The organism is Pseudoruegeria aquimaris, from assembly GCF_900172235.1.
GTDB lineage: Bacteria > Pseudomonadota > Alphaproteobacteria > Rhodobacterales > Rhodobacteraceae > Pseudoruegeria > Pseudoruegeria aquimaris.
Window position 1 is genome coordinate 1 of the sequence record NZ_FWFQ01000014.1, and the last position, 54,660, is coordinate 54,660.

General features: G+C 66.7%; 56 protein-coding genes (1 of these 56 only partly in view). 32 read left to right on the forward strand and 24 right to left on the reverse strand.

Annotated features, from left to right (window positions below; all coding sequences use genetic code 11):
- Positions 1-95: 95 nt before the first annotated feature.
- From PSA7680_RS10605 to PSA7680_RS10625, 5 genes are all read right to left on the reverse strand, one after another.
- Positions 96-1,013, reverse strand: a complete 918-nt coding sequence (locus PSA7680_RS10605; RefSeq protein WP_085868689.1) for a DUF1513 domain-containing protein — start codon at positions 1,011-1,013, stop codon at positions 96-98.
- Complete coding sequence (locus PSA7680_RS10610; RefSeq protein WP_306372455.1) at positions 1,013-2,044, reverse strand: imelysin family protein; 1,032 nt, start codon at positions 2,042-2,044, stop codon at positions 1,013-1,015. The genes PSA7680_RS10605 and PSA7680_RS10610 overlap by 1 nt, the downstream gene beginning before the upstream one ends.
- On the reverse strand, positions 2,001-3,518 hold the full coding sequence (locus tag PSA7680_RS10615; RefSeq protein ID WP_085868690.1) for a di-heme oxidoreductase family protein: 1,518 nt from the start codon (positions 3,516-3,518) through the stop codon (positions 2,001-2,003). The genes PSA7680_RS10610 and PSA7680_RS10615 overlap by 44 nt, the downstream gene beginning before the upstream one ends.
- A gap of 62 nt (positions 3,519-3,580) precedes the next feature.
- A complete protein-coding gene (locus PSA7680_RS10620; RefSeq protein ID WP_085868691.1) occupies positions 3,581-4,849 on the reverse strand; it encodes an imelysin family protein in 1,269 nt (422 codons plus the stop codon).
- Between the two features lie 335 nt (positions 4,850-5,184).
- A complete protein-coding gene (locus PSA7680_RS10625) occupies positions 5,185-6,777 on the reverse strand; it encodes a GMC family oxidoreductase (RefSeq protein ID WP_085868692.1) in 1,593 nt (530 codons plus the stop codon).
- A gap of 108 nt (positions 6,778-6,885) precedes the next feature.
- On the opposite strand from PSA7680_RS10625, the gene PSA7680_RS10630 reads away from it, so the two are divergent.
- The 8 genes from PSA7680_RS10630 (at position 6,886) to PSA7680_RS10665 (ending at position 14,966) form a co-directional block, all read left to right on the forward strand.
- Complete coding sequence (locus PSA7680_RS10630) at positions 6,886-8,115, forward strand: TRAP transporter substrate-binding protein (RefSeq protein ID WP_085868693.1); 1,230 nt, start codon at positions 6,886-6,888, stop codon at positions 8,113-8,115.
- A gap of 107 nt (positions 8,116-8,222) precedes the next feature.
- On the forward strand, positions 8,223-8,885 hold the full coding sequence (locus PSA7680_RS10635) for a TRAP transporter small permease (RefSeq protein WP_085868694.1): 663 nt from the start codon (positions 8,223-8,225) through the stop codon (positions 8,883-8,885).
- Positions 8,885-10,243, forward strand: a complete 1,359-nt coding sequence (locus PSA7680_RS10640) for a TRAP transporter large permease (protein WP_085868695.1) — start codon at positions 8,885-8,887, stop codon at positions 10,241-10,243. The genes PSA7680_RS10635 and PSA7680_RS10640 overlap by 1 nt, the downstream gene beginning before the upstream one ends.
- A 9-nt stretch (positions 10,244-10,252) precedes the next feature.
- The gene (locus PSA7680_RS10645) at positions 10,253-11,029 is read left to right on the forward strand and encodes an IclR family transcriptional regulator (protein ID WP_085868696.1); all 777 of its coding nucleotides are present in this window, start codon (positions 10,253-10,255) and stop codon (positions 11,027-11,029) included.
- A 108-nt stretch (positions 11,030-11,137) separates the two neighbouring features.
- Positions 11,138-11,809, forward strand: a complete 672-nt coding sequence (locus tag PSA7680_RS10650) for a Crp/Fnr family transcriptional regulator (protein WP_085868697.1) — start codon at positions 11,138-11,140, stop codon at positions 11,807-11,809.
- A gap of 158 nt (positions 11,810-11,967) precedes the next feature.
- The gene (locus PSA7680_RS10655; protein WP_085868698.1) at positions 11,968-12,171 is read left to right on the forward strand and encodes a YgaP family membrane protein; all 204 of its coding nucleotides are present in this window, start codon (positions 11,968-11,970) and stop codon (positions 12,169-12,171) included.
- 51 nt (positions 12,172-12,222) lie between these two features.
- A complete protein-coding gene (locus PSA7680_RS10660) occupies positions 12,223-13,104 on the forward strand; it encodes an MBL fold metallo-hydrolase (RefSeq protein WP_085868699.1) in 882 nt (293 codons plus the stop codon).
- Positions 13,105-13,220: 116 nt separating this feature from the next.
- Positions 13,221-14,966, forward strand: a complete 1,746-nt coding sequence (locus PSA7680_RS10665; RefSeq protein ID WP_085868778.1) for a SulP family inorganic anion transporter — start codon at positions 13,221-13,223, stop codon at positions 14,964-14,966.
- Here PSA7680_RS10665 and PSA7680_RS10670 read toward each other — a convergent pair.
- The 5 genes from PSA7680_RS10670 to PSA7680_RS10690 form a co-directional block, all read right to left on the reverse strand.
- Positions 14,954-15,718, reverse strand: coding sequence for a citryl-CoA lyase (locus PSA7680_RS10670; protein WP_085868700.1), 765 nt, complete (start codon positions 15,716-15,718; stop codon positions 14,954-14,956). The genes PSA7680_RS10665 and PSA7680_RS10670 overlap by 13 nt on opposite strands.
- The gene (locus tag PSA7680_RS10675; RefSeq protein ID WP_085868701.1) at positions 15,715-16,920 is read right to left on the reverse strand and encodes a CaiB/BaiF CoA transferase family protein; all 1,206 of its coding nucleotides are present in this window, start codon (positions 16,918-16,920) and stop codon (positions 15,715-15,717) included. The genes PSA7680_RS10670 and PSA7680_RS10675 overlap by 4 nt, the downstream gene beginning before the upstream one ends.
- Positions 16,910-18,424 carry a tripartite tricarboxylate transporter permease gene (locus tag PSA7680_RS10680; RefSeq protein WP_085868702.1) on the reverse strand — a complete coding sequence of 505 codons (1,515 nt, stop codon included), beginning with the start codon at positions 18,422-18,424 and terminating at the stop codon, positions 16,910-16,912. Before PSA7680_RS10680 ends, PSA7680_RS10675 begins: the two co-directional genes overlap by 11 nt.
- A gap of 1 nt (position 18,425) precedes the next feature.
- Positions 18,426-18,917 carry a tripartite tricarboxylate transporter TctB family protein gene (locus PSA7680_RS10685; protein ID WP_085868703.1) on the reverse strand — a complete coding sequence of 164 codons (492 nt, stop codon included), beginning with the start codon at positions 18,915-18,917 and terminating at the stop codon, positions 18,426-18,428.
- Positions 18,918-19,227: 310 nt separating this feature from the next.
- Complete coding sequence (locus tag PSA7680_RS10690) at positions 19,228-20,211, reverse strand: tripartite tricarboxylate transporter substrate binding protein (RefSeq protein ID WP_085868704.1); 984 nt, start codon at positions 20,209-20,211, stop codon at positions 19,228-19,230.
- Positions 20,212-20,315: 104 nt separating this feature from the next.
- Between PSA7680_RS10690 and PSA7680_RS10695 the strand changes: the two genes are divergently transcribed.
- From PSA7680_RS10695 to PSA7680_RS10705, 3 genes are read left to right on the forward strand one after another with little or no spacing between them, the layout of a single operon-like run.
- Entirely contained in the window at positions 20,316-20,981 is a 666-nt protein-coding gene (locus PSA7680_RS10695; RefSeq protein WP_085868705.1) for a response regulator transcription factor, read from the forward strand.
- Positions 20,978-22,357: a sensor histidine kinase gene (locus tag PSA7680_RS10700; RefSeq protein WP_085868706.1), complete on the forward strand. Its 1,380-nt coding sequence runs from the start codon at positions 20,978-20,980 to the stop codon at positions 22,355-22,357. Before PSA7680_RS10695 ends, PSA7680_RS10700 begins: the two co-directional genes overlap by 4 nt.
- Positions 22,327-23,388, forward strand: a complete 1,062-nt coding sequence (locus PSA7680_RS10705; RefSeq protein ID WP_085868707.1) for an ABC transporter substrate-binding protein — start codon at positions 22,327-22,329, stop codon at positions 23,386-23,388. The genes PSA7680_RS10700 and PSA7680_RS10705 overlap by 31 nt, the downstream gene beginning before the upstream one ends.
- Before the next feature lie 60 nt (positions 23,389-23,448).
- Here PSA7680_RS10705 and carB read toward each other — a convergent pair whose 3' ends face one another.
- Positions 23,449-26,805 carry a carbamoyl-phosphate synthase large subunit gene (gene carB / locus PSA7680_RS10710; RefSeq protein WP_085868708.1) on the reverse strand — a complete coding sequence of 1,119 codons (3,357 nt, stop codon included), beginning with the start codon at positions 26,803-26,805 and terminating at the stop codon, positions 23,449-23,451.
- A gap of 261 nt (positions 26,806-27,066) precedes the next feature.
- On the opposite strand from carB, the gene PSA7680_RS10715 reads away from it, so the two are divergent.
- A complete protein-coding gene (locus tag PSA7680_RS10715) occupies positions 27,067-27,741 on the forward strand; it encodes a CPBP family intramembrane glutamic endopeptidase (protein ID WP_085868709.1) in 675 nt (224 codons plus the stop codon).
- A 52-nt stretch (positions 27,742-27,793) separates the two neighbouring features.
- Here the strand turns inward: PSA7680_RS10715 and PSA7680_RS10720 are convergent, their stop codons facing one another.
- A complete protein-coding gene (locus PSA7680_RS10720; protein ID WP_085868710.1) occupies positions 27,794-29,029 on the reverse strand; it encodes an SAM-dependent methyltransferase in 1,236 nt (411 codons plus the stop codon).
- Positions 29,030-29,258: 229 nt separating this feature from the next.
- On the opposite strand from PSA7680_RS10720, the gene PSA7680_RS10730 reads away from it, so the two are divergent.
- From PSA7680_RS10730 to PSA7680_RS10740, 3 genes are all read left to right on the forward strand, one after another.
- Positions 29,259-30,389 carry an aminodeoxychorismate synthase component I gene (locus PSA7680_RS10730; protein ID WP_245824592.1) on the forward strand — a complete coding sequence of 377 codons (1,131 nt, stop codon included), beginning with the start codon at positions 29,259-29,261 and terminating at the stop codon, positions 30,387-30,389.
- A complete protein-coding gene (locus PSA7680_RS10735; protein ID WP_217808335.1) occupies positions 30,350-30,997 on the forward strand; it encodes an aminotransferase class IV in 648 nt (215 codons plus the stop codon). The genes PSA7680_RS10730 and PSA7680_RS10735 overlap by 40 nt, the downstream gene beginning before the upstream one ends.
- Before the next feature lie 106 nt (positions 30,998-31,103).
- The gene (locus tag PSA7680_RS10740) at positions 31,104-31,727 is read left to right on the forward strand and encodes a class I SAM-dependent methyltransferase (RefSeq protein WP_085868780.1); all 624 of its coding nucleotides are present in this window, start codon (positions 31,104-31,106) and stop codon (positions 31,725-31,727) included.
- Here PSA7680_RS10740 and PSA7680_RS10745 read toward each other — a convergent pair.
- The gene (locus tag PSA7680_RS10745; RefSeq protein ID WP_085868713.1) at positions 31,724-32,941 is read right to left on the reverse strand and encodes an aminotransferase-like domain-containing protein; all 1,218 of its coding nucleotides are present in this window, start codon (positions 32,939-32,941) and stop codon (positions 31,724-31,726) included. The genes PSA7680_RS10740 and PSA7680_RS10745 overlap by 4 nt on opposite strands.
- 214 nt (positions 32,942-33,155) lie before the next feature.
- Here PSA7680_RS10745 and aspS point away from each other — a divergent pair, with 214 nt between their 5' ends.
- The 4 genes from aspS (at position 33,156) to PSA7680_RS10765 (ending at position 38,592) form a co-directional block, all read left to right on the forward strand.
- The gene (gene aspS / locus PSA7680_RS10750; RefSeq protein ID WP_085868714.1) at positions 33,156-34,937 is read left to right on the forward strand and encodes an aspartate--tRNA ligase; all 1,782 of its coding nucleotides are present in this window, start codon (positions 33,156-33,158) and stop codon (positions 34,935-34,937) included.
- A 220-nt stretch (positions 34,938-35,157) separates the two neighbouring features.
- Positions 35,158-36,546 carry a DUF1800 domain-containing protein gene (locus tag PSA7680_RS10755; RefSeq protein ID WP_085868715.1) on the forward strand — a complete coding sequence of 463 codons (1,389 nt, stop codon included), beginning with the start codon at positions 35,158-35,160 and terminating at the stop codon, positions 36,544-36,546.
- Positions 36,547-36,557: 11 nt separating this feature from the next.
- Entirely contained in the window at positions 36,558-37,790 is a 1,233-nt protein-coding gene (locus PSA7680_RS10760) for a DUF1501 domain-containing protein (RefSeq protein ID WP_085868716.1), read from the forward strand.
- Between the two features lie 76 nt (positions 37,791-37,866).
- Positions 37,867-38,592 carry a GNAT family N-acetyltransferase gene (locus PSA7680_RS10765; RefSeq protein WP_085868717.1) on the forward strand — a complete coding sequence of 242 codons (726 nt, stop codon included), beginning with the start codon at positions 37,867-37,869 and terminating at the stop codon, positions 38,590-38,592.
- A 10-nt stretch (positions 38,593-38,602) separates the two neighbouring features.
- Here the strand turns inward: PSA7680_RS10765 and PSA7680_RS10770 are convergent, their stop codons facing one another.
- Positions 38,603-39,319: a response regulator gene (locus PSA7680_RS10770; protein ID WP_176244122.1), complete on the reverse strand. Its 717-nt coding sequence runs from the start codon at positions 39,317-39,319 to the stop codon at positions 38,603-38,605.
- A gap of 175 nt (positions 39,320-39,494) precedes the next feature.
- Between PSA7680_RS10770 and mce the strand changes: the two genes are divergently transcribed.
- A complete protein-coding gene (gene mce, locus PSA7680_RS10775; protein ID WP_085868719.1) occupies positions 39,495-39,899 on the forward strand; it encodes a methylmalonyl-CoA epimerase in 405 nt (134 codons plus the stop codon).
- Positions 39,900-39,902: 3 nt separating this feature from the next.
- Entirely contained in the window at positions 39,903-40,193 is a 291-nt protein-coding gene (locus PSA7680_RS10780; RefSeq protein ID WP_085868720.1) for a DUF1467 family protein, read from the forward strand.
- Positions 40,194-40,319: 126 nt separating this feature from the next.
- Here PSA7680_RS10780 and PSA7680_RS10785 read toward each other — a convergent pair whose 3' ends face one another.
- The 5 genes from PSA7680_RS10785 to PSA7680_RS10805 all read right to left on the reverse strand — a co-directional run bounded on the left by PSA7680_RS10785 (position 40,320) and on the right by PSA7680_RS10805 (position 43,001).
- Positions 40,320-41,021 carry an EI24 domain-containing protein gene (locus PSA7680_RS10785; protein WP_085868721.1) on the reverse strand — a complete coding sequence of 234 codons (702 nt, stop codon included), beginning with the start codon at positions 41,019-41,021 and terminating at the stop codon, positions 40,320-40,322.
- Positions 41,018-41,596 carry a nitroreductase family protein gene (locus PSA7680_RS10790; RefSeq protein WP_085868722.1) on the reverse strand — a complete coding sequence of 193 codons (579 nt, stop codon included), beginning with the start codon at positions 41,594-41,596 and terminating at the stop codon, positions 41,018-41,020. The genes PSA7680_RS10785 and PSA7680_RS10790 overlap by 4 nt, the downstream gene beginning before the upstream one ends.
- An 86-nt stretch (positions 41,597-41,682) precedes the next feature.
- Positions 41,683-41,868 carry a hypothetical protein gene (locus PSA7680_RS10795; protein WP_085868723.1) on the reverse strand — a complete coding sequence of 62 codons (186 nt, stop codon included), beginning with the start codon at positions 41,866-41,868 and terminating at the stop codon, positions 41,683-41,685.
- The gene (locus PSA7680_RS10800; protein ID WP_085868781.1) at positions 41,861-42,238 is read right to left on the reverse strand and encodes a YigZ family protein; all 378 of its coding nucleotides are present in this window, start codon (positions 42,236-42,238) and stop codon (positions 41,861-41,863) included. The genes PSA7680_RS10795 and PSA7680_RS10800 overlap by 8 nt, the downstream gene beginning before the upstream one ends.
- A 13-nt stretch (positions 42,239-42,251) precedes the next feature.
- Positions 42,252-43,001 (reverse strand): M48 family metalloprotease, encoded by a 750-nt coding sequence (locus tag PSA7680_RS10805; protein WP_085868724.1) that lies wholly within the window; start codon positions 42,999-43,001, stop codon positions 42,252-42,254.
- A 109-nt stretch (positions 43,002-43,110) separates the two neighbouring features.
- On the opposite strand from PSA7680_RS10805, the gene PSA7680_RS10810 reads away from it, so the two are divergent.
- Entirely contained in the window at positions 43,111-43,362 is a 252-nt protein-coding gene (locus PSA7680_RS10810) for a DUF8831 family protein (RefSeq protein ID WP_085868725.1), read from the forward strand.
- On the opposite strand, the gene PSA7680_RS10815 is transcribed toward PSA7680_RS10810, so the two are convergent.
- Entirely contained in the window at positions 43,363-43,620 is a 258-nt protein-coding gene (locus PSA7680_RS10815) for a DUF167 domain-containing protein (protein WP_085868726.1), read from the reverse strand.
- A gap of 56 nt (positions 43,621-43,676) precedes the next feature.
- Here PSA7680_RS10815 and PSA7680_RS10820 point away from each other — a divergent pair, with 56 nt between their 5' ends.
- A complete protein-coding gene (locus PSA7680_RS10820; RefSeq protein ID WP_085868727.1) occupies positions 43,677-44,783 on the forward strand; it encodes a histone deacetylase-like amidohydrolase in 1,107 nt (368 codons plus the stop codon).
- Positions 44,784-45,038: 255 nt separating this feature from the next.
- Here the strand turns inward: PSA7680_RS10820 and nqrM are convergent, their stop codons facing one another.
- Both nqrM and PSA7680_RS10830 read right to left on the reverse strand, forming a co-directional pair.
- Positions 45,039-45,269 carry a (Na+)-NQR maturation NqrM gene (gene nqrM / locus PSA7680_RS10825; protein ID WP_085868728.1) on the reverse strand — a complete coding sequence of 77 codons (231 nt, stop codon included), beginning with the start codon at positions 45,267-45,269 and terminating at the stop codon, positions 45,039-45,041.
- Between the two features lie 28 nt (positions 45,270-45,297).
- A complete protein-coding gene (locus PSA7680_RS10830; RefSeq protein ID WP_085868782.1) occupies positions 45,298-46,320 on the reverse strand; it encodes an FAD:protein FMN transferase in 1,023 nt (340 codons plus the stop codon).
- A gap of 273 nt (positions 46,321-46,593) precedes the next feature.
- Between PSA7680_RS10830 and PSA7680_RS10835 the strand changes: the two genes are divergently transcribed.
- From PSA7680_RS10835 to PSA7680_RS10875, 9 genes are all read left to right on the forward strand, one after another.
- On the forward strand, positions 46,594-47,943 hold the full coding sequence (locus PSA7680_RS10835; protein ID WP_085868729.1) for a Na(+)-translocating NADH-quinone reductase subunit A: 1,350 nt from the start codon (positions 46,594-46,596) through the stop codon (positions 47,941-47,943).
- Between the two features lie 3 nt (positions 47,944-47,946).
- Positions 47,947-49,152, forward strand: coding sequence for an NADH:ubiquinone reductase (Na(+)-transporting) subunit B (locus tag PSA7680_RS10840; protein WP_085868730.1), 1,206 nt, complete (start codon positions 47,947-47,949; stop codon positions 49,150-49,152).
- Complete coding sequence (locus tag PSA7680_RS10845) at positions 49,145-49,957, forward strand: Na(+)-translocating NADH-quinone reductase subunit C (protein WP_085868731.1); 813 nt, start codon at positions 49,145-49,147, stop codon at positions 49,955-49,957. The genes PSA7680_RS10840 and PSA7680_RS10845 overlap by 8 nt, the downstream gene beginning before the upstream one ends.
- A complete protein-coding gene (locus PSA7680_RS10850) occupies positions 49,957-50,610 on the forward strand; it encodes an NADH:ubiquinone reductase (Na(+)-transporting) subunit D (RefSeq protein ID WP_085868732.1) in 654 nt (217 codons plus the stop codon). Before PSA7680_RS10845 ends, PSA7680_RS10850 begins: the two co-directional genes overlap by 1 nt.
- Positions 50,610-51,218 carry an NADH:ubiquinone reductase (Na(+)-transporting) subunit E gene (gene nqrE, locus PSA7680_RS10855; RefSeq protein ID WP_085868733.1) on the forward strand — a complete coding sequence of 203 codons (609 nt, stop codon included), beginning with the start codon at positions 50,610-50,612 and terminating at the stop codon, positions 51,216-51,218. The genes PSA7680_RS10850 and nqrE overlap by 1 nt, the downstream gene beginning before the upstream one ends.
- A 13-nt stretch (positions 51,219-51,231) precedes the next feature.
- Complete coding sequence (gene nqrF, locus PSA7680_RS10860; RefSeq protein WP_085868734.1) at positions 51,232-52,452, forward strand: NADH:ubiquinone reductase (Na(+)-transporting) subunit F; 1,221 nt, start codon at positions 51,232-51,234, stop codon at positions 52,450-52,452.
- A gap of 183 nt (positions 52,453-52,635) precedes the next feature.
- The gene (locus PSA7680_RS10865) at positions 52,636-53,154 is read left to right on the forward strand and encodes a CBS domain-containing protein (RefSeq protein ID WP_085868735.1); all 519 of its coding nucleotides are present in this window, start codon (positions 52,636-52,638) and stop codon (positions 53,152-53,154) included.
- Positions 53,155-53,276: 122 nt separating this feature from the next.
- Positions 53,277-53,534: a DUF6455 family protein gene (locus tag PSA7680_RS10870; protein WP_085868736.1), complete on the forward strand. Its 258-nt coding sequence runs from the start codon at positions 53,277-53,279 to the stop codon at positions 53,532-53,534.
- Between the two features lie 26 nt (positions 53,535-53,560).
- A complete protein-coding gene (locus PSA7680_RS10875) occupies positions 53,561-53,815 on the forward strand; it encodes a DUF6455 family protein (protein ID WP_085868737.1) in 255 nt (84 codons plus the stop codon).
- Here the strand turns inward: PSA7680_RS10875 and PSA7680_RS18710 are convergent, their stop codons facing one another.
- Together PSA7680_RS18710 and PSA7680_RS10885 are read right to left on the reverse strand one after the other, a co-directional pair.
- Positions 53,816-53,971: a hypothetical protein gene (locus PSA7680_RS18710; RefSeq protein WP_176244124.1), complete on the reverse strand. Its 156-nt coding sequence runs from the start codon at positions 53,969-53,971 to the stop codon at positions 53,816-53,818. It abuts the gene before it with no gap.
- A 65-nt stretch (positions 53,972-54,036) separates the two neighbouring features.
- Positions 54,037-54,660: the 3' portion of a 3-oxoadipate:acetyl-CoA acetyltransferase gene (locus PSA7680_RS10885; protein WP_085868739.1), read on the reverse strand. The gene runs 228 nt beyond the window's last position; 624 of the gene's 852 nt are visible here — the last part of the coding sequence; its start codon lies off the right edge, out of view — the gene reads right to left on this strand; it ends in the stop codon at positions 54,037-54,039.

Here is a 54,660-nt window from a genome sequence, read left to right on the forward strand (position 1 = left end):
CGCGCCGAGCGCTTGAGCAAATCGACGGCTCCGCGCCCGGCGCGCTTGCCCAAACCGAAACCGAAGACTATCAAACCCAAACCCGCAGACTCTCGTTATGAATGAGGGACCAGCGGGGGGCAGGTCACCTGCAGTCGGCTTCCGCGCGGGGAAGTCGTGGCGAGGGTGCCGCCGTCCGGAGTGGTCGCGACGCTGCCGAGGTAACCCTTCATGCGGGGAATGGACGCTGCAGCCGCGAAGCGCAGCTGGTTGCCGGAGCGGTCATGGAGCCCGAGAAGCGGCAGCTCCGGGCTGTCAGCACCCTGCCACTGCATGGCGAAGGCGACGGTGCCGGTGGCATCGACCGCAAGGTGCCGGATCGAATTCTTCTGGTGCGCCGGTCCAAGTTCGATCTTTTCCAGCAGCCTGCCTTCGGGCGACAGGTAGGTGAGGTTCGGGCGCATGGTGGGAATGTTGAGCTTGAGCCGGCCGGTATCGGGGTGGGTCTCGATGCCGCCATTGGCGACCACCAGTGTTTTTCCGTCCGGCAGGCGCTGGATGTCATGCGGGCCGGTGCCGCCGGAGTCGAATTCGCCGAGCCGCCTGTAGCCGTTTTCGGCATTCCAGACGCCGATCACGCCGCGTCCGCCGTCATAGTCGTTCTCGGTGGTGAAAAGCGTGGTGCCATCCATCGAGAACGTGCCGTGGCCGTAGAAATGCCGCCCTCCCGGGGCCTCCAGCCGTGCGAGTTGTTTGCCGCTGATGCAATCCAGAACGATGGCGTAGGTGCCGGGCCTGCGGGCGAAGGCGATGGCCTGGGCCAGGTGCGGATGAGCAGCCGCGGCGTGGCCGCGGTCGGGAAGGGGCAGGGAGAAGGCGATTTCACCCCTTGGGGTGAGGCCGCAGAGCAGGTGGTGGCCGTCCGGCGCGCGGGCCGCCGACAGGAAGGCCGCGCCGCCGGCCTGCGCCCATGTCCGCCGGGGAAGGGCGCCCGCAGCCAGCAGGCCTGCGAGAAAACTACGCCGGTTCGTCATCAGTCGCCGTCCAATGCGTTGAAGCCGGCGGCGATGCCGAGCGACGGTCCGATCCGCTCCGTCAGCAGGCGGCGGAGTGCTTCGATGTCCTGTTGCAGGGCTTCGATGCGGAAGCGGGCCAGCGGATCCGTAACGCCTGCGAACACCGGATCCGCCAGCGCCTCTGCGCGCTCCTCGGCCTGTGCGAAGGCGGCGTCCACCTCCGCATTGCCTCCCGAAACCAGCGCGGCCAGTTCGCGGGTCGCCGCAAGCGATAGCTGAACGTGGCGCAGGGAGCGGCCCGAGCGGCGGGCTTCGGCGCGATTGGGGCGCGGGGCGTCGAAGCTGCCCAGCGGCCGGCCGAGACGCGCGTTCGCGGTGAACTCGAGACCCGTCGTCACGGCGGTGAAGAGCTGCTGCGCGGCTTCGGTTTCGCTCCGGTAGACATCATTGCCGGGCGCGATCATCAGGGCGGCATAGCCTTCTTGCCAATCATCGAGGATCGCGGCGGCATTGGCGGCGATATCCACGGTGACGGCCCGGACCAGTGTGCAGTGATAGGCCGGGTTGGCCGCGCCCGAGAACTGCGGATCGAACAGGAGATATTCGAGCGCATAGAACCCGCGCGCGGCGATCGAGACGGTGGCGAAGGCCTCGGGCGTATTGACCACGGGATCCTCGGAGTCGAGCAGCGCGGAGAGAGATTTCGGGGTGGCGCTGCGCGGGTCCGGCCAGAAGGCCAGCGCGAAGGCGCGGTCGTCCCGTTCGGACGGGCCGAAGCGCAGGTGGCTGACCGAGACCCACGCATCGAAGGCATCGTGGTAGGCGGCCCGCAGGGCGGGCTTTCGGGGGCGCAGTCCCGTGCCGCGGTTTCGGCAAGGCGGGCGGACCCCTCCGCCAAGGCGCGGTAGCCGGGCAGCACGTGGCTGTTCACGACCGCCGCAATGTCGGGCGCCGCTTGTGCGACGTTGGCGAGGAAAAGGCCGAAGGCGAGGGCAAATGGGCGCATCAGAGGCTCTCCAGGAAGGCGATGAGGGCGGCGCGGTCGGCAGGCGGCATGGAGATCACCTTCTGACGCGGGGCTTCTGCTTCGCCACCATGCCAGAGCACCGCTTCAAGCAGCGAACGCGCGCGCCCGTCGTGCAGGAAATAGCTGTGACCGGAGACCTGCTCCGTCAGCCCGACGCCCCAGAGCGGCGGAGTGCGCCATTCCCACCCGGTGGCGCGGGCTTCCGGGCGATGATCGGCGAGCCCTTCGCCCATGTCATGCAGCAGCATGTCGGTGTAGGGCCAGATCAGCTGGAAGCTCTGCTCCGGTTGCCCATCCAGCCGGTGGGTGACGAAAGCGGGCCGGTGACAGGCCGCGCAGCCGGTTTCGTGGAACAGCTGCTTGCCGCGCAGCACTTGCGGGTCGTCCACGTTGCGGCGGGCGGGCACGGCGAGATTGCGGCTGTAGAAGGTCACGAGATCCAGCCCTTCGGCGTCGATCTCGAAGCCGCGTTCGTCCTGATCGCCGTGGGATGCGTCGCGGCAGGCGGCTTGCGCTTGGGTGCACTCGCCCCAGGGGGCCGGGAACAGCGGGTTGGAGATGCCGATGTCGCCGGCGAAGGCGGCGGCGGACTGGTGCCGAAGCGTCGGCGCCCCTGCCTTCAGGCCGAAGCGGCCCAGCATGGGTTGATCGAACTCCACCGACCAGACGATGTTGGGGCGGCCGGAAATCCCGTCGCCATCGGTATCGTCTTCATCCGCCAGCGCCAGAATGTCGGCGGCGGGGATGGCTTCGAGCAGGCCGAGGCCGATCATCTGCGGGGCGACTCGCGGGCTGAGCATGGCCTCGGGGTGCAGCGGGCCGTAGCCCAGGTCGGCGGCGGTGTAGGTGGGCTTGCGCAGGAAGGCGGTCTCGCCACCTGCCAGCGGCACTTCGATTTCCTCGTAGTCGATCTGCAACCGGTATTCCGCCGGATGGCCCGGCAGGCCGAAATCTTGCAGCTGGGTGCCGTAGGTCGGGTCCGGCGCGGTTGCGATATAGTCCTGGATCTGGGCGGAGAGCGCATCCACCTCTGCGGGGATCGAGATGCGCAGGAACATGGAGATCGCGTTGTCTTCGGGGCCTTCGGGCGGATGGCCGCGGCCATCCTTCAGGTGGCAGCGCTGGCAGGAGCGCGCGTTGTAGAGCGGGCCGAGCCCGTCGGAGGCCAGCGTGGAGGAGGGCGACGAGACCCAGAGCTTTCGGAACAGCCCGTTGCCGACCTTGAAGGTCAATTCGTCGGCGAAGCTGATGTTGGCGGAGGGCTGCGAGAAGGCGTTTGCATTGTCCATCACGCGCACGGTGGCGGCCCCGGCGGGCTTGGCCTCGAAGGGTTGCGCCTTGGTGAAATCCTTGGGCAGCGCGGTGACCTTGGCCACGCGGGCGGCCTCCGCCTCGGTGCGCGGAACGATTGGGAGATGCGGCTCGTCCAGCACGCCGGCCAGGGCCGGGGCGGCGGCGAGCAGCGAGAGCACGGAAAGGGCGCTTGGCTTGAACATGGGCTTTGGCTGAAGGCTGAAGGCGCGGCGCGGACCAAGAGGCTCCGCGCCGCGCACGCGGGTTACTGGAACACGGCTTCGGGGTTGTCGAGGCTGTCGGAGCCTTCCACCGAGATGCTGGTGCCGAGTGCTGCGACGACGCGCTCGATGCTGCGGGTCTGATCGATCAGCCCGTTCACGCCGCCCATGATCAGGGCCTCGCCGCCGGCGTTGCCGCGCTCAAGCATCATGTCGTAGGCGAAGCCGGCTTCGGCGGCCGTCTTGATTGCGCCGAGCGCCAGGACAGCGGCGGAGAGTTTGCCATGCATCTCTGCGTCCAGCGCCGGATCTACGGCCTTCACCAGATCGGACAGCGAGGCGCCCTCGACGACAGTGCCGTCGATCCGGATGTAGCGGCCGTTGTAGACGGAGCGGATGCCCACGCCGTTGTAGAAGTGATCGTTGTGGGTGTTGTCGGAGAAGCAGGAATGTTCTTCCTCGGGATCGTTCAGCATCACCCCGAGGCGCATGCGCTCGCCGGCGGTTTCGCCGTAGGAGAGGGAGCCCATGCCGGTGAGGATCGCCGCGATGCCGGCGTCTTCGTCTTCAAGCAGCGTGGTGCGCGCTTCGCCGCCTTCGGCCCATTGCGCGGTGATCCAGTCCAGATCGGAGACCAGCAGATCGGTGGCGGCCTTCAGGTAGGCGCTGCGGCGATCGCAGTTGCCGTTGGTGCAGGCCTCGACCTGGGCGTAGTCCGTCCAGGGGCGGTTGCCCGCGCCCGGACCGTGGCCGTTCAGATCCTGGCCCCAGAGCAGGAACTCGATGGCATGATAGCCGGTGGCGACATTGGCCTCCACGCCGTCCGCTTCCTGAAGCGTGTTTTCCAGCAGGTCCGGCGTGATCTCGGTGGCGTCCACCTCAACGCCGGAGAGCGTGAACTTGGGATTGGCGATCACGTTCAGCGCGGCGGCGGCGTTCTCATCGGTTGCGCCTCCGTAGGAGGCGTCCACGTAGTCGATCAGCCCTTCATCCAGCGGCCAGGCGTTCACCTTGCCTTCCCAATCATCGACGATCGCGTTGCCGAAGCGGAAGACTTCGCTCTGCTGGTAGGGCACGCGGGCGGCGAGCCAGGCGGATCTGGCCGCTTCCAGCGCCTCGGCCGAAGGCGCGGCAAGCAGCGTGTCCACGGCGTCCTGCAGGCGTTGGGCCGTGATCAGGCTGTCGGCGTAATTGGCTTGTGCGATGTTGGCGTAGGTTTCCAGAACCTCCGCCTTGGAAACGGCGTCACCGGCCATGGCGGCGGTGCTGCCCATCAGGGCAAAGGCGCTCGTGGCGCGCAGGATGAGTTTCATAACGACTGTCCTCAGGTGCAGAAGAGCCGGCATGTTCATGGCTTTTTTGTCCACGGCGCGCGCGGCCGCCCGGAGCAGGCCGGAGCGGACCGGGGCCGGCGGTGGGCACGGCGCATGGGGCATGAATGCCTTTGCAGGCCCTTTGAACGGCTCTTCTCGATACGGCGAATGCTGGCTTGCCGCCGGGGGAGGGCGGCTGGCTCCGGCGCAAAACTGAGTGAAACAGTCGGGTAAGTCAACCCGTTAAATGAGGCCGGATTTCCCGCTTTCGCCCACAACGGCCCGGCGCCTGAAGCGGCGCGCGCACGCCCCTCGGCGGGCCTGCGCGCACGGGGCTAGAGGCCGAGGATCAGGTCGCTGGCCTTCTCGCCGATCATGATCGCGGGGGCGTTCGTGTTGCCCGAGACGATCTCGGGCATGATGGCGCAATCGGCCACCCGCAGCCCCGTGATCCCATGCACGCGCAGGTGGCTGTCCACCACCGCCATGTCATCGCTGCCCATCTTGCAGGTGCCGGTCGGGTGGTAGATCGAAACGGAGTTGTTGCGGGCCCAGTCGAGGGTGCCGGCGTCGTCGTCCAGCGCCAGATCGGAGCTGGGCCGGAACTCCTCGGAGATCTTGCCCGAAAGAGGGGCATGGCGGGCGATTGTGCGCGCGATCCGCACACCGTCCACGATCGTGCGGCAATCGGTGGGCGTGGAGAGGTAGCGCGGGACGATCCGAACCGGCTGCCGAGGATCGGGGCCTTGCAGTTCGAGGAAGCCCCGGCTCTCCGGGCGCAGTTGGCAGACCGACATGGTGAAGGCCGAGAACGGGTGCACGCCTTCGCCGGGGCTGTCGGCGGACCACGGCTGCACGTGGAACTGGATGTCCGGCGTCGCGACATCGGGGCGTGTTTTCAGGAAGCCCGTGGCGAGACTGGCGGCCATCGTCATCGGGCCGGAGCGCGAAATGGCGTAGCGCAGGGCGATGCGGACCTGGTTCAGAATGGAGCGCACCTCGTCGTTGAGGGTCGGCTCGTTGCACTTGAAGACGAGCCGTGCCTGGAGGTGATCCTGAAGGTTCCGGCCCACGCCGGGCAGCGCATGAACCGGCGTGACGCCGTTGCCGCGCAGGTGTTCCGGATCGCCGATGCCCGAGAGCATCAGGATCTGCGGCGAGTTGATCGCCCCGCCCGAGAGGATCACCTCGCGGCGGGCGGACAGCGAAACCTCCGTGCCGGCGGCATCGGTGTAGCGCACGCCGGTGGCGCGCCGGCCGTCCAGCAGGACCCTCGATACCATCGCACGGGTGATGATCTTCAGGTTGGGGCGTTTCTTGACCGGGTTCAGATAGGCCACGGCGGCACTGCAACGGCGGCCGTTGCGGGTGGTGAGCTGGAAGTAGCCGACACCCTCCTGCGTGGCGCCGTTGTAATCCGGGTTGAACGGGTAGCCGGCGGCCTGCGCGGCCTCCACCCATGCGTCGCAGATCGGGCGCTGGATCCGCATGTCGGAGACGGACAGCGGCCCCTCGGCCCCGTGGAAGGCATCGGCCCCGCGCTCGTTGCACTCGGCGCGCTTGAACAGCGGCAGCACGTCCTGCCAGCTCCAGCCGGGGTTGCCCATCTGCGCCCAGCGGTCGTAGTCCTCCGGCTGGCCGCGCACGTAGAGCAGGCCGTTGAGCGAGGAGGAGCCGCCCAGCACCTTGCCGCGCGGCCAGTCGATCGAGCGACCGTTCAGGCCGGGATCGGGTTCCGTTTTGTAGCACCAGTCCAGCGCCGGGTTGTGCATCGTCTTGAAGTAGCCGACGGGGATGTGGATCCACGGGTTCGTATCCCGTCCCCCGGCCTCCAGAAGCACGACTTTCGTTTTCGGATCAGCGCTCAAGCGGTTGGCCAGCACGCAGCCCGCGGAACCCGCTCCAACGATCACATAGTCTGCTTCCAAGGCCCAGATCCTTACCAATGTGCAAAAAGACTAGGCAAAAGGGAAATACTGGTCTAGCGTTTTTTGAAAAATAAAGTTTCAAAAATTGCAAAAACGGGAGGATATGCAATGGGTGTTTATGATCGGATCAAGGGGGTGTCGCGGCGCGACTTCTTCAAGATTGCAGGAACTTACGGGATGAGCTCGACGCTGCTGGCGGCGGGGGCTGCCGGGGGGGTGATGTCGGCGGCGAATCTCGCACGGGCCGCGGAATCGACCTACAACCGGCGCTACGCCAAGCCCGCGAAGTTCGAAATGAAGTTCGGCGCGGCCGGGTTCAACCCGCAGAACCTGCTGATCGAGCGCGCCGGCTGCCTTGAGTTCGCGCGCGATCTCGAAGAGCGCACCGACGGCGAGATCCGCATCGAGTTCATCGGCAACAACCAGATCTGCGGCCAGCTCTCCTGTGTGGAGAAGGCGCAGCAGGGGATCGTCGATTTCTACGCCGCTTCCACGCAGAACTCCGCCGGTGGCGCGCCCTACCTCAACGTGCTGGACTATGCCTACATGTTCCGATCGCGGGCGGATCAGTACTACTTCATGTATTCGCCGGAGTCGCAGCGCATCCTGCGCGATCCCTTCGAGAAGCGCCACGGGCTGAAGTTCCTCTTCACCCATGCCGAGCTGCGCGGTATCCAGCTGGGCCTCGCATGGGAAGACAAGCCCACGGTGACCTCGGTGGAGCAGCTTGCCGGCACCAAGAACCGCGTGACGGGCACCCAGCTCGGCCGCATCGCGATGAACGCGCTCAACCTGAACCCGGTGCCGGTGGCTTGGGAAGAGACGCTCGACGGGCTCAAGCAGGGCCTGATCGACGGGGCCGAGACATGGGCCTCCGCCGTGGCCTATGCGAACATGTCGCCGGTGGTGAGCCAGTGCGTCGATCTGCGCTTCTTCTGCGGTACCGAGCACACGGCGATGAACGCCGCCAGCTTCGACAAGCTCGACGGCCAGCTGCAGGACGCGGTGATGGAATCCGCCTACCTGACGCAGGTGCATGTGCAGGCCGCAAACGAGGCCGCGCTGGTCAACACCGTGGGCTTCTCCAACCCGCAGATGCCCAACACGATCTTCGCACAGAACAACGTGCGCGTGGCTTCGCTGTCGGATGCGGAAATCCGCAAGGCCGAGGAAATGTGCTCGCCCGAGTTCCAGCCCCAGCTCTGGGAAGAGTGGCGCGAGCGCCTCAACGGCTGGGCCGGTGGCATCGACACCTACCAGGAGATCTACGACACGGTGCGCCAGCACGACATCACGCTGGCCGAGAACGTCGAGCCGCGCCGCTGGTGGAAAGGCTGATCCCACCCGCGTAGCAGCGATTGGCCGGCCTTCCTCAGAGGCCGGCCATTTGCCCATTTGACAAGAAAAGTCCGGCAGAGGCAGCATTCTGATGGGAGGAGTGGCCAATGGGGTCTGACATAGGCATGATTTTCTCGGCTTTGATGTCGGGAGACAGTTTCGAGATCCGCTCCGCGCTGCGCAGCGATGCCGCGTGGTGGCTCGGGGCCGTCACGCTTTTGGCCGGCGGTTTCATCGTGGCGCTGATCTACGAGCGCGTTCCGCTCGTGGAGACGCTGTTGGAGCGCACCGTCATGGTGACCTGCTATCTCGCCATTGCGCTGATCATCTTCTGGGGGGTGGTGGATCGTTTCATCTTCTCCAACCAGCAGCCGTGGTCCACCACCATTCCGCCCCTTCTGTTCATGATCATGGCGTGGTTCGGTGCCGCCTTCAACATCCGCAAGCGCACGCACCTCAGCTTCTCCGAGATCCGCACCGCCATGCCACGCGGCGCGCAGTTCGCCTGCCTCTGGATGGACGCGGCGCTCTGGTTCGGCTTTGCCGTGATCCTCTTCGTCACCACCGCCCGCCAGGCCGCGCTGTCGGCCTCGAACTTCGCCATCGTGCTTGGGACCGACAACACGATGCTCTGGTGGTTCCTCGTCACCGCGCCCATCGCCGCCCTCCTGATGGCGGCGCGGGCGATCGAGAACATCCGCGAGGACATCGCCAACTGGCGCTCCGGCGCTCCGCTCATCAAGCAGGCCGTGATCGGGGGGGACGTGTGATGGCCGATGGCACCCTCGTTACGCTGATCTCGGTCGGGGTCACGTTCCTGTTCATGCTGGGCGTGCCGGTCTTTCTCGTGATCGCCTATTGGGTCGTGGGCTGCTCCTTCGTGCTCGGGCTGACGCTCGACAACATGGGCGCAGAGCTTCTGAACGTCTTCAACAAGGGCTTCGCGCTGCTGGCGATGCCGCTGTTCATCCTCACCGGGGATCTGATCAACAAGTCGGGGATCGCGCGCAGGCTTTCGGATTTCGCCTATGCCTGCCTCGGCTGGCTGCGGGGCGGGCTGGCGATGGCGAGCCTCGGGGCCTGTGGGCTGTTTGCCGCCATTTCCGGCTCCAACTCCGCCACCACGGCGACCATCGGCTCGATGCTGCACCCGGAGATGGTCAAGGGCGGCTACGACGAGCGCTTCTCGGCCGCGACGGCTGCGGCGGGTGGCACCGTGGGCATCATCATTCCACCGTCGATCATCTTCATCGTCTACGGCTTCCTGATGAACCTGCCGATTTCCGATCTCTTCGTGGCGGGCATCGTGCCAGGCGCGCTGATGGTGATCGGCATGCAGGTGGCCTGCTGGATCGTCTGCCGGATCAACGGCTGGGGCCACCTGATTCCGCTGCAACTCAACCGCGTGCTGAAAACCGCCTTCGGGGCGTGGCTGGGTTTCTTCGCCATCGGCCTCGTGCTCTGGGGCATCTACACCGGCAAGTTCTCCCCCACCGAAGCCGCCGGCGTGACCGTGGGCTTCTGCATCATCGCCGGGCTTGTCTCCTACGCGATCACTCGCGTTCTGCGCCTGCGGCAGGACAAGACATGGGAAGAAAAGAGCTACGCCGAGCAACTGGTGGTCGAAGGGTTCACCCTGTTCCAGATCCCGGGCATCACGATGCGCTCGGCCGAGATCACCGGCATCCTCGCGCCGCTGATCGCGGTTTCTGTGGTGATGCAGCAGATCCTTTCGCTGCTCGGCGCGCAGCAGGTGATCGGTGAGTTCGTGACCTCCATGGGCGGCTACTATGCCGTTCTGTTCACCGCGATGATCATCGTCTTCTTCTCCGGCATGGTTCTGGAGTCCCTGCCGGTGACGATCATCCTCGCGCCGATCCTCGCCCCCATCGCGGCCGATGTCGGGGTCGATCCGATCCACTTCTCGGTGATCTTCCTCGTCGGCGCGTCCATCGGCTTCATCACCCCGCCCTATGGGCTCAACCTCTATGTCGCATCGGGTGTGACGGGTGTCCCATATTTCAGATTGCTGCGCTATACGGTGCCCTATCTCATCGCGCTGATCAGCGTCTGGGTGCTGGTGGCCCTGACACCGGAACTCGCGCTGAGCCTGCTGCCCAACAGATAGGAATGATCCATGCCCGAAGTTGCCCCCGCCCCAGACTCGAAAGGGCAGGTTCCGCCGAACGTGCGGCTCCTGCTTCTGCTCGAGGAAGTCGCGCGGCGAGGGGTGCCGGTATCGTCCACGGCGCTGGCCGAGGCGCTGGATCTGCCCAAGGCGACGATGCACCGGCTGCTGGCGACGGCGGAGGAGCAGGGCTTTCTGCAGCGCGACGCCGACGGGCGCTCCTTCGGGCCCGGCCACCGGATGCGCAAGCTCGCGGCCAACACGCTGTCTTCGCAGCGGATCCGCACCGAACGGCTCTTCATCATGCGCCACCTCGCCGCCACCGTGGGCGAGACATGCAACCTCGCCGCGCCGGGGCGTTCGGGCATGATCTACCTCGATCGGGTGGAGACCCACTGGCCGCTGCGAATCCAGCTGCCGATCGGCACGCAGGTTCCATTCCACTGCACCGCCAGCGGCAAGATGTATCTGTCGTCGCTGCGCTCGGACAAGCTCGAGCGGCTCCTCGGATGGCTCGAGCTGGACGCCCACACGGAACACAGCATCCAGGACGAGAGGGCCCTGCTCGCGGATCTTGAAGCCACGCGCAAGCGCGGCTTCGCGACGGACAACGAGGAGTTCATGGCGGGCATGGTGGCCGTCGCGGTGCCGATCAGGGACACCGAGGGCCGGCTGCTGACGACCCTCTCCATCCACGCGCCCACGCAGCGGCATTCCGTGGAGAGCCTCGTGGCCGACATCGCGCCCCTGAAGGATGCCGCGCAGCAGATGGCGGCGCTGATCTAGCCGCGCAGGGCCCCGCGCCTGCCGCAAGATCCTTCTTGGCTCGGGCGCGGGAGTGCGGGATGCTGGGCCAAGGCGAAGAGGCGCCGGAAGGCGAAGGAGCGGGTGGCCATGCAGCAGGCGATCGGGGATTGGACGGAGCGGTTTGACGGCACCCGGCAGCTTCCCCGTGATCTGCGTGACCGTCTCCTCAGGCTCGCCAGCCTGCGCCGCTTCAAGGCGGGGGAAACCGTCTTTGCGCCGGGGCGGGTGCCCAACAGCCTGCTTCTGCTGCTGGAGGGCACGATCCGGGTGTTCCAGACGTCCGACAGCGGCCGCGAAATCGTGCTCTACCGGGTGGAAGCGGGCCAGAGCTGCGTGCTGACGACGGCCTGCATCCTGGCGGAGGAGGCCTATTCGGCGGAAGGCGTTGCCGAAACCGATGTGGTGGCCGTCGCGCTGCCGAGAAGCGCCTTCGATCGGCTGGCGGCCGACTCCGAGGCCTTCCGCCAGTTCGTCTTCGCGGCCTATTCGCGGCGCCTGCTGGATCTGCTGCGCGTGGTGGACGACGTGGCCTTCGGCAAGATTGACGTGCGCCTTGCGGCCCGCCTCGTGGCGCTTGCCGATGCCGAGGGCGCGCTGAACGCCACCCACCAGCAGCTTGCCACGGAACTGGGCACCGCCCGCGAGGTGATTTCGCGGCAGTTGACGGAGTTCCAGCGGCGCGGCTGGATCGAAGCGGCGCGCGGCCGTATCCTGCTGCGGGACGTCCCTGCGCTGAAAGCCTTGGCCCGGCAAAAATAATTGCGCCGCCGCTTGAAATTCAACATATTGAATGTGAATGGATTTCCGAGCCGCCCCGCGGCCCCCTCGCAGAAGATTCCGGCGGGGCGTGACAAAGTCACAGAAGCGCTGCGGGGGGCACCCTAGGTAGGAAGTGATCGAACAGAAAGGGTCCTGCAATGACGAAGAACATGGGAACGACGGATCGGCTCCTGCGCACGCTTCTCGGGATCGTGCTGCTTGGGGCCGCGATGTTCGGCGGCCTCGCCACCGGGCTTGCGGTGATCGCCGCGCTCGTCGGGGCCGTGATGCTGCTGACCGCCAGCCTCCGCCTCTGCCCGCTCTATTCCCTGCTCGGGCTCAAGACCTGCAGCGACTGCTGATCCGACACCTGCCGCCGGGCCGCCCGGCCAACGCATCTGGAGATACCCGCGATGACCTATCCGGTGAACATGACCATCAAACCCGACGTCGAAGCCTTCTTCGACGAGGCGACCAACACGATCAGCTACATCGTGAAGGATCCCACCTCCAACGCCTGCGCCATCATCGACAGCGTGATGGACATCGACTACGCCGCCGGCCGCATCACCTATGAACATGCCGACGAGTTGATCGCCCGCATCGAGGAATGCGGCTGCGAGCTGCAATGGATCATCGAGACCCACGTCCACGCCGATCACCTGTCGGCGGCGCCCTACATCCAGGAAAAACTGGGAGGCAAGATCGGGGTCGGGGCCAAGATTATGGTGGTGCAGGATACTTTCGGCAAGATCTTCAACGAAGGCACCGAGTTCCAGCGTGACGGCAGCCAGTTCGACAAGCTCTTCGAGGATGGTGATACCTACAAGATCGGCAACATGGATGCCTTTGCCATCTACACGCCGGGCCACACGCCGGCCTGCATGACCCATGTCATCGGAAACGCGGCCTTCGTGGGCGATACGCTGTTCATGCCCGACGGCGGCTCCGCCCGCGCCGATTTCCCCGGCGGTGACGCGGGCACGCTCTACGATTCGATCCAGAAGGTGCTTTCGTTGCCCGACGACATGCGGCTCTTCATGTGCCACGACTACGGCCCCAACGGCCGCGACATCCAGTGGGAAACCACCGTCGCCGAAGAGAAGGCGCACAACATCCACGTGGGCGCAGGCAAGACCCGCGAGGAGTTCATCAAGTTCCGCACCGAGCGCGATGCGCAGCTGGCGATGCCCAGGCTGATCATCCCCTCGCTGCAGGTGAACATGCGCGCCGGCGAAATCCCGACGGACAAGGACGGCAAGCCGATGCTCAAAGTGCCCGTCAACATGCTCTGAGCTGCTCCCGCCGCTCTTTCTCCCTTCATCCGCAAATCCGGGGCTTCGCGCCCCGGCTGCCCCTGCCCGTGCCGGGTTTCTGGCCCGGCGCGGCGCGCCTTTCGTGAGAGCCCATGATGCACGCGCTTCGCCAGTATGTTCCGATCCTCCAGTGGGGCCGCACCTACGACAGGGCGGCCTTCGCCAATGACGCCGTGGCGGCGGTGATCGTCACGATCATGCTGATCCCGCAATCGCTGGCCTATGCGCTGCTCGCGGGCCTGCCGCCCGAGGCCGGGCTCTATGCCTCGATCGTGCCGATCCTGCTCTACGCGATCCTCGGCACCAGCAGTGCGCTGGCCGTCGGGCCGGTGGCCGTCGTCTCGCTGCTCACCGCTTCGGCCGTGGGGCAGGTGGCGGAGGCCGGCACGGCAGGCTACGCGGTGGCCGCGCTCACGCTGGCCTTCCTGTCGGGCGCATTCCTGCTGCTGATGGGGCTCCTGCGTCTCGGTTTCCTCGCCAATTTCCTGAGCCACCCCGTCATCGCCGGCTTCATCACCGCCTCCGGCATCCTGATCGCCGCCAGCCAGCTCAAGCACATTTTCGGAATCGACGCCCACGGTCACACGCTGCCCGAACTCATCACCTCCCTCGCGGCGCATCTCGGCGAAGCGAGCATCCCGACCCTCGTGATCGGGATCCTGGCAACCGGGTTCCTGTTCTGGGTGCGCAAGGGGATGAAGCCCCTGCTGCGCGCGCTCGGCCTGGGCTCTCGTCTGGCGGATGTCGCCACCAAGGCCGGCCCCGTGCTCGCGGTGGTGGCCACCACGCTCGCCGTCTGGGCGCTGGGCCTTTCGGAGAACGGCGTGCGCATCGTCGGAGCGGTGCCGCAGAGCCTGCCGCCCTTCACGCTGCCCGGCTTCGCCCCGGATCTGCTGAAAGCGCTTCTCGTTCCGGCGATCCTGATCTCCATCATCGGGTTCGTGGAAAGCGTTTCGGTGGCCCAGACGTTGGCCGCGAAGAAGCGCCAGCGCATCGACCCGGACCAGGAATTGATCGCGCTGGGCGCCGCGAACCTTGGCGCGGCCTTCACCGGCGGATTTCCCGTCACGGGCGGTTTCTCCCGCTCGGTTGTCAATTTCGACGCCGGCGCCGAAACACCCGCCGCCGGGGCCTTCACGGCGCTGGGGCTGGCGGTGGCGGCCCTGCTGCTCACGCCGCTGATCTACTACCTGCCGAAGGCGACGCTGGCGGCCACGATCATCGTCGCCGTGCTGAGCCTCGTGGATTTCTCGATCCTGCGAAAGACATGGGCCTATTCCCGCGCCGATTTCGCCGCCGTCGCCGCCACGATCCTGCTGACGCTCGGGCTCGGGGTGGAGATCGGCGTGGCCGCCGGGGTGCTGCTCTCCATCGCGCTGCACCTCTACAAGACGTCGCGCCCCCACGTGGCGGAGGTGGGGCGGGTGCCGGGCACCCAGCACTTCCGCAACATCCTGCGCCACGAGGTGGAGACGGCGCCCCACCTGCTGACCCTGCGCGTGGACGAAAGCCTCTATTTCGTCAACGCCCGCTTCCTGGAGGATCTGGTGCAATCCCGCGTCACCGAGGGCTGCGCCATCACCGACGTGGTGCTGATGTTCTCGGCGGTGAACGAGGTCGATTTCTCCGCGCTGGAAAGCCTGGAGGCGATCAACGCGCGGCTGCGGGACATGGGTGTCGGGCTGCATTTCTCCGAGGTGAAGGGCCCGGTGATGGACCGCCTCAAGCGTTCGCACCTGATCGAAGCGCTGAACGGGCGCGTGTTCCTTTCGCAGAACGATGCCTGGGAGGCGCTTGCGGGCAAGGCGCGGCCCTGCACGGGCGCGGCTCAGCCGTCGTAGGTCCAGCGATAGGCGGGCGGGGTGGGCCCTTTGTTGCGCCCGCCCTGCTGCTGCTGCTCCCAGGCGTGGGCAAGGATGCCCACCGAGCGCGACAGGCAGAAGATCCCGCGCGCGAGCGGCGGCGCGAACCCCAGTTCGGCGAAGATCACCGCCGTGGCCCCGTCGATATTCATCGGCAGGGGGCGCTTCTTGCGGGCGGAAATCTCGGCCTCGATGGCCTGGGCCAGATCGGCGTAGCGCCCGTCCACGGCTCCGGCCTGCCGTGCCTCTTCCACCAGCGCCATGAGCCGGGGGCTGCGCGGATCGGACGGCGTGTGGAACCGGTGGCCGAAGCCGGGCAGGATCTTTCCGTGGCTCTCGGTCCAGGCATCCAGCGCCGCGGGCAGGGGGCCGTCGAAGGCTTCCACGAAATGATACATCTCGACCGCCTGTTCGCCTGCGCCGCCGTGGACGTCGCCCAGCATGTTCACGGCACTCGCCATGGCGTTGTTGAGCCCGACACCGCAGGTGATCGCCATGCGCGCCGCCGCGATCGAAGGCGCCTGTGGGCCATGATCCACCGAGGCCACCAGCGCGGCCTCGAACAGCCTTGCCTGTGCCTCCGTCGGGGCATCGCCGCGCAGCATCAGCCAGATCATGCCGGGAAAGGAAATCGCCCCGATCAGTTCCTGGATCGGGGTGCCGCGGATGTCGATCCGCCCCGGCTCCATGTCGATGATCGAAGTGCGCCACCAGTCGGAAACGTCGCTCATAGGATGCCTTTCTCGTGCATGTCGGCGATCTCGTCGGCGCCGTAGCCCAGTTCGGTCAGAAGCGCGTCGGTATCCTGCCCCAGCGCGGGGGGCGGGCTTTCGACCGCCGGGGCGGCGCCGTTGATCTTCACCGCCGTCCGCAGCACCTTGATCGGCCCGTCGAGGCCGGGGGGGTCGGGGAACTCCGCGATCAGGCCCCGCTCCGCGATCTGCGGATGGGCCAGCACCTCGGGCACGCTCAGCACCGCGCCGGCCGGAACGCCCAGCCGGTTCAACTCGCGCGCCCAGTCCCGCGCTGGTCGGGTGGTGAGCACGGTTTCCAACTCCGCCTTCAGGCGAAAGCGATTGGTCTTGCGCGCCTCGCGGGTGGCGTATTCCGGTGCGCCCAGCAGATCCTCGCGCCCGAGGTGGCGGGCGAGGAGTTCCCATTGCTCATCCTTGTTGGCGGCGATGTTCAATAGCCCATCGGCCGCCTGAAACGCGCCGGAAGGGGCCGAGGTGAGGTTCTCGTTGCCATTGGCCGTGGGCAGCACGCCGCCGATCAGGTAGTTCGACACAGCCCAGCCCATCGTCGCCAGCACGCTCTCCAGCATCGAGATGTCGAGGAACGCGCCACGCTCCGGCGCGTTCAGTGCCGCGGCGATCGCCATGGCCGCCGTCAGCCCGCCGATGGTGTCGGCGATCGGGTAGCCCACGCGCAGCGGCGCGCTTTCCGCGTCGCCCGTGATCGACATCACGCCCGAAGCGCCCTGGATGATCTGGTCATAGGCAGGGCGATGGACCCAGGGGCCCTCCTGCCCGAACCCCGAAATGGCGCAGTAGATCAGACGCGGGTTCTCGCCCTTCATAACCTCGTAGTCCACCCCGAGGCGCTTCATCACGCCGGGGCGGAAGTTCTCCACCAGCACATCCGCCGTTCTGACGAGCCGCTTCAGCAGCGCCTTGCCTTCCTGCGTCTTGAGATTGACCGTGAGGCTCTTCTTGCCGGCGTTCTGGGCCAGGAAGCTGATCCCCATTCCGCGTGCGTTCAGATCCGGATCCGCGCCGAGGTTGCGGGCCAGATCGCCCCGGCCCGCGGCCTCCACCTTGATCACCTCGGCCCCGAGATGGGCCAGCTGGTGGCAGGCGAAGGGACCGGCGAGCACGTTCGTCAGATCGAGAACGCGCACGCCGGCGAGAGGTTTGGCGGCCTCAGTCGCCATCGGCGGTGCCTTCCGCGCGCAGGCGCGCACGGCGGGCTCGGTAGCTCGGCAGCACCACCAGAAGCACCGCCACCGCCAGCAGGCCCAGGGTCATCGGACGTTCAAGGATGAAGCCGATGCCGTCGTAGAGCTGCATGGAGCGGGCGAAGTTGTCTTCCAGCATGCGGCCGAGGATGAAGCCGATCAGCAGCGGCGCCAGCGGGTAGTCCGCGAAACGCAGCACCGTGGCGGCCACCCCGAAGCCCACGAGCAGAAGCAGCTCCGTGGCGTTGTTCTGCCCGATGTAGGCCCCCATCAACGTGAAGAACAGGATGAAGGGGATCAGGTAGTTGCGCGGAACGGCGAGCACCTTGGCGATGTAGGGGATCAGCGGCAGGTTCAGGATCAGCAGGATCACGTTGCCGATGTACATCGAAACGATCACCGCCCAGAAGATCTGCGGATCATCTACCATCAGGCGCGGCCCTGGCGTGACGTTGAGCGCGATCAGCGCCCCCAGCAGGATGGCCGTGGTGCCCGAGCCGGGGATGCCAAGCGTCAGCAGCGGCACGAAGGAGCCCGTGCAGGCGGCGTTGTTGGCGCTTTCCGGCGCCGCCAGCCCCTTTACGGAGCCCTTGCCGAACTGCTCCTGCTCCTCCTTCGGCGCGATGTTGCGCTCCACGGCGTAGCCGAGGAAGGAGGCGATCGTCGCGCCCGCACCGGGCAGAACGCCGATCAGGAAGCCCTGGATCGACTGCCGCCCGATCACCGGGGCGATGGCCTTCGCCTCGTCCCGCGTGATGCGCAGATCCTTGATCTCGCCGCCGGCCTCGGTGTTGGAGCGCTTCGGATCCAGCACGAGGTAGATGGCCTCGGGCAGGGCGAACATCGCCATCGCGAGGGTGATGAAGCCGAAGCCCGATTGCAGATCCATGATCCCCATGGTGAACCGCGGCAGGTTGAAGAGTGCGCCCTCGCCGACGGTGGCCATGATCAGGCCGAGGATCGTCATCAGAAGCGCCTTGGCCACCTGCCCGGTGCCCGCGAAGGCCGCGATGGCGGAGAGGCCGACGACCATCAGCGCGAAATATTCCGCGGAGTGGAACAGCAGCGCCACCGTGGCCAGCGCTGGGGCGAAGATCATCAGAAGAATTGCCCCGATTGTGCCCCCCGAGAAGGAGGCGATGGCCGCCACCGTCAGCGCCTTGCCCGCCTTGCCCTGCCGGGCGAGGGGATAGCCGTCGAAGCTGGTCGCCACGGTCGATGCCACCCCGGGCGCGTTGATCAGGATCGAAGAGGTCGAACCGCCGAAAATCGCGCCGTAGTACACTCCGGCGAGCAGGATCAGCGCCGCCGACGGATCCCCGATGGAGATCGCCACCGGGATCATGATCGCGATGATGGACATCGGCCCGAGCCCCGGGAGCATCCCGATGAAGGTGCCGATCAGGCAGCCGCCGATGACCATGAGAATGTTGGTGACGGAAAAGGCCGTTGAAAGGCCGATCATCAAACCTTCGAGCATGTCAGCCTCCCATCAGGAAAAAGGGCCAGGGGCGCAGGAAGATGCCGAGCACCTCCTGCACGAGATACCAGACGCTGCCGGCCGCGATCGCCGCCACGAGCAGCATGACGTGATACTTCCGCTCCCCGAGAATCATCGCGCCGAAGAACAGGAAGCCCACCGTGGAAAGCAGGAAGCCCGCCGGGCGCAGCAGCAGCGCATAGGCCACCATCAGGGCCAGGAGCATGAGTGCCTGCCCGAGGTTGTAGTCGGTGAGCCTGCGGTAGTTGATGTCGGGTGCCTTCTCGGTGCCGTCACCCTTTTCCAGCCCCAGAACGATCACGAGGCAGGCCAGGATCGCCAGCACCGAAAGCACTTTCGGGAATGTGGATGGCCAAACAGGATTGCGTTGCATGAACGGCGGTAGCCCCGCGTCCATCGTGAAGAAGGCCGTGTAGCCATAGATCAGGCAGATGCCGAGTAGGATCAGGGCGATCCAGCGGTCCAGTGCCATTGTCCCCTCCGGTTTCGGGTGCGGTTTCGGGTGCATGGGGGCGCTGCCCCCGCCGCGCCTGCGCGGCTCCCCCGAGGTATTTGAAGCGAGAGGAAAGGCGTTGTTAACCAAGCCGGGCTAGCGTCACCTTCGCGGTACAGGCTGAGGAGCCGATGACCGCGCGAGGGGAAAGCCCGGCGTTCGCGGGCCTTCCGTCCGGAAGGGGGCGGCGATCCCGCCTCCTTCCTCTCGCCTCAAATACCTCGGGAGCGCGAGGGCAGCGCCCTCGCAACGGGCGGGCCACAAAGGCCCGCCCCCGCTTGCGCGGTTGTCAGAGGAAGCCGAGCTTCTTCATCAGGTCGCCGATGACCTTTTCCTGCTCTTCGAGGAAGGCTTTGAAGTCATCGCCGCTGTTGTGGATGTTCACCCAGCCGTTGCGGGCGCGCACTTCTTCCCACTCCGGGGTTTCGTACATCTTGGCCAGCGCCTCCTGGTACATGGCGAGCTTGTCTTCCGGCAGGCCGGGAGCCGCGAAGAAGCCGCGCCAGTTCACGAAGGTGGTGTCGATGCCCTGTTCCTTCATGGTCGGTGCGTCGGCGTAGGCGTCCACCCGCTCGGGCGCGGTGACGCCGATGATCTTCACTTCGCCGGCGTTGGCGAGATCGACCGCCTCGGAGAAGCCGGTGGAGAGCGCCGCGATCTCGCCGGAGAGCAGTGCGGCCATGGCTTTGCCGCCCGCATCGTAGGGGATGTATTTCACCCCGAGGGCATCCTTGCCCGCGGCTTCCATCACCATCGCGGCCACGAGGTGGTCCATGCCGCCGGGCACGGAGCCGCCGCCGATGGCGGTGGCGTTCGGATCGGCGTCATAGGCGGCCAGCAGGTCGGCCATGGAGTTGATCGGGCTGTCCTTGCCCACGACGATGGCGGCGTAGTCGCCGATGGTGCCGGCCACGAGCGTCAGGTCACGGAAGTTGTGCGGGAAGACGCCGGTGAGCGAGCGGATCACGATGGGGGTGGAGTTCACCATCAGCGTGCCGTGCTGGCTGTCGGCGTTCTCGATCAGGTAGCCGATGGCCTTGCCGCCGCCGCCGCCCGACATGTTCTCGTAGGAGGCATTGCCCACGAGGCCGGATTTCGTCAACGCCTCGCCGGTGCCGCGCGCGGTGCCGTCCCAGCCGCCGCCGGCGCCGCCGGGGATCAGGAAGTGGATGCTGTCCACCACCTGATCGGCAGCGGTTGCGGGAACGCCGAAGGCCATGGTTGCCGCCGCCGCGGCGGCCATCGCCCGGCGGGTCATTTTGAATTTGATCATGTGATCCTCCCATTTGACAAAACGCGGACGGGCCGCGCATGAGTAGGAACCAACCACGCGAAGCTGACACGGACCTGTCACGCGCGCGAAATATCGGGGACGTCATGAGATTCCTTCTGGTGGAGGACAATCTGGATCTCGCCGCCGCTGTGCTCGACCGCCTGCGGATGGATGGTCACGTGGTGGATCATGCCGGCGACGTCGCCGAGGCGGAGGCCTTCTTCGCCACCACCGACTACGATCTCATCCTGCTCGACATCATGCTGCCGGACGGCGACGGCCGCAGCTTCCTCGCCCAGCATCGCGCCCGGCAGGACGACACGCCCGTGATCGTGCTGACGGCGCGCTCGGAGGTGAGCGATCGCGTCGGCGTGCTGGATCTGGGCGCGGACGACTACGTGACCAAGCCCTTCGATTTCGCCGAGCTCGAAGCGCGCTGCCGGGCCGTGATCCGGCGGCGTGGTGGAGATGCACGCAATATCAAGCGCTTGGGGGATGTCACCTTCGATCCTCTGGCCGGTTCGCTCACCGTGCAGGGGCGCGCGATCGCGCTGCGGAACCGCGAGCTGCGGCTGCTTGAAATCCTTGCCGGGGCGCCCGGCGTGATCTTCTCCAAGGCCAAGCTGGTGGATCGCCTGTTTTCCTATGACGAGGATGTTTCGGAGAACGCGATCGAGGTCTACGTGGGCCGCCTGCGCAAGCATCTGGCCGGCTCCGCGGTGTCCATCGCCACCGTGCGGGGCCTCGGATACCGGCTCGACGTGGCATGAAGGCACAAGCGCGAGTCAGCGGTTCGATCCGCCGCCGCCTGACCCTGCAACTGGTGGGCAGCGCCGCCGTGCTGGCGGTGCTTCTGTTCCTGCTCGTGCTCGGCTTCGCGCGCCGTGTCGCCGAGGAATCGCAGGACAACATCCTGACGGCCTCGGTGACCTCGATCCTCGAATCGGTCGCCGTGCAGGACGGGGCTCTGACCGCCGACATCCCCTACGCGGCGCTTTCTATGCTGGGAAACGTGAGCAACGATCGCGTCTTCTACGCGATCCGCACCGCCACGGAGGACCTGACGGGCTACGGCGATCTGCCTCGCCCGGACCGGGATCCCCGCGCCGGTGAAACGCTCTTTCTCACCGCCGACTACAAGGGCGACAGCCTGCGCCTGGCCAGTGCCGCGCGCACGGTTTCGCTGGAGGGGCAGCCGCTGCGCGTGATCGCTTCGGTGGCGCAAACCCGCAACGGGCAGGCCGCCACCCTGGAGCGGATCTCGGCGATCGCCGCCGTGCTGGGACTGGGATTCTTCCTCGTTTCGGCGGCGCTGGCCATTCTCGCCGCCCAGGCCGCGGTGAAGCCGCTCAACGATCTGGCCGGCTCCGTTTCGCGGCGCGGGCCGAAGGATCTGCGCCCCGTGGTGGCCCCGGTTCCTTCCGAGATGGCGCCGCTCGTGGTTTCTCTCAACGGGTTCATCGCGCGGCTCAAGGTCTCGCTGGCGCGTTCGGAGGATTTCATCGCCGAGGCCGCACACCGGGTGCGCACGCCTCTTGCGACGGTGCGGACGCAGGCGGAGGTGGCGCTGCGCCGGGTGGAGCGCCCCGAAAACCGCAAGGCACTGAAGGAGATGATCCGCGCCATCGACGAAAGCTCCCGCGCCGCCGGGCAGCTGCTCGATCACGCGATGGTCACCTTCCGGACCGACAGCCTTGAGCGTCAGGATGTGTCGCTGGCCGATCTTACCGCGGATCTGGCAGACAGGCTGGGCCCGGTGGCGGATCTCAAGGAAATCACCCTGCGGCTGGAAGCGCTCGATCCGGGGCGGATCGAGGGCGATCCGATCCTGTTGCAGAACGCGGTGCGCAACATCCTCGACAACGCGATCAAATATTCCCCGGAGGACAGCTGCGTGGACCTCGTGATCGAGGCGGGCGAGGGCGTCGTCCGCCTGCGGGTGGAAGACGAGGGGCCGGGATTTCCGTCCGGCGCGGACAAGCTCACCGCCCGCTTCGCGCGGGGCAGCAACGTCTCCGGGACGGTAGGTTCGGGCCTGGGGCTGACGATCGCCAAGGAGGTGGCCGAAGCCCACGGCGGGAAACTGAAGATGGAAAACCGGGAGGGCCGCGGCGCATGTGTCACGCTCGAATTCCCCGCGCCCTGAGGGGCGGCCTGCGCCTGCTGGCGCTGTCTCTGCTGGCGTGGCCCGCGCTGGCTTCTGCCTTCGAGATCGAAGAGCAGAAGCGTTTCGATGCGATCGGCGTGGAAGTTGCGGTGCTCAAGGTCATCTCCACGGCCGACACCGATCTCTTCGCGCCGCTCATCCACTCCTTCCAGGAACGCAATCCGGGGATCAGCGTCGATTACAGCGAAGCGAGCAGCGGTGAGATCAACAAGGCCATCCTCGCCGGCGCCGGCTTCGATGTCGCGATCTCGTCCGCGATGGATCTGCAGACGAAGCTGGCCAACGACGGCCACGCCCGCAGCCATCGCTCGGCGCAGACGGAGCGGCTCCCGGCTTGGGCCAACTGGCGCGACACGCTCTTCGCCTTCACGCAGGAGCCCGCCACGATCGTCGTGAACCCGGCCCATTTCGAAGGGCTCAGCATCCCGCGCACGCGGCAGGAGCTGATCACCCTGCTGCGCGAGAACCAGGAGCGGTTCCGCGGCCGCATCGGCACCTACGACGTGCGGCAGTCCGGCCTCGGCTACCTCTTCGCGACGCAAGATTCCCGCGCGTCCGAAGGTTTCTGGCGCCTCGCCGAAGTTATGGGCGGGCTCAGGGCGCGGCTCTACTGCTGCTCGTCCGACATGATCGAGGATGTCGCCAGCGGCCGCATTGCCATCGCCTACAACGTGCTGGGCAGCTACGCGCAGGCGCGGAAGGATCTCGCCGACAGGATCGAGATCATCGAACCCGAGGATTTCACGACGGTCATGCTGCGCTCGGTCCTGATCCCGAGCACGGCCGCGGCACCGGAAGCCGCGGGGGCCTTCGTCGATCACCTGCTGCTCGCGGCCTGGGGCGGCCCCGAGGCCGCGACGCGCGCAGGCTACCCTTTCCCGCCCATCGATCTTTCGGAGCAGACCGCCCGCCGGCCCATCCGCATGGGGCCGGGTCTGCTCGTCTACCTCGACAGCCTCAAGCGCGGACGCTTCCTTGCCGAATGGGAAGACGCGGTGCTCCAGGAGTAGGCCGAAACGAAAACACCCCCGCCGGAGCGGGGGTGTTTACTCGTTCCTGAGAGGCCCGGATCAGGCGCTTTGCAGCGCCTTCACCTCGATCTCGCCTTCCTTCTCGGCCTTGATCGCCAGCGCAGCGGCGTGGCTGGCGGCGGCGGTGGTGAAGTAGGGGATCTTGTCGTAGAGGGCGACGGCGCGGATATCGCGGCTGTCCTCGATGGCCTGCTGGCCCTCGGTGGTGTTCATCACCAGATCGATCCCGCCGTCCTTGAGCATGTCCACGATGTTGGGGCGCCCTTCGTAGACCTTGTTGACGATCTCGCACTCCACGCCGTTCTCGCGTAGCCAGCCGGCGGTGCCGCGGGTGGCGACGATAGTGAAACCGAGATCGGCCAGCACCTGCGCGGCCTCTTTCATGGCCGGGGTCTTGTCTTCGTTCTTGATCGAGATGAACACGCGACCGCTGGTGGGCAGGGTCACCCCGGCGCCGAGCTGGGCCTTGAGGAAGGCGCGGGCGAAGTTCCTGTCGGAGCCCATGACCTCGCCGGTGGAGCGCATTTCCGGCCCGAGGATCGTGTCCACGCCCGGGAAGCGGGCGAAGGGCAGAACGGCCTCCTTCACGGCGAAGGTGTCGATCTGCGGATCCACGAGTTCGAAGTTGGAAAGCTTCTCGCCGGCCATCAGCCGCGCGGCGATGGAGGCGATCGGGGAGTTCACGGCCTTCGCCACGAAGGGCACCGTGCGCGAGGCGCGCGGGTTGACCTCGATCAGGAAGATCTCGTCATCCTTGATCGCGAACTGCACGTTCATCAGGCCGACGACGTTGAGCTCCTTGGCCAGCGCCACCGTCTGCCGCTTCACTTCCTCGATCAGCTCGGCGGAGAGCGAGTAGGGCGGCAGCGAGCAGGCGCTGTCGCCGGAGTGTACGCCGGCCTCCTCGATGTGCTGCATGATCCCGGCGACGTGCACGTCTTCGCCGTCGCAGAGTGCGTCCACGTCCAGTTCGGTCGCGCCGGAGAGGTAGCTGTCCAGCAGCACAGGGCTGTCGCCGGACACCACGACGGCCTCCTTGATGTAGCGTTCGAGCTGGGCCATGTCGCGCACGATTTCCATGGCGCGGCCGCCCAGCACGTAGGAGGGGCGGATCACCAGCGGGAAACCGATCTCGCCGGCAATGCGCAGGGCCTCGGCGTCGGTGGAGGCGATGCCGTTCTTGGGCTGTTTCAGGCCCAGGCGGTTCACCAGCGCCTGGAAGCGCTCGCGGTCCTCCGCGAGATCGATCGCATCCGGCGAGGTGCCGAGGATCGGGATGCCCTCGGCCTCCAGCGCGTTGGCGAGCTTGAGCGGAGTCTGGCCGCCGAACTGCACGATCACCCCGTGCAGCGTGCCCTTCTCCTGCTCGACGCGCAGGATTTCCATCACGTGCTCGAAGGTGAGGGGCTCGAAGTAGAGGCGGTCGGAGGTGTCGTAGTCGGTGGAAACGGTCTCGGGGTTGCAGTTGATCATCACCGTTTCATAGCCCTGCGCGGTGAGCGAGAAACAGGCGTGGCAGCAGCAGTAGTCGAACTCGATGCCCTGGCCGATCCGGTTCGGGCCGCCCCCGAGGATGACGACCTTCTTGCGGTCCGAGGGGCGCGCTTCGCATTCCACCTCGCCCATCACCGGGCTTTCGTAGGTGGAATACATGTAGGGCGTCTGGGCCTCGAACTCGGCGGCGCAGGTGTCGATGCGCTTGAACACGGCCTTCACGCCCAGGTTCAGGCGGGCGCGGCGCACGTTGTCCTCGGTGCGGCCGGTGAGCTTGGCGAGCCGGGCATCGGTGAAGCCCAGCATCTTGAGCTTGCGCAGCCCCTCTTCCGTCATCGGCAGGCCGTCGCGGCGGATCGCGCATTCGGCGCCGATGATCTCGCGGATGCGGGCGAGGAACCACGGGTCGAAGGAGGTGATCTCCTGGATTTCGGCGTCGGAGAAGCCGAAGCGCATCGCGTCCGCGATCACCCGCAGCCGATCAGGCGTCTGCTGGGAGAGCGCCTTGGTCATCGCCTTGTCGATCGCGGCCTGGGCGGCCTCGTCCTTGCCCACGAGGATCTGGGTGACGAGCGGATCGTCGTGATCGCGCAGCACCATGTCGGCGCGGGCCGGCAGGCCCTCGACGGCAACCTCGTCGAAGCCGGTCAGTCCGGTCTCCATGGAGGCCAGCGCCTTCTGCATGCTCTCGTGGATCGTGCGCCCGATGGCCATGGCCTCGCCCACGGATTTCATCGCCGTGGTCAGGTAGGGCTCGGAGCCGGGGAATTTCTCGAAGGCGAAGCGCGGGATCTTGGTGACGACGTAGTCGATCGTCGGCTCGAAGGAGGCGGGGGTGACCTTGGTGATGTCGTTGTCCAGCTCGTCCAGCGTGTAGCCCACGGCGAGCTTGGCGGCGATCTTGGCGATCGGGAAGCCGGTGGCCTTGGAGGCCAGCGCCGAGGAGCGGGACACGCGCGGGTTCATCTCGATCACCACCATGCGCCCGTCCTTGGGGTTGATCGCCCATTGCACGTTGGAGCCGCCGGTTTCCACGCCGATCTCGCGCAGCACGGCGATCGAGCCGTTGCGCATGATCTGGTATTCCTTGTCGGTCAGCGTCAGGGCCGGGGCTACGGTGATGCTGTCGCCGGTGTGGACGCCCATCGGGTCCACGTTCTCGATGGAGCAGACGATGATGGCGTTGTCGGCCTTGTCGCGCACGACCTCCATCTCGTATTCCTTCCAGCCCAGCAGGCTTTCGTCCACGAGGATCTGGTTCACCGGGGAGGCATCCATGCCGGAGCGGCAGTAGTGGATGTAGTCATCCCGGTTGTAGGCCACGCCGCCGCCGGTGCCGCCCAGCGTGAAGGCGGGGCGGATGATGGCGGGCAGGCCGATCTCTTCCAGCGCCTCCAGGGCCATCTGCACGCCGGCGTCCAGATCGGCCTGGCCGTTGGCCTTCTTCGGCGCGGTCACGATGGTCGCGCGCGGGTTTTCCAGCCCCAGCCGATCCATGGCTTCGCGGAATAGCTTGCGATCCTCGGCCATCTCGATGGCCTCGCGCTTGGCACCGATCATCTCGACGCCGAACTTCTCGAGCACGCCCATCTCTTCCAGCGCCAGCGAGGTGTTCAGCCCGGTCTGCCCGCCCATGGTGGGCAGCAGCGCGTCGGGGCGCTCCTTCTCGATGATCTTGGCCACCACTTCGGGCGTGATCGGCTCGATGTAGGTGGCGTCGGCCATGTCCGGATCGGTCATGATCGTGGCCGGGTTGGAGTTCACGAGGATCACCCGGTAGCCTTCTTCGCGAAGCGCCTTGCAGGCCTGTGCGCCGGAGTAGTCGAACTCGCAGGCTTGCCCGATGACGATCGGGCCGGCGCCTATGATCATGATGGAGGAGATGTCGGTTCTTTTCGGCATGGTGGCAGGCCCCGGTGACTGGCAAGTGACTCGCGTGCGCGCAAATTGTCGTGGGTTATAGACGGGGAGCGCAAAGGTGCAACCCCTCGCGCCGGGAAATCATGCGCGGGCGCTGTGGCATGAACCCGGCCCTGGGGGGATACGGGCTTGGGAAGGCCAGGACGCACGCGGCGGGAGCAAAAGCTCCCGCGCCGGCGTTTTGCCCCTGTGAAGTTTTTCGTGGCACCCTAGATTGAGAGCGCAGGAACAGGGGCCGAACCGATGTCGATGACAGCAGACAACCGCCGCCACGTGCCGGGCATGCTTCGCCTGAAGGCGGAATTCCTTGCGTTCTTCGTGCTGGGGCCGGTGGCCATCGCCGTTTTCATGCCGCCCGACCTGCTGTTTCCGATGCTGTTCCTGATCATGGTGCTGGGCCTCCTGCTGCTGCATGTCACGCCCGGTTTCCAGTGGCGGCGGCTGAAGGAAAGCTGGGGCGGCGTGGCCTGGCGTTATGTCTGGGGCATGGGGCTTCTGACGGCGCTGGTCTCCTATCTCGTGATGCGGCTTCTGGCGCCGGAACAGCTGTTCGGCCTGTTCGACCGGGTGCCGTGGTATTTCTTCCTGATCCTGATCCCCGGCTACACGCTGCTGTCGGCGCTGCCGCAGGAGATCGTGTTTCGCGTGCTCTTCTTCCGCCGCTACCGGGAGATCCTGCCGAAGGGGCGGGCCGCGCTCTACCTGAACGGGGCGATCTTTTCGCTGGCGCATCTGATGTACTGGAGCGTGACGGTCTGCGTGCTCACCTTCTTCGCCGGCGTTCTCTTTGCCTGGGCCTACAAGGAAAAGCACAGCCTCGGCCTTGCCGTGGCCATGCATGCCGTCGCCGGCTGCGTGCTGTTTCTGTTCGGGATGGGGGCGTTCTTCTATTCCGGCAACGTGGTGCGCCCGTTCTAGGGCGGGGGCGCTGCCCCCGTGCCCCCGAGGTATTTTAGGCGAGAGGAAGCGGCTATTCGGCGGCGCTTGCGGCGGCAGCCGGGGCGGGGCTTTCGCGGTAGAGGTAATCGCGGGTGAGCGGCACGGCTTCCTGGTGGCGTGCGAGCTGGAACTGGAACACGACCTGCCGGTTGTAGCGAAAGGTCATTTCGCTGGCGAGCAGGTAGTAGCGCCACATCCGGCAGAAGCGCGCATCGTAGAGTGCGCGGGCTTCGTCTTCCCGGGCGCGGAAGCGCTCATGCCAGTGTTTGAGGGTTTCGGCGTAGTGCAGGCGCCAGACTTCCACGTCGGTCGGGCAGAGATCTTCCTTTTCGATGGCCTTGAGCACTTCCGACATCGACGGGATGTAGCCGCCGGGGAAGATGTACTTGTCGATCCACGGGCTGGTGGCTCCCGGTGGCGCCGTGCGCCCGATGGTGTGGATCAGGGCGACGCCATCGTCGGTGAGCCTGTTGCGCAGGTGGCGGAAGTACTCGCGGTAGTGGGGGGTTCCCACGTGTTCGAACATGCCGACGGAGACGATCCTGTCGAACTGGCCGGTGAGGCTGCGGTAATCGGCGAGGCGGAATTCGACCCGGCCCTCCAACCCGGCGGCGCGGGCCCGCTCGCAGGCGACCTTGTGCTGCTCTTCGGACAGGGTGACGCCGAGCACCTGTGCGCCGTAGTCCTTGGCGAGCGTCAGGCCCATCCCGCCCCAGCCGCAGCCGATGTCGAGCACCTTCATGCCCGGTTCGAGCAGAAGTTTGCCGGCGATATGGGCCTTCTTGTTGGCCTGGGCCTCTTCCAGCGTGTCATCGGGAGAGCGGAAGTAGGCGCAGGAGTATTGCTTGTCGGCGTCGAGGAAGAGATCGTAGAGCGCGCCGGAGAGATCGTAGTGGTGGGCGACGTTGTGCTTTGCACGGCCGACGGGGTTGTATTGCCGGATCCCGCGCAGGGCGGTGCGCAGGAAGCGCGAGGGTTGCTGGAACCAGACCCGCGGCCGGGTGGCGAGATTGCGGATCACGAAGGTGAGGAAGCCGTGCAGATCATCGCCGTCGATCGTCAGGGTGCCATCCATGTAGCCCTCGCCGACGGCGAGATCCGGGTTCATGACGATGCGGCGGGGCAGGCTGTCGTCCAGCAGGCGGATGGTGACGGGCGTGCCGGTTCCGTCGCCGTAGGTATGCACTTCGCCGTCGGGAAAATGCACGACGAAGGTGCCGTGGCGCGCGACGCCGGTGATGAAACTGTCCAGCAGGCGAACCCACATGCTTCCCTCCCTTCCCCCGGTCGGATGGGTGTGGCGTGTGCGGCCGCCCCTGCCGCCCCTGCGCGGCCCTTCCGGGATGGTGCTGATATTGTTCACAAATCACCCCGATCTGTCCAGTTTCGCGACGCCGGCGGTGCCGTTGCCGGGCCGGGCCGGCAATCGGGGGCTGTTCCGCGGGCGTTTCGCGGCCTAAATGGACGGGCGACGAAATCACGTGGAAGGAGCCGGCGTGCAGGACGCCTTCATCCAGTTCGACCAGGGGCCCGGCGGCGGGCCCGAGCGGTTTGCCGGGCCCGCCCGCCTGATCGTGGCCTGGGAGCCCGAGGAGGTCGGCCCGGCGTTGGACGCTCTCGCGGCGGCCACGCGGGCCGGATACTGGCTGGCCGGCTACGCCGCCTATGAGCTCGGCTATTGCCTGATGCCGAAACTGGCCGAACGGATCCCGCAGGAGCGCGATACGCCGCTGCTGGCCTTCGGGGCTTTCCGCAGCGCGCCGGAGGGGGCGCTGGGCGCCGATCCGGCCGGCGGGCTCGCACCGATTGCGCCGCGGTGGGATGCCGCGCGCTACGGCGAAGCCTTCGATCGCGTGCAGGCGTGGATCTCGGCCGGCGACATCTACCAGGCCAACCTGACATTCCCCATCGACACCGAAACGCGGGCCGATCCGATGGCGCTCTACCAGCGGCTCGCCGCGCGCCAGCCCGTGCGCCACGGCGCCTACGTGGATTTCGGGGTCGGGCCGAAGATCCTCTCGCGCTCGCCGGAGCTGTTCTTCCGCACCGACGCCGCCGGGCGGATCGAGACCCGGCCCATGAAGGGCACCATCGCGCGCGGGGCCACCGCGCGGGAGGATGCCGCCAACCGCGCCTGGCTCGAAGGCAGCGAGAAGAACCGGGCCGAGAACCTGATGATCGTCGATCTGCTGCGCAACGACATCAGCCGGATCGCCGAGGTCGGTTCGGTGAAGGTGCCCGATCTCTTCACCATCGAAAGCTATGCGACGGTCCACCAGATGATCTCGCGCGTGGTGGCCCAGCTGAATCCGGGCATCGGCCTGCCCGATCTGCTGCGGGCGCTCTTTCCCTGCGGCTCGATCACGGGGGCGCCGAAGCTGCGCGCGATGGAGATCATCCGGGCCTTGGAACCCGATCCGCGGGGGGTCTATTGCGGCGCCATCGGGTGGTGGGCCCCGGACGGGCGCAGCTGTTTCAACGTGGCGATCCGCACGCTCTCGCTGTTTCCCGACGGTCGCGTGCGGCTCAATGTGGGCGGTGGCGTCGTGCATGACAGCGAGGCCGCGAGCGAATACGAGGAGGCCCTGTGGAAAGCACGCTTCGCCGACTTGCCCCCGACGGGCTGATCCTGTTCGAGACCATGGGCTGGCACCCGGGGGAGGGCATCCGGTTCCGCGATCTCCATCTCGACCGCATGTGCGACTCGGCCCGCGCGCTGGACGTGGCCTTTCCGCGCGCGGCCCTTTCCGCGGAACTGGATGCGCTGGCCTTTCCCGAGGCGCGGCGGATCCGCCTGAGCCTCGCGCTGGATGGCACGCACGGCATCGAGGTTTTCCCATTGCCGCCCGCGGCCACGCGCTGGCGGCTTGCCCTCGCCGATGTGCCGCTGGATGAGCGCAACCCGTGGCGCCGCCACAAGACGAGCGAGCGGCAGATCTACGATGCCGCGCGGGCGGCCCTGCCGGAAGGCGTGGACGAATGGCTCTTTCTCAACTCGCGCGGCGCCTGTGCGGAGGGCACCATCACCAACCTCTTCGTGGACGCGGGCACGGGCACCCTGCTGACCCCGCCGCTCTCGGCCGGGGTGCTGCCCGGCGTGTTGCGGCGGCACCTGATCGAAACCGGGCGGGCGAGGGTGGCTTCGCTGCCGCGCGAGGCGCTGCGGGACGCGCGCGGCATCTACATGGGCAATGCGCTGCGGGGGCTCATCCCCTGCGATCTCGTCGCACCCTGAGGGCACCCCGCCCATGCAAAACCGCATGGGCAAGCTGCGGCAATCGCGGATTTTGCCGGTGGCGCACGGGCGCTATGGTGTCCACGATTGCGAACAGGAGATCCCCATGACCGAGGCCCGCCAATTCTGGGACGCGCTGTCGGAGCGCTACAGCCGGAGCCCGATCCGCGACATGCCGGCCTACGAGGCCACGCTCGAGCGCACCCGCGCCCACCTCGGGCTGCAGGATCACGTGCTGGAAATCGGCTGCGGCACGGCGTCCACTGCCCTGCTGCTCGCGAATAGCGTGGCGCAATACGTGGCCAGTGACTTCTCGCAGGGCATGGTCGAGATCGGCCGGAACAAGGTGCAGCAAGCCGGCGTCGGGAACATCACCAATCTGCAGGCCGCGCTGCCGGACCCGCAGATCGCCGATGCCGCCTTTCACGGCGTTCTGGCGTTCAACCTGCTGCACCTGCTGCCCGATCTGCCGGCGGTGCTTGCCGATGTGCACCGGATCCTGAAGCCCGGCGGGCTGTTCATCTCCAAGAGCCCCTGCCTCGGCCGGGCGTGGTATCTGAAGCCGGTGATCGGGGCGATGCGCGCCGTGGGCAAGGCGCCCTACGTTCAGTTCTTCACCCCGGAGCAACTGGAGGGGGCGATCACCGCGGCCGGATTCGAGATCGTCGAGCGCGGCGACTACCCCCGGAAGCGAACGCCCAGCCGCTTCGTGGTGGCGCGCAGGCTCTAGGCCGCCACGAGGGCTTCGCGGATGACGGTGCCCAGCCGCTTCATGCCGTCTTCGATGAGCGCCGGCGACGCGCAGGAGAAACTGAGGCGCAGCGTGTCGCGGCCGGAGCCGTCGGCGTAGAAGGCCGCGCCGGGCACGAAGGCGATGCGTTGCGTTTCCAGTGCCCGTTTCAGCAGCACCGCGGCGTCCAGCCCCTTGGGCAAGGTCAGCCAGACGAACATGCCGCCTTCCGGCTCCGACCAGCGGACCCCTTCGGGCATATGCGTCTTCAGCGCGGAAAGCATCGCGGCGCACCGGGCGGAATAGGTCTCGCGCAGCATGGCGGTATGGGGCGCGTAGATCGCCGCCGCCACCTCCGCGATGGCCATCTGGTTCAGGGTCGCGGAATGGAGATCGGCGGCCTGTTTCATCAGCACCAGCCGCGCGATCACCGCCTTCGGCCCGCAGACCCAGCCCACGCGCAGGCCCGGAGAGAGGGTTTTGGAGAAGGTGCCGCAGTAGAGCGTCCGGGCGGACTCGATGCCGCCCGAGCGGGCGATGTCGAGGTTCAGGATCGGAGGAATCGCTTCGCCGCGGTATCGCAGCGCCAGGTAGGCGGCATCTTCGATGATCGGGATGTCGAGCGCTTCGGCCAGATCGAGCAGGCCTTCCCGCTCGCGCAGGGACAGCGTTTCCCCGGTGGGATTGGCAAAATCCGGGGAGACATAGGCGAATTTCACCGCGCCGCCGGCCGCCCGGGCGGCGGCCGCGAAATCGGCTGCCCCGCGATTGCCGCCCGGCGTCAGCTGATCGTAGCGCGGCTCGTAGGCATTGAAGGCCCCGAGCGCGCCGAGGTAGGTGGGCCAGCCCACGAGCGCGGTATCGCCGGGCGAGATCAGCAGCTTGCCGAGGTAGTCCAGCGCCTGCTGGCTGCCCGAGGTGATGAGGATGTTGTCGCGCGTGCAGGGCACGCCGATGCGGGCCATGTCCTGCGCGATCCAATCCCGGAGAGGGCCGTAGCCTTCGGACACCGAGTATTGCAGGGCCGCCGCGGCGCTGCCGGCGAAGATCGTCTCGAAGGCTTCCCGGAAGGCTTCCGTCGGAAACAGGCCCGGATCCGGGATGCCCCCGGCGAAGGAGATCACGTCGGGCTGATCGAGCAGTTTCAGAAGCTCGCGGATCTCGCTGGCCTTCATGCGGCCCATCCGGCTTGCAAACACGCCTTGCCAATCCATGTGCCCCTCCCTTGGCGATGCAGTGGGGAAACGCTCTCATGGAGTTCGATTTACGTCAATATGGCTGACATAAATCGTGATCGGTCCACCGCCTACAATTGCGCCCGCGCAGGGGCCTCGCGGCGTGGGGGAAGGGCACTGCCGCCTTGACAACCCGCGCTGCCTCATATGTATCGGCGCCCAACCATACAGACACGCCCGGGAAGGGAGCATCATGCACGCATATCGCAGCCACACCTGCGCAGAGCTGAACAAGGAACACGTCGGCCAGACCGTCCGCCTGTCGGGCTGGGTGCATCGCGTCCGCGATCACGGCGGCCTGCTGTTCATCGACCTGCGCGATCACTACGGCATCACCCAGGTGATGGCGGACCCGGACAGCCCGGTGTTCTCCGAACTGGAAAAGGTGCGCAGCGAGTGGTGCATCCGCATCGACGGCAATGTCATGGCGCGCGATCCGAGCCTCGTGAACCCGGCGATCCCGACCGGTGAAATCGAGGTGTTCATCCGGGACCTCGAAGTGCTCGGCAAGGCCGAGGAGCTGCCGCTGATGGTCTTCGGCGATCAGGAGTACCCGGAAGAGACCCGCCTGAAATACCGCTACCTCGATCTGCGCCGCGAGAAGCTGCAGACCAACATGAAGCTACGCTCCGACGTGGTGGCCTCCATGCGCAAGCGCATGTGGGACAAGGGCTTCCGCGAGTTCCAGACGCCGATCATCACCGCCTCCTCGCCGGAAGGCGCGCGCGATTTCCTCGTGCCCTCCCGCCTGCACCCCGGCAAGTTCTACGCGCTGCCGCAGGCGCCGCAGCAGTTCAAGCAGCTGATCATGGTCTCGGGCTACGACAAGTATTTCCAGATCGCGCCCTGCTTCCGCGACGAAGATCCGCGCGCCGATCGCTCGCCCACGGACTTCTACCAGCTCGACATGGAGATGAGCTTCGTCACCCAGCAGGACGTGTTCGACACCATCTCCCCGGTGATCGCCGGCGTCTTCGAGGAATTCGGCGGCGGCAAGAAGGTGGATGATCCGGCCGAGTGGCCGCAGATCTCCTACCGGGATGCGGCGCTGTGGTATGGCACCGACAAGCCGGACCTGCGCAACCCGATCAAGATGCAGGTGGTGAGCGAGCACTTCCGCGGCTCGGGCTTCGCGATCTTCGCCAAGCTGCTGGAGCAGGAAGGCACCGAGATCCGCGCCATCCCCGCGCCGAAGGGCGGCAGCCGCAAGTTCTGCGACCGGATGAACAAGTTCGCCCAGAGCGAAGGCCTGCCGGGCATGGGCTACATCTTCTGGCGCGAAGGCGAGAACGGCATGGAGGCCGCCGGCCCGCTTGCCAAGAACATCGGCCCCGAGCGCACCGAGGCGATCCGTCAGCAGCTCGGGCTGGGCGTCGGCGATGCGGCCTTCTTCCTCGGCGGCAAGCCGAAGGCCTTCGAGAAGGTCGCCGGCAAGGCACGCACCGTGATCGGCGATGAGCTCGGTCTCACCGAGCAGGATCGCTTCGCCTTCGCCTGGATCGTGGATTTCCCGATCTACGAACAGGACGAGGAAACCGGCGAGATCGATTTCGAGCACAACCCCTTCTCCATGCCGCAGGGCGGGATGGAGGCGCTGAACGGCGATCCGCTTCAGGTGAAGGGCTACCAGTACGATTTGGCCTGCAACGGCTACGAGCTGGTGTCCGGCGCGATCCGCAACCACAAGCCCGAGATCATGCTGAAGGCCTTCGAGCTGGCCGGCTATGGCGAGGAAGAGGTGAAGAGCCGCTTCGGCGCGCTCTACCAGGCCTTCCACTACGGCGCCCCGCCGCACGGTGGCTGCGCCGCCGGCGTGGACCGCATCGTGATGCTGCTGGCCGAAGAGGCCAACATCCGCGAAGTGATGATGTTCCCGATGAACCAGCGCGCCGAGGATCTGATGATGGCCGCCCCGAGCGAGCCGCAGAACGAACAGCTGCGCGAGCTGAGCCTGCGGGTGATCCCGCAGGAGTGACGCTTCCGCGCAAAAGGCTGCCGATAGCGAGAAGGCCCCTGTTCGCAGGGGCCTTTTTGCTGCCGGCGGGGGCGGTCGGTCAAAACCTGCGCAGTTGACGCCATCGTGACGGCCGAAACCCGCAGACCGCCCGCTTTTCCCTGCGGCGTTTGCCAGAGACTCGGTTAACATCGTGCCGCGCCCGCACGGCGCGTGTTTCACAGTGTGAGTCGGCTCCCTCATGTTCGATCCCGAAACCGCAGCAATCCGATTTGGCACAGGCCTCTCGCCGCAGATCGCCCCGCCGCAGAGCGTGACGGCGATGCTCGACGGCCTGAAAGGGCCGGACGCGATGGCCGCGCGCATCCCCATCGCGCCGTTCTCGGAACGGTTGGACAGTTTCCCAGCCTACAACGAGCTGTCCAAGGCGCGCACGGTGGCCCGCAAGGCCGGGGACAGTGCCGCCGAACGCGCCGCCCGCGATGCGCAGCGGAAGTATCGCCGTGCGCTTGGGGTGGAACGCCTTCAGGACATGAACGCCGCCCTCGCGCGCGCCGCCGAAACACCCGATGGCCTGCGCGAACGGCTCGTCTGGTTCTGGGCGGATCACTTCACGGCCATCGGCCGCAACCCGCCCGCGGAAACGGCTCTGTCGGGCTACGTGGAAGAGGCGATCCGCCCCCATGTCACCGGCAATTTCGCACAGTTGCTGCGGGCGGTGGAACTGCATCCGATCATGCTCACCTACCTCGACCAGCACGTCTCCGTCGGGCCGAACTCCCGTGCGGCACAGAAGGCGAAGCGGGGCCTGAACGAGAACCTCGCCCGCGAGTTGCTCGAGTTGCACACGGTCGGCGTGGATGGCAGCTACACGCAGTCGGACGTCCGGGAACTGGCGCGCCTGCTCACCGGGGCCGGGTTCAGCCCGCGGCAGGGCGGCTTCCGATACCGCGAGAACATCGCCGAGCCGGGCGAGAAGCGGGTTCTGGGCGCCAGCTACGGGAGCGAGGCGCCGAACGAAACCGAGATGCTGCGCTTTCTCGATGACGTCGCGGTGCACCCGGACACCGCCCGCCACATCGCGCGCAAGCTGGTGGTGCATTTCGTCTCCGACCGGCCGGACCCGGATCACGTGGCCCATGTCGCCGCGGCTTTCGCGGAAAGCGGCGGTGAGCTGATGCCCACCTATGCGGCGCTGTTGGAGCACCCAGCGGCCTGGGCGCATCCGGACACCAAGGTGAAGCCGCCGGCCGATTTCGTCGCTTCTTCGCTGCGGGCGCTCGGCCTCGGGCATGATGCGCTGCGCGGCCTCAAGCCCAACCGGGTGCGCCTGCTGATCGCCGCGCCGCTGGCGGCCATGCGCCAGCCGTGGCGCACGCCCGCCGGGCCGGATGGCTGGCCGGAGGAGGCCGAGGAGTGGATCACGCCGCAGGGGCTTGCCGGGCGCCTGCAATGGGCGATGACGGTGCCGCAGGTGCTGATGCGTGAATTGCCGGAGCCGCTTGCCTTCGCCGAAGCCGCGCTGGGCCGCCGGCTCACGCCGGAAATCGCCTTCGCGGCCCAGAACGCCGAAACCCGCTGGGAAGCCGTCGGCCTCGTGCTGGCCTCCCCGGCCTTCCAACGCCGATAGGAGGCGAACGCATGAGCCTGCTCACACGCCGCAATTTCCTTCTTCGCGCCGGGGCGCTCGGCTGCTCCGCCGCGGCAAGCCCGCTCATGACGCCGGTCACCTTTGCCTCGGCTCCGTGGGACAACCGCCTCATCGTCATCATCCTGCGCGGCGGGATGGACGGGCTGGACGTGGTGCGCCCCTACGGCGACCCGGAGTTCGCCGGCCTGCGCGCGGGGCTATCGCCTGTGGCGGAAACCGGCCCGCAGGATCTGGACGGCTTCTACGCCCTGCACCCCGCCCTCTCGGGCCTGCGCCCGATGTGGCAGGCAGGGCAGCTTTCCTTCGCCCACGCCGTTTCCACCCCCTACCGCGACAAGCGCAGCCATTTCGACGGGCAGGACATGCTCGAAGCCGGGGGCGCCACCGTTCCCGGGGCCACCACCCAGCGCAGCGGCTGGCTCAACCGGCTCCTGCTGCAGGCGCCGGGGCATGACGTGCGCACGGCCTTCGCGGTGGGCCGGGAGGATCTGACGATTCTGGCCGGTGCGGCGGAGGTGTCCAACTGGGCGCCGGACACGCGGCTGGTGATGTCAGCGCAGGCCAAGCGCCTACTGGAACTGGTGACCCACGACGATCCGCTCTTTGCCGACAACGCCGCCGAGGCGCTGGAGCTGGCCGCAGCCATCGACCCGGAAGCCGAGGCCCCGGAGGATTTCGGCGACATGCTGCAGGACATGACGGAAGGCATGGCCGAAAGCCGAAAGGGCAAGGGCCACGTGAAGCTGGCCGAGTTCACCGCCAGCCAGCTTCGGCAGGAGACGCGCATCGCCGCCTTCTCGCTCAACAACTGGGATACGCACCGGAACCAGGCGCGCACGATCCGCCGCTCGCTCTCCCAGCTTCAGGAGGTCCTCCTGACCTTGCAGCAGGAGCTCGGCCCGGTGTGGGAGAAGACGGCCGTTCTCGCGATGACGGAGTTCGGCCGCACGGCGCGGGCCAACGGCACCGGCGGGACGGACCACGGGACGGGGGGCCTGATGCTGATGGCAGGCGGGGCCGTGCGTGGCGGCAAGGTTCACGGGAAGTGGCCGGGGCTGGCGGCGGCCGATCTCTACAAGGAACGCGATCTCATGCCCACCGAAGACGTGCGCACCTACGCCGCCATGGCGATCCAGGGCCTGTTCGGCACGGAGCGCTCGGTTCTGGAAGGCACGGTGTTTCCCGGGCTCGACATGGGCGCGCGGCCGCAGGTCATCCTCTGACGGCGCCGCGTTCGCTGGACATCCGCCACGGAAGCGGCCCAGATGGCGCGAGATACAGGCGGAACAGGTGAACGGCATGGATGCGCAGCGGCCCCTTGGTGAAGCAATCGGCGATTGGTCGGCCCCGCCGGCCCCGGGCCCTTCGGCCATGGAGGGCCGCTACGCGCGGCTCGAACGGCTGGATGCGGGCGCGCATGCGGAAGCGCTCCACGCCGCCAACGCCGCGGATGACCGCATCTGGGATTACCTGCCCTACGGCCCCTTCCGGACACCGGAGGCCTACGCGGCCTGGGTGCAGCAGATGGCCCGTTCGCAGGACCCGTTCTTCTACGCCATCCGGGATCTCGACAGCGGGGCATGGGGCGGCGTGGCCAGCTATCTGCGGATCGCGCCCGAGGTCGGTAGCATCGAACTGGGCCACATCAACCTCGCGCCCCAGCTCCAGGGGACGCGCGCGGCGACGGAAGCGCTTACCTTGATGATCCGCTGGGCGATGGACGCCGGTTACAGGCGGTTCGAGTGGAAGTGCGATGCGCTCAATGCCGGGTCGCGGCGGGCCGCCGAACGGCTCGGGCTGAGCTACGAGGGGGTGTTCCGGCAGGCCACCATCGTGAAGGGCCGCAACCGCGATACCGCCTGGTTCGCGGCGACGGACGGCGACTGGCCGGCGCTGCGCGCGGCCTACGATCGATGGCTGGAACCCGCAAACTTCGATCCCCGCGGGCGCCAGATCGAATCGCTTTTCACGCTCACGGCGCCGCTTCTGGTGGCGCAGGATCCGGCCCGCAGACCGCGCGGTTGAAGAGGGCGCGTCAGATCGGCGGGCGTTCGCGCAGGCGTGCGTCCACGAGATCGAAGAGCTGCACGAGTTCCGGCGCGCCACGCCGCGCGTCGCGGGAAAGCCGCCGTGCCGCCCGTTCCAGATCCGGATCATCGGCGCTGCGGGCCACGCCGCGCACGAAGCGGGACAGGTAGGCGACGCCCGGGTCCTCCGCCCTGCGCCGGATCCGCGAGAGCGCCGCGAAGCTGCGGCGTGCGGCGGCCAGATCGTCGTAATAGGCCAGCCGGTCAGGCTCCAACCGGGCCGGGGCGGCGCAGGCGGCGAGTGAGGGCTGCCGTTCTTCATCGCCTTCCGGCAGATGTGCGAGGATCGCCGACTGGAACCGCGCGAGCGAGGCGACGGGTTTTTCGAGAAAGCCCTGCGCGCCGGCCTGCCGCGCGGCATCGCGATGGCCGGGATCGCCGCTGGTGGCCAGCAGCACGGCGGGGCGCGTTCTGAGGGCCTTCAGGCGTGCGATCAATGCCAGCCCGCAGCCGTCCGGCAGGCCGACATCGGCGATCAGCACGTCCGGACAGTCGCGCGACAGGTGGCGCCAGGCCGTTTCAAGGCTGCCGGCCCGCCGCATCCGCATGCCGGTGTGGCGGCACATCAGGCGCGTGGCATCGCTGGCGAAGCGGCTGTCCTCCACCAACAGGAGCGACACCCCGGAAAGCGGCCCTCGAGGCGCAAGGGGCAGGGGGCTGGGCATGGCGGTGATCCTCCCGGTGGCATGGGGAGGCTGTTCCTTCCCATTCATCGCATTAGATACTGCCCCGGATAACGCCGGGTTAATCGCCCCCGGCTGCGTCACCGCAGCGCTTGCGGCATCAAGGGGGGGCGGGCATAACCGCCCCCGAGAGCGCGAGAGAGAGGAGAGCACCGGCATGATCGGTCGCCTGAACCACGTAGCCATCGCCGTTCCGGATCTGGACGCGGCCTCGGCGCAATACCGCAACACCCTGGGCGCCAAGGTCGGCGCACCGCAGGACGAGCCCGATCACGGGGTCACCGTGGTGTTCATCGAACTGCCCAACACCAAGATCGAATTGCTTTATCCCCTTGGGGATGACAGCCCGATCAAGGGATTCCTCGAAAAGAACCCTTCGGGCGGCATCCATCACATCTGCTACGAGGTCGAAGATATCCTCGCCGCTCGCGATCACCTCAAGGCCGAGGGCGCGCGGGTTCTGGGCAACGGGGAGCCGAAGATCGGCGCCCACGGCAAGCCGGTGCTGTTTCTGCACCCGAAGGATTTCAACGGCTGCCTCGTCGAACTGGAGCAAGTCTGAGCCATGACCATCACCGCCGCCCTCGTTCTGTATGCCGTGATCTGGTTCATGGTGCTGTTCATCGTCCTGCCCATGCGCCTCACGACGCAGGGGGAGAGCGGCGAAGTGGTGGAAGGCACGCCGAAATCCGCACCGGAGAACCCGGACCTCAAGCGCAAGGCCAAGATCGTGACGCTGGTGAGCACCGTGCTTTTCGTGATCATCGCCGGGATCATCATCTCCGGCGTGATCACCGTGCGCGATCTGGATTGGTTCGGCCGCATGGGGCCGCCCTCGCAGACGCTGGCCGATTGAGTTTCCGGAGGGTGATACACACCAAAGAGCGCTGAGCGTCCGTCCGGGTGGGCGCGGAACGCGCCCGCCGTGGGGCGGGTGGACGCGTGCCTGCCACTGGCGTGGCAGGCGAACACAGGGGTGCGTTCAGGCCTTGGCCTGCGCGCCCGTCAGCCGGTGGAACAGATGGGTGAATGTGGCCGCCCCCAGAACCGGGATCAGCAGGTTCACCACCGGGATCGACAGCGGCACCGCCATCAGCGCGCCGGAGAGCCAGATCTGGGGCGCGAACTCGCGCCGCAGCACGGCGGCCTGCTGCCGCCCCACGCGCCGCATGGCGACGAGCTGGAAATACTCCCGCCCGAGCAGGAAGCCGTTGAGCAGCCAGAAGATCACCGGCGCCAGCGGGGCAAACAGCAGGTAGAGCACCAGCGCCACCCCGTTGGCGAGCACCAGGACCCCGAGGAACCCAAGCGCGTCGCGGATGGTTTCCGCGAGCGGGATGCGATCCACCGCGGGCAGGTGCGGGTAATGCCGCTCTTCCACCGCCTCGGCCACCTCTTCGAGAAACAGCCCCATGAAAGCCGCCGCCACCGGCACCATCAGGAAGACGGAAAGCCCCATCATCAGCGGGATCATCGCCCAGGAGAGCACATCGCCCACCCAGGTGATCTGCCCGACGAGGGGCAGGGTGACGCTTTCCGGCACCAGCCAGGCGACGCCATACATGAACACCAGCGTGAGCCCGAAAAGCAGGCCCAGCGTGAGGCCGACGCCCAGCAGCAGCACCTTGCGAAAGCGCGGATCGCCCAACTGTTTCACCGCGAGCGAAAAATCCCGGAACATCAGGCGTCCACCCAGCTCGTGATGGCGGCCACGTCCGGGCGCGGGCGTTCGGGCGGAGCCGTGGTTTCGGTGCCGATGTGGATCATTCCGGCGACGCGCTCGTTGGCCGACAGCCCGAGGCCCTCCTCCACGAACACCCTGTCATGGCTGGCCCAGCCCGACAGCCAGTTCGCGCCCCAGCCCGAGGCGAGGGCGGCATTCAGCATGGCGAGGCAAACGGCACCGGCGGAGTAGGTCTGTTCGATGGCGGGGATCTTGGGGCTGTCCTTCGGGCTTTCGATCACCGCCACCACGAGCCCGGCATCGGCATATTGACGGCGCGCCTTCTCGATGGTGTCCGCATCTAGGCCGAGCGCCGCCCCGCGGGTTTCGGCCAGCGCGGCGAGGCGTTGAAGCGCCTTGCCCTCCAGAACGATGAAGCGCCAGGGTTCCAGCTTGCCGTGATCCGGGGTCCGCGCCGCGGCCCGCAGGATCGGTTCGAGATCGGCGCGCCCGGGCCAGGGCGCACGCAGCGTCTTGGCCGGTCGGGAGCGGCGGGTCAGCAGGAAATCAAGGGCGTCCGGGCGCGGGTGCGGCATGGGGGTCTCCGAATTTTCGTCTTCTGCCATGTCGGCATGCGGGGGCGCTCCGTCAAGGGCGGCGCTCCGTGGATGCCGGGCGAGGGTCAGTTGGCGAGAGGGATGAGCGCCAGTGCGAAGAAGCAGAAAGCGGCGGGCAGGCCGTAGAGCCAGGCGCGCTTCTGCCAGCCTTCCTCCTGTGCCTTCCAGTTCTCGCGGAAGGCGCGGCCGGCGAAGATCATCACCAGCAGCAGCAGGATTCCGGTCAGGGGGGTGAGGGCGAGATTATCCATGAGAGGGCTCCGCGTTGTCGAGGTAGTGGCGGACGCAGGTCTGGACGTGCCGGAACCTGTCGCCGCCGAGTTTCGTGCCGCCATACCAGCGCGTCACCACCACGAGGTGGTTGGTCAGCCCTTCGCGCTCGAGCATTCGCAGGATGACCATGCCCGCGCCGCTTTCACCGTCGTCGTTCTTCAGCGGCGTCCGGTTGCCCTGCGCATCCTGAAGCAGCACGGCCCAGGTGTTGTGGGTGGCCTTGGCATAGCGTTTCCGGCGGCAAAGCGCCTTGATCAAAGCCTCCGCCTCGGCCTTGCTGGCGGCGGGGCCGCCGCTGACGGCGTATTTGCTGCCCTTGTCGGTCAGCACGCCTTCGAATTGCCGCAGGCCGCTCACGGGATCACTTCAGCCGTGCCGCCGTGGCGCGGACGGTCTGCATCCGCGCGGCATTGGGCGGGTGGGTGCCGAGGAAGCGGTTGCCGGGATCGGGGATGCGGGTGAAATACTCGGCGCCCCGGACCGGATCGTAGCCGGCGCGGTGGGCGATGACCGTCCCGAGCGCGTCTGCTTCCAGTTCGAAATCCTTCGAATAGCTGCGCGCGCCCACGGTGGCGCCGAATTCCTGCGCGGCCTCGATGGCGGAGGCGTCGCCGCCAAGCTGCGAGGCGAGGATCCCGGCGACGAGCGCGCCGGCGAGGGCGTTGTCCTGCTGGCGGGTCAGGTGCTGCGAAATGTGGTGCGCGGCCTCGTGCCCCATGATGAAGGCCAGTTCGTCCTGGTTGCGGACATCGGCGATCAGCGGCACCGTGAAGGCGAGGATCGGACGGCCGGACCGGTCGATCGTCTGGTAGGCGTTGGGCGGCTGGCCCGGACGATCGTCCACCACCACCTGGAAGTTGCAGTTGGTGCCCCGCGTGCGCGCCAGGCATTCGGCTTCGGCCACCGGTTCCACGCGGGCGACGACGGCGGCGAAATTCCGCGCTGCCTGCTCGGGGCTCGGCAGGCCGGCGGCGCTGCCCGCTGCGGGGGCCGGTGCGGGCCGGGGCGTGGGCGGAGGGGCCGCGCAGGCGGCAACAAGCAGAGCGAGCCCCAGAAGGGCGAAGGCACGGGCGGGGGCTGTCAGGGCACGGGTCACGTGGGAGGCCTGCATGGTTGCGTCGGAACGCCGAGTTTGCGTGTCTGGCGAGAGTCTTAGCGCGCCACGGGGGCGAAGGCGAGGGGGCGGTTGCAATCCGCCGGGCCGGGCGTAATCTGGCTGCATGTTTACCATCGAGCACGAGTTCGACGCCACGGTCATCACCCTTGTGGACGACGGCGACGGCGGCCAGAGCCCCCTTCAGGAAGACGTTGTGATCAACGCCTTCGAGGAATGCATCACCATCGAGCAGGTCGATCCCCGGACGGAGGAACTGCAGGTCATCACCCTGTCGATCGCCCAGCTCAACGATCTGGCCGCGGCGCTGGATCTGCCGGAAGGGGTCTACAAGATGGTGGCCGAAAAGCGCGGCTGATCAGTCTAGGATCTTGAACAGCTTCTCGCGGGCGGTCTCGCCGCGGACGAGCTGAAGCCGCGATTTCGCGATTCCCAACTCTTTGGCCAGGAGCTTGCGCACCGCCTCGTTGGCCTTGCCCTTGTCGGGGGCGGCGGTGACGGAGACCTGCACGACATCGCCTTCGAGCCGGATGGCGTTGCGCGCGGCTTTCGGCGTGGCTTTCACGGCGATCGTGGCGCCGGGCTGGGCGAGATGTGCAAGCGGGGCGGCGGTCATGGACGCAGGTTCCGGCTCTGGCTAGGGTGGCCGGAAGGTAATCGGGAGCACGAGGTATGACCACCGGCTTTTACTGGGATGAGCGCTGTTTCTGGCACGCGGGCGGCAACTATGCCTTCACCCTGCCGCTGGGCGGGCTGGTGCAGCCGCTGGCCAGCGGCGGGCTGCCCGAGAACCCGGAAACCAAGCGCCGGCTGAAGAACCTTCTGGAGGTCACGGGGCTCATCCGGGAGCTGGACGTGCGCGGCGCGGCGCCGGCGGGGGAGGCGGATCAGCTGCGGGTCCATCCGCGCGATTACATCACACGCTTCAAGGCGATGTCGGACGCGGGGGGCGGCGAGCTGGGCCTGCGCACGCCATTTGCAAAAGGCGGCTATGAAGCAGCGGCGCTTTCGGCGGGGCTGGCAAAGCAGGCGCTCTTCGGCGTGTTGCGGGGCGATCACGCCAATGCCTATGCGCTCTCGCGCCCGCCGGGGCATCACTGCCTGCCCGATTTTCCCAACGGCTTCTGCCTCTTGGCCAACATCGCCATCGCCGTGCAGGCGGCACGGGCGGTGGGGCTTTGTGAACGGGTGGCGGTGCTGGATTGGGACGTGCACCACGGCAACGGCACGGAGGCGATTTTCTACGAGGATCCCGATGTGCTCACCGTGTCGCTGCACCAGGAGCGCAACTACCCGCTCGATACCGGCGAGGTGTCGGCCCGTGGCGCGGGCAGGGGGGAAGGCTTCAACGCCAACATTCCCCTGCCGCCGGGCGCGGGCCATGCGACTTACCTGGCAGCGATGGAGCGCATTGCCCTGCCCCTGATCCGGGATTTCAAACCTGATGTGATCCTCATTGCCTGCGGTTTCGACGCCGCCGCCATCGATCCGCTTTCGCGGATGCTGGCCACGGCAGAGACCTTCCGCGCGATGACCGCGCAGGTGATGGACCTTGCGGGCGATGTCTGCGGTGGCCGCGTCGTGGCGGTGCATGAGGGTGGCTATTCCGAAGTCTACGTGCCCTTCTGCGGCCATGCGGTGATCGCGGAACTGGCGGGAAGCGGCACGATTGCTGAAGACCCGATGGCCGAAACGCTGGCCGCGCGCCAGCCGGGGGCGCGGTTCGTTGCCTATTGCGATTCGCTTTTGAAGGAGATGCGGGAGGCTCTGGGGGTGTAGTTGGGGCGCGCCCCGTCGAAAATCGCTCCGAGGGGGGCGTCCCAGGCCGCGGGCGGGGCTGCCCGGCGTGCCACCGGGCGAGAACCTTGGTGAAAGTTGATGAGAAAAGGCCGGGCGAAGAGCGCGGGGCGGGCCGCCAGTTCAAATCAGCCGTCACGCAGGGAACGGCCACGCGCCCGCCTGCCCATCGGCAGGCGCGTTCCGCGCCCGCCCAGTCAGGCGCTCATCACTCTTGAGTGGGGTTTCGCCAGCAGCTCAGTTGCCGAACTGTTTCACCACCTGGCCCGCGCGTTTGCACGCGAGCTTGTCGCGCAGGGGGCTGTCGGGATCGATGTCCTTCTTGCAGACGACGCATTTGTCGGCCCCGGCGATGGCGTTGAGCCCGCCGCAGCTGCCCTTGATCGTGCGGCCCTTGAACATCACCCCCACGGCCATGCCGGTCACGACGAGGGTCAGGAGAATGAAGGCGAATACGAAGGTGGCCATGATCTGCGTCCGTCTGCTTGCTTGCGCGTTACTTATTGCCTTCGACGTAGGAATCAAAGGCACGAGATGACGCGGTCACGAAATCGTTCCCCTCGCGGGTGATGAAATAGACGGCCAGCCCCAGCGCTTCGGCCGCTTCCAGCCCGCGATCCTGCCCCATCGCCAGCATCGCCGTGGCCCAGCCGTCGGCCAGCATCGCGTTCTCGGCCAGCACGGTGACGGAGGCCGTCTTGTGGGTGATCGGGCGGCCGGTGTTGGGATCGATGATGTGGCTGTAGCGGATGCCGTCTTCCTCGAAGTAGTTGCGGTAGTCGCCCGAGGTCGCCATGCCGGTGTTGTCCAGCGGCAGAACCAGTTGCAGCGTCTTGCTGCGGGCGTCGGGCTTCTCGATACCGATCGACCAGGGCTTGCCCTCGGCGTTCTCGCCGGAGGCCACCAGGTCCCCTCCGATTTCAATGAGATAGCGCGTGATTCCCTTGGACGCCACCAGCTCGGCCACTTCGTCCACGCCGTAGCCCTTGGCGATGGCGGAGAGGTTGACCGACACGCCGGGCTTTTCCTTCTTGAGCGTCGGGCCTTCGCCGAGCGTCAGCAGGCTGAGCTGGCCCACGTCCGAGAGCGCCTTGAGGATTTCCGCGTCGGTGGGCACCGGCTCGCCCGGCTTCTTGGGGCCGAACCCCCAGAGATCGATCAGCGGAGCCAGCGTCACGTCGAACACGCCGCCGGAGCCGAGGTGGATGCCGTTGGCCGCCTCCATCACGTAGGCGAATTCGGCGGAGACAGGCTGCGGCGCCGTGCTGGTGCTGGCGTTGAACCGCGACACTTCGGAGTTCGGATCCCAGTTGCTCATCTGGGCGTTCACCCGCGCGAGCACCGATTCCACCTCGGCCTGGAGCGCCTCCGCGGTGAGGTCCTCCGGCATGTCCACCACCGTCACGCTGTAGGTCGTGCCCATTGTTTCGCCGACGAAGCGGACCGGCTCCGCCTTGTCCGTGGAGAACAGGCAGGCGGAGAGGAAAAGCGGGGCAATGAGAGCGGGAAGAACACGCATGAAACAGGTCACCGATGTCTGTGAGTCCGGGTTGCGGGTGTTTTCCACGGGCCTGTCTGTGTGTCAATTGCCGTGGGGTGAGACATTAAGGCCCGCGAATCCGCGTTTTTTGCCGCCGCAGCATGTTGCCCTGCGCCGATTAGCTGAATAAAAGCGGGCGCGATGACCGCAGGGCAGGGGCTGATGCGCCGCGTGGTGATTCATGCTATGACCCGCCCTGTTTGAAAACAGACAATTCGCGCCCTCTTCCGGCGCCTGAACTTGCCGAGGCCTATGTCAGAATTCGTACTCAAGCGGGGTCTTGATCTGCCGATCGCCGGTGCCCCCGACCAGAAGATCAGCGAGGGCCCGGTTCCTGGGTCCGTCGCCGTGATCGGAGCCGACTACATCGGCTTGAAACCGAAGATGCTGATCGGCGAAGGCGATGACGTCGTTCGCGGCACGCCGCTCTTCTGCCACAAGGACAACCCCGAGGTGATGTACGTGGCGCCGGCCAAGGGCCGCGTGCGCGCGATCAACCGCGGTGCGCGCCGGGTGCTGCAGAGCGTCGTGATCGACGTGGACGACGCCAGCGACGCCGGCATCGATTTCGGCAAGGCGGACCCGGCGGCGATCTCCGCCGAGGACCTGCGTGCCAAGCTGGCCGCCTCCGGCCTCTGGACGAGCTTCCTGACGCGCCCTTACTCCAAGGTGCCCGCGCTGGACTCGAGCCCGGCCGACATTTTCGTCACCGCCATGGACACCGAGCCGCTCGCCGCCGACGCCGCCGTGATCATCGCCGAGAAACCGGCCGAGTTCCGCGCCGGCGTGGCCGCCATCACCAAGCTGACCGAGGGCCGCGTTTTCGTGTGCACCGCGCCCGGCACCGATACCGGCGTTGACGGGATCGAGCGGGTGGAAACCCACACCTTCGCCGGCCCCCACCCTGCGGGCCTCGCCGGCACGCATATGCATTTCCTCTCGGTTCCGACGGCCGAGAAGACGGTCTGGTCCATCGGCTACCAGGACGTGATCGCCATCGGCGCGCTGCTGATGACCGGCCATCTGGACGTCTCCCGCGTGGTGTCCCTCGCCGGGCCGCTGGCCGCCAACCCGCGCCTCCTGCGCACGGTGATGGGTGCGTCGCTGACCGAGCTCACCGACGGCGAGATCGCCGGCGACGAGCCCTGCCGGGTCATTTCGGGCTCCGTGCTCTCCGGCATGAAGGCCGACGGCCCCTTCGCCTACCTCGGCCGCTACGCGCGCCAAGTGACGCTGATCAAGGAAGACCACGAGCAGAGTGTTCTGGGCTGGATCATCCCGCAGCCCAACAAGTTCTCCGTGCTGCCGGTTCTGGCCTCGGCGCTGAGCAAGAACAAGCTGTTCAACATGACCTCGAACCTCAACGGCGGCCGCCGTGCGATGGTGCCGACGGGCGTGTTCGAGCGGCTGATGCCGCAGGATTTCCTACCCACCCAACTTCTGCGCGCGCTGCTGGTGATGGACACCGACACCGCCCAGGTACTGGGCGCACTGGAACTGGCCGAGGAAGACGTCGCGCTCTGCGCGTTTGCCTGCCCGGCCAAGTATGAGTATGGCCTCGCCCTGCGCGACAGCCTGCAAAAGATCGAGAAGGAAGGCTGACCCATGGGACTGCGCAGTTTCTTCGACAGGATCGAGCCCAATTTCGAAAAAGGCGGCAAGTACGAAAAGTTCTTCCCGCTCTACGAGATGGTCGAATCCTTCATCTACACGCCGAAAACCGTCACCACGGTGGCGCCGCACGCCCGCAGCTACGTGGATATGAAGCGCATCATGACCTACGTCGTGATCGCCACCATCCCCTGCATCCTGATGGCGCTCTACAATACCGGCCTGCAGACAAACACCGCGCTCACCGCGCTGGGCCCCGACAGCCACACCGGCTGGCGCGTGGCGATCATGAAGGCGCTCGGCTTCTCGCTTGAGCCCGGCCTCGTTTCCAACCTCGTGCACGGCTTCCTCTACTTCCTGCCGATCTACGTGGTGACTCTGGTCGTGGGCGGCATCTGGGAAGTGATCTTCGCCACCGTGCGCGGCCACGAAGTGAACGAGGGCTTCCTCGTGACCTCCATGCTCTACGTGCTGATCCTGCCGGCCTCCACGCCGCTGTGGCAGGTGGCGCTGGGCATCAGCTTCGGCGTGGTGCTGGGCAAGGAGGTCTTCGGCGGCACCGGCAAGAACTTCCTGAACCCCGCGCTCACCGGCCGGGCATTCCTCTACTTCGCCTACCCGGCCAACATGTCCGGTGATACGATCTGGACCCCGGTCGACGGCTTCTCCGGCGCCACTTCGCTCGGCATCTCCGCCGCCGAAGGCGTGCAGGCGCTGGCCGGCTACGGCATCACCTGGTGGGACGCCTTCGTGGGCACGATCCAGGGATCGCTTGGGGAAACCAGCGCGCTGGCCGCGATGATCGGCCTGGCCTTCCTCCTTGTCACCCGCATCGCCAACTGGCGCCTCGTGGTGGGCTGCATGGGGGGCATGATCGGCTTCTCGCTGCTGCTGAACGCCATCGGCTCCGACACCAACCCGATGTTCTCCATGCCGTGGTACTGGCATTTCGTGCTCGGCGGCTACGCCTTCGGCCTCGCCTTCATGGTGACGGAGCCCGTCTCGGCCTCCCACACCAATGCCGGCCGCTACATCTACGGCGCGCTGATCGGTTTCATGGTCGTGATGATCCGTGTGCTGAACCCGGCGTTCCCGGAAGGCATGATGCTGGCCATTCTGTTCGCAAACATCTTCGCCCCGCTGATCGACTACTTCGTCGTGCGGGCCAACATCAACCGGAGGGCCAAGCGCCATGTCTGAGCAGGAGCTCAACCCGCAAGAGGCCAAGGGGCCGCTGGGCCGCTTCCTCGCCGCCAGCCCCGACGGCACCGTCAAGACGATCGTCATCGCGGCCGTGCTCTGCCTGTTCTGCTCGATGGTCGTGGCGCTCGCCGCCGTGAACCTGCGCCCGGTGCAGGAGGCCAACAAGCTGCGTGACAAGCAGGTCAACATCCTACAGGTCGCCGGCCTCTACGAGCCCGGCATCGACGTGAACGAAGCCTTTCAGGCCTTCGAGCCGCGCGTGGTGGATCTGGCGACCGGCAAGTTCACCGACGCCTTCGACGCCGCGACCTTCGACGATCGCGCCGCGGCGTCCGACCCGGAGCTCAGCATCGCGCTGGACGCCGATCCGGCCGGCATCGGCCGCCAGGGCAAATACGCCACCGTCTACCTGCTGAAGGATGACGCAGGGAACCTCGACAAGGTGATCCTGCCGATCTACGGCTATGGCCTGTGGTCCACGCTCTACGGCTTCATCGCGCTCGAAGAGAACGGCAACGACATCTTCGGCCTGCAGTTCTACGAGCACGCCGAAACGCCGGGCCTCGGAGCCGAGGTGGACAACCCGCGCTGGAAGGCGCTCTGGAACGGCAAGCAGCTGCGCGACGAAAGTGGCGAGCTGAAGATCACCGTCGCCAAGGGCACGGGGGATCCGCGCTTCCACGTGGACGCGCTGGCCGGGGCCACGCTCACCTCGCGCGGCGTGGACAACCTCGTTCGCTTCTGGATGGGGGAAACAGGCTTTGCCCCCTTCCTTGAAAACCTGAAGGCAGGAGAGCTGTAATGGCACAGACACGCAAATCTCTGCTTGTCGATCCGCTGGTCGACAACAACCCGATCACGCTTCAGGTTCTGGGCATCTGCTCCGCCCTCGCGGTGACCTCCTCGCTGAAGGTGGCCTTCGTGATGGCACTCGCAGTGACCTTCGTGACCGCCTTTTCGAGTTTCTTCATCTCGATCCTGCGCAACCAGATCCCGAACTCGATCCGGATCATCGTGCAGATGGTGATCATCGCCTCGCTCGTGATCCTCGTGGACCAGGTGCTGAAAGCCTACGCCTTCGAGATCAGCAAGACGCTCTCGGTCTTCGTCGGCCTGATCATCACCAACTGCATCGTGATGGGCCGCGCCGAGGCCTTCGCCATGAAGAACCCGCCCGTGGCGAGCTTCATCGACGGCATCGGCAACGGCCTCGGCTACGGCCTGATCCTGATGCTGGTGGGCTTCGTGCGCGAACTGTTCGGCTCGGGCTCTCTCTTCGGCATCACCATCCTGGAGACGGTCAACAACGGCGGCTGGTACGTGCCCAACGGCATGCTGCTGCTGCCCCCCTCGGCCTTCTTCCTGATCGGCCTGATCATCTGGGCCTTCCGCACCTGGAAGCCCGCACAGGTCGAAGAACGTGAATACAAGATCCAGACGGTGGAGGCTCACTGATGGAAGGGCTCCTTTCCCTGGCCGTTAAGGCCATCTTCGTCGAGAACCTCGCGCTCTCCTTCTTCCTCGGCATGTGCACCTTCATCGCCGTGTCCAAGAAGATCTCGACCGCGATCGGCCTCGGCATTTCGGTGATGCTCGTACAGACGATCACCGTTCCCGCCAACAACCTGATCCTGACCTACCTGCTCAAGCCGGGCGCGCTGGCCTGGGCCGGCTTCCCGGACGTGGACCTGACCTTCCTCGGCCTGATCTCCTACATCGGGGTGATCGCCGCCATGGTGCAGATCCTCGAGATGATCCTCGACAAGTATTTCCCGCCGCTCTACAACGCGCTCGGGATCTTCCTGCCGCTGATCACGGTGAACTGCGCCATCCTCGGCGGTTCGCTCTTCATGGTGGAGCGGGATTACTCCTTCCCGGAATCGGTCACCTACGGTCTCTCTTCCGGCTTCGGCTGGGCACTCGCCATCACCGCGATGGCCGGCGTGCGCGAGAAGCTGAAGTATTCCGACATCCCGGACGGGCTTCAGGGCCTTGGCATCACCTTCATCACCGCCGGCCTCATGGCGATGGGCTTCATGTCCTTCTCCGGCGTCAAACTGTAAGGAGACCAGAGGAATGGAAACCTTTTCACTCGGCGTTCTCCTCTTCACGCTGATCGTGCTGGCGCTCGTGACCATCATCATGTTCGCCCGCTCGCGCCTCGTGTCCTCGGGGAACGTCAACATCACCATCAACGGTGAGAAAACGATCTCCGTCCCGGCGGGCGGCAAGCTGCTGCAGACGCTGGCGGCCGAGAAGCTCTTCGTGCCCTCCGCCTGTGGCGGCGGCGGCACCTGCGCCCAGTGCCGGGTGAAGGTGCTGGAAGGTGGCGGCTCGATCCTGCCCACCGAGGAAAGCCACATCACCAAGCGCGAGGCCGCCTGCGGCGATCGCCTGTCGTGCCAGGTGGCCGTGAAGCAGGACATGAAGATCGAAGTCCCGGAAGAGGTCTTCGGCGTCAAGAAGTGGCGCTGCAAGGTCCGCTCCAACGACAACGTGGCCACCTTCATCAAGGAGCTGGTTCTGGAACTGCCCGAAGGCGAGGACGTGAACTTCCGCGCCGGTGGCTACATCCAGATCGAATGCCCGCCCTACGAGCTGTCCTACCGCGATTTCGACATCGCCGAGGAATACCACCCGGATTGGGACAAGTTCAAAATCTGGGACGTCACCTCCAAGGTGGACGAGCCGGTGGAGCGTGCCTATTCGATGGCCAACTACCCGGAAGAGAAGGGCATCGTGATGCTCAACGTCCGGATCGCCTCGCCGCCTCCGGGCTCGCAGGGCATCCCGGCCGGCAAGATGTCCTCCTACATCTTCAACCTGAAACCGGGTGACGAGGTCACGATCTCCGGTCCGTTCGGCGAGTTCTTCGCCCGCGACACCGACAAGGAGATGATCTTCATCGGCGGCGGTGCCGGCATGGCGCCGATGCGCAGCCACATCTTCGACCAGCTCCGCCGGATCAAGACCAAGCGCAAGATCTCCTTCTGGTATGGCGCCCGCTCCAAGCGCGAAATGTTCTACGTGGAAGATTTCGACATGCTGGCCGCCGAGAACGAGAACTTCGAATGGCACGTGGCCCTTTCGGACGCGCTGCCGGAGGACAACTGGACGGGCTACACCGGCTTCATCCACAACGTTCTTTACGAAGAATATCTCAAGAACCACCCGGCGCCCGAAGACTGCGAATACTACATGTGCGGTCCGCCCATCATGAACCAGTCCGTGATCAACATGCTGCTGGAGCTTGGCGTGGATCGCGAAGACATCATGCTCGACGATTTCGGCGGCTGACGCCCCGAAACGTCAGGAAAACAAGATCGAGAAAGGCCGCCCGGTGGGCGGCCTTTCTTCGTTTTGCCGAGCCCCGGAACGGCCCCCTTCGATGCGGCGCAATAAAATGTCTCGCCAAAACGCGGGCCTGCGATAAGCTGGAGGCAGAGAAACGCAGGTCATTTCCAGAAGGAGGAGCATTCCATGGCACCCACGTCCTACCAGCCCCCGGTCAAGGGTGATGACAGCAAGAGCCACAGCCAGAGCGTGGATCAGATGATGGCCATGGGCAACGCCACCGTGGCCACGATCCTCGCCGGCAAGGGCAGCGACGTCTACGCGGTGCGCCCGCAGGATTCGATCGCCGAGGCCACGCGCGTTCTGAAGGAAAAACAGATCGGCGCGGTGGTGGTGAAGGATGCCGCCGGCCAGCTCGTGGGCATCCTCTCGGAGCGCGACATCGTGCGCCAACTCGCGGACACGCCGGGCGAGACCCTCGGCCAGACGGTGGCCGACGTGATGACCTCCTCGCCGGTGACCTGCACGCCGGACGAGCCGCTTCTCGAGATGATGAAGCGGATGACGGAGGGCCGATTCCGGCACCTTCCGGTGTTGGACGGCGAGCGGCTCGTGGGCATCATCACGATCGGCGATGTCGTCAGCTACCGCCTGCGGGAACTGGAATACGAAGCCCTGAAGATGAAGCAGATGATCGTGGGCTGAGCGCCTGCGCACCGCACGACCGGCGAAATGCCGAAGAGGGGGCCTTGATGCAGATCAAGGCCCCCTTTCCCGTTTGCGGCTCTGCTGACCCCATCTGGTTGGGACAGGACGGGAGATCCAGGATGAAGCCGCTCGGAGAGGAACGCCGCCATTACTGGCTCGCCAAGCGCATGGCGGATGCCGCGCAGGCGGATGTCGTCGGGGCTTTCAGCGAAGGCCGTCTTTCGTCGCAGGAGTGGGCCGGGCTGGTGACCCGCTGCCGGGGCTGCACCTGGGTCGAGGGCTGCGCACGCTGGCTCGAGGAGGATCACCCCGAGGCCATCGCCCCCGCCGCCTGCGCGAACGCGCGGGTGTTCGAAGCGCTGAAGCTGCCGTCCTGACCGCGCCGCCAAAAGAGGAGAGCCCGATGCCCAGCAATGCCCAGATCAAACGCCACGCCATTCTCGTGGACAGGATGGCCGAAGCCGTCGGGGTCGATTTGCAGGAGAAGGTTCTGCGCGGGGAGGTAACGATGGAAGAGATCGAAACCGCCGTCTACCGCTGCACGGCCTGTACCGATCCCGAAGGCTGCACCGCCCTGCTGGAGGCTGGCGGCAAGGCCGTGGAGACGCCGCCGTCCTACTGCCGCAACAGCCGGATGATGGCGCGCCTGAAAGGCTGATCACAGCATCCCACGCAAGAGCGGCAGCAGGCTGGCTGCTGCCACGCCGACGATCGCGCCGACGAGCAGACGCATCGGCGCCGTTTTCATGCCCGGCGCGGCGAGGCTCAGAAGGCCGCAGACGAGGGCGTAGAAGATCAGGGCAACGGGATCCATGCCGCCATCCTGCCACGCCGCCGTGGCCCGGCGCAACGGTGCGGCCGCCGCGGCTTCCGCGCCGGTCAGCTTTCCGCGTCTTCTCCCCACTCGCGCAACCCGAGGATCGCGCGGGCCTGCCGCCAGGTGGCCACCGGGCGTTCGTGCCGGGCGCAGACTTCCACGGCCCGTTCCACGAGGGCCGCGTTGGAGGGCGCGAGCCTGTGTCTGTCCAGCCGCACGTTGTCTTCGAGGCCGGTGCGCAGGTGGCCACCCGCGGCCGCGGCCCATTCGTTCAGCGTGATCTGGTGGCGCCCGATCCCGGCGGCGCACCAGGGCGCATCGTCGCCGAACAGCCGGTGCACGGTGTGCACGTAGAAATCGAAGACCTCGCGGTCCACCGGCATGGCGTTCTTCACCCCCATCACGAACTGCACGTAGGGCGTGCCGAGCAGCTCGCCGGCCTCCGCCATTTCCTTGGCCCGGAAGATGTGGCTCAGGTCGAAGGCCTCGATCTCGGGCTTCACGCCGTAGGTGCGCATCTCGCCGGCCAGCCAAGATACGAGGTCGGGCGGGTTTTCGTAGACGCGGGTGGGAAAATTGTTTGAGCCCACTGAGAGCGAGGCCATGTCCGGGCGCAGGGGCAGCATCCCGCCACGCTCCCGCCCCGCACCGGAGCGCCCCCCGGTGGATAGCTGCACGATCATGCC

Coding starts and splice junctions, on each gene's coding strand:
- PSA7680_RS10605 (WP_085868689.1), bottom strand. CDS start 1,013: ATGACGAACCGGCGTAGTTTTCTCGCAGGCCTGCTGGCTGCGGGCGCC.
- PSA7680_RS10615 (WP_085868690.1), bottom strand. CDS start 3,518: ATGTTCAAGCCAAGCGCCCTTTCCGTGCTCTCGCTGCTCGCCGCCGCC.
- PSA7680_RS10620 (WP_085868691.1), bottom strand. CDS start 4,849: ATGAAACTCATCCTGCGCGCCACGAGCGCCTTTGCCCTGATGGGCAGC.
- PSA7680_RS10630 (WP_085868693.1), top strand. CDS start 6,886: ATGGGTGTTTATGATCGGATCAAGGGGGTGTCGCGGCGCGACTTCTTC.
- PSA7680_RS10635 (WP_085868694.1), top strand. CDS start 8,223: ATGGGGTCTGACATAGGCATGATTTTCTCGGCTTTGATGTCGGGAGAC.
- PSA7680_RS10640 (WP_085868695.1), top strand. CDS start 8,885: ATGGCCGATGGCACCCTCGTTACGCTGATCTCGGTCGGGGTCACGTTC.
- PSA7680_RS10645 (WP_085868696.1), top strand. CDS start 10,253: ATGCCCGAAGTTGCCCCCGCCCCAGACTCGAAAGGGCAGGTTCCGCCG.
- PSA7680_RS10650 (WP_085868697.1), top strand. CDS start 11,138: ATGCAGCAGGCGATCGGGGATTGGACGGAGCGGTTTGACGGCACCCGG.
- PSA7680_RS10655 (WP_085868698.1), top strand. CDS start 11,968: ATGACGAAGAACATGGGAACGACGGATCGGCTCCTGCGCACGCTTCTC.
- PSA7680_RS10660 (WP_085868699.1), top strand. CDS start 12,223: ATGACCTATCCGGTGAACATGACCATCAAACCCGACGTCGAAGCCTTC.
- PSA7680_RS10665 (WP_085868778.1), top strand. CDS start 13,221: ATGCACGCGCTTCGCCAGTATGTTCCGATCCTCCAGTGGGGCCGCACC.
- PSA7680_RS10670 (WP_085868700.1), bottom strand. CDS start 15,718: ATGAGCGACGTTTCCGACTGGTGGCGCACTTCGATCATCGACATGGAG.
- PSA7680_RS10675 (WP_085868701.1), bottom strand. CDS start 16,920: ATGGCGACTGAGGCCGCCAAACCTCTCGCCGGCGTGCGCGTTCTCGAT.
- PSA7680_RS10680 (WP_085868702.1), bottom strand. CDS start 18,424: ATGCTCGAAGGTTTGATGATCGGCCTTTCAACGGCCTTTTCCGTCACC.
- PSA7680_RS10685 (WP_085868703.1), bottom strand. CDS start 18,917: ATGGCACTGGACCGCTGGATCGCCCTGATCCTACTCGGCATCTGCCTG.
- PSA7680_RS10690 (WP_085868704.1), bottom strand. CDS start 20,211: ATGATCAAATTCAAAATGACCCGCCGGGCGATGGCCGCCGCGGCGGCG.
- PSA7680_RS10695 (WP_085868705.1), top strand. CDS start 20,316: ATGAGATTCCTTCTGGTGGAGGACAATCTGGATCTCGCCGCCGCTGTG.
- PSA7680_RS10700 (WP_085868706.1), top strand. CDS start 20,978: ATGAAGGCACAAGCGCGAGTCAGCGGTTCGATCCGCCGCCGCCTGACC.
- PSA7680_RS10705 (WP_085868707.1), top strand. CDS start 22,327: ATGTGTCACGCTCGAATTCCCCGCGCCCTGAGGGGCGGCCTGCGCCTG.
- carB (WP_085868708.1), bottom strand. CDS start 26,805: ATGCCGAAAAGAACCGACATCTCCTCCATCATGATCATAGGCGCCGGC.
- PSA7680_RS10715 (WP_085868709.1), top strand. CDS start 27,067: ATGTCGATGACAGCAGACAACCGCCGCCACGTGCCGGGCATGCTTCGC.
- PSA7680_RS10720 (WP_085868710.1), bottom strand. CDS start 29,029: ATGTGGGTTCGCCTGCTGGACAGTTTCATCACCGGCGTCGCGCGCCAC.
- PSA7680_RS10740 (WP_085868780.1), top strand. CDS start 31,104: ATGACCGAGGCCCGCCAATTCTGGGACGCGCTGTCGGAGCGCTACAGC.
- PSA7680_RS10745 (WP_085868713.1), bottom strand. CDS start 32,941: ATGGATTGGCAAGGCGTGTTTGCAAGCCGGATGGGCCGCATGAAGGCC.
- aspS (WP_085868714.1), top strand. CDS start 33,156: ATGCACGCATATCGCAGCCACACCTGCGCAGAGCTGAACAAGGAACAC.
- PSA7680_RS10755 (WP_085868715.1), top strand. CDS start 35,158: ATGTTCGATCCCGAAACCGCAGCAATCCGATTTGGCACAGGCCTCTCG.
- PSA7680_RS10760 (WP_085868716.1), top strand. CDS start 36,558: ATGAGCCTGCTCACACGCCGCAATTTCCTTCTTCGCGCCGGGGCGCTC.
- PSA7680_RS10765 (WP_085868717.1), top strand. CDS start 37,867: ATGGATGCGCAGCGGCCCCTTGGTGAAGCAATCGGCGATTGGTCGGCC.
- PSA7680_RS10770 (WP_176244122.1), bottom strand. CDS start 39,319: ATGCCCAGCCCCCTGCCCCTTGCGCCTCGAGGGCCGCTTTCCGGGGTG.
- mce (WP_085868719.1), top strand. CDS start 39,495: ATGATCGGTCGCCTGAACCACGTAGCCATCGCCGTTCCGGATCTGGAC.
- PSA7680_RS10780 (WP_085868720.1), top strand. CDS start 39,903: ATGACCATCACCGCCGCCCTCGTTCTGTATGCCGTGATCTGGTTCATG.
- PSA7680_RS10790 (WP_085868722.1), bottom strand. CDS start 41,596: ATGCCGCACCCGCGCCCGGACGCCCTTGATTTCCTGCTGACCCGCCGC.
- PSA7680_RS10795 (WP_085868723.1), bottom strand. CDS start 41,868: ATGGATAATCTCGCCCTCACCCCCCTGACCGGAATCCTGCTGCTGCTG.
- PSA7680_RS10805 (WP_085868724.1), bottom strand. CDS start 43,001: ATGCAGGCCTCCCACGTGACCCGTGCCCTGACAGCCCCCGCCCGTGCC.
- PSA7680_RS10810 (WP_085868725.1), top strand. CDS start 43,111: ATGTTTACCATCGAGCACGAGTTCGACGCCACGGTCATCACCCTTGTG.
- PSA7680_RS10815 (WP_085868726.1), bottom strand. CDS start 43,620: ATGACCGCCGCCCCGCTTGCACATCTCGCCCAGCCCGGCGCCACGATC.
- PSA7680_RS10820 (WP_085868727.1), top strand. CDS start 43,677: ATGACCACCGGCTTTTACTGGGATGAGCGCTGTTTCTGGCACGCGGGC.
- nqrM (WP_085868728.1), bottom strand. CDS start 45,269: ATGGCCACCTTCGTATTCGCCTTCATTCTCCTGACCCTCGTCGTGACC.
- PSA7680_RS10830 (WP_085868782.1), bottom strand. CDS start 46,320: ATGCGTGTTCTTCCCGCTCTCATTGCCCCGCTTTTCCTCTCCGCCTGC.
- PSA7680_RS10835 (WP_085868729.1), top strand. CDS start 46,594: ATGTCAGAATTCGTACTCAAGCGGGGTCTTGATCTGCCGATCGCCGGT.
- PSA7680_RS10840 (WP_085868730.1), top strand. CDS start 47,947: ATGGGACTGCGCAGTTTCTTCGACAGGATCGAGCCCAATTTCGAAAAA.
- PSA7680_RS10845 (WP_085868731.1), top strand. CDS start 49,145: ATGTCTGAGCAGGAGCTCAACCCGCAAGAGGCCAAGGGGCCGCTGGGC.
- PSA7680_RS10850 (WP_085868732.1), top strand. CDS start 49,957: ATGGCACAGACACGCAAATCTCTGCTTGTCGATCCGCTGGTCGACAAC.
- nqrE (WP_085868733.1), top strand. CDS start 50,610: ATGGAAGGGCTCCTTTCCCTGGCCGTTAAGGCCATCTTCGTCGAGAAC.
- nqrF (WP_085868734.1), top strand. CDS start 51,232: ATGGAAACCTTTTCACTCGGCGTTCTCCTCTTCACGCTGATCGTGCTG.
- PSA7680_RS10865 (WP_085868735.1), top strand. CDS start 52,636: ATGGCACCCACGTCCTACCAGCCCCCGGTCAAGGGTGATGACAGCAAG.
- PSA7680_RS10870 (WP_085868736.1), top strand. CDS start 53,277: ATGAAGCCGCTCGGAGAGGAACGCCGCCATTACTGGCTCGCCAAGCGC.
- PSA7680_RS10875 (WP_085868737.1), top strand. CDS start 53,561: ATGCCCAGCAATGCCCAGATCAAACGCCACGCCATTCTCGTGGACAGG.
- PSA7680_RS18710 (WP_176244124.1), bottom strand. CDS start 53,971: ATGGATCCCGTTGCCCTGATCTTCTACGCCCTCGTCTGCGGCCTTCTG.